52 protein-coding genes (2 of these 52 only partly in view) are annotated in these 57,024 nt (G+C 66.2%); 35 read left to right on the top strand and 17 right to left on the bottom strand.

Annotated elements, in window-relative coordinates; translation table 11 throughout:
- The 9 genes from ACS5PJ_RS04210 to ACS5PJ_RS04250 all read left to right on the top strand — a co-directional run.
- On the top strand, positions 1-48 hold the final stretch of the coding sequence (locus tag ACS5PJ_RS04210) for a molybdopterin oxidoreductase family protein (protein ID WP_439433665.1). The gene continues 2,478 nt to the left of window position 1, outside the view; 48 of the gene's 2,526 nt are visible here — the last part of the coding sequence; the start codon falls outside the window, past its left edge; it ends in the stop codon at positions 46-48.
- Positions 45-506 carry a hypothetical protein gene (locus ACS5PJ_RS04215; RefSeq protein WP_439433666.1) on the top strand — a complete coding sequence of 154 codons (462 nt, stop codon included), beginning with the start codon at positions 45-47 and terminating at the stop codon, positions 504-506. Before ACS5PJ_RS04210 ends, ACS5PJ_RS04215 begins: the two co-directional genes overlap by 4 nt.
- 15 nt (positions 507-521) lie before the next feature.
- The gene (locus ACS5PJ_RS04220) at positions 522-689 is read left to right on the top strand and encodes a hypothetical protein (RefSeq protein ID WP_439433667.1); all 168 of its coding nucleotides are present in this window, start codon (positions 522-524) and stop codon (positions 687-689) included.
- A 224-nt stretch (positions 690-913) separates the two neighbouring features.
- On the top strand, positions 914-2,785 hold the full coding sequence (gene dnaK, locus ACS5PJ_RS04225; protein ID WP_439433668.1) for a molecular chaperone DnaK: 1,872 nt from the start codon (positions 914-916) through the stop codon (positions 2,783-2,785).
- A gap of 2 nt (positions 2,786-2,787) precedes the next feature.
- A complete protein-coding gene (locus ACS5PJ_RS04230) occupies positions 2,788-3,492 on the top strand; it encodes a nucleotide exchange factor GrpE (protein WP_439433669.1) in 705 nt (234 codons plus the stop codon).
- 167 nt (positions 3,493-3,659) lie between these two features.
- A complete protein-coding gene (locus ACS5PJ_RS04235; RefSeq protein ID WP_439433670.1) occupies positions 3,660-4,634 on the top strand; it encodes a DnaJ C-terminal domain-containing protein in 975 nt (324 codons plus the stop codon).
- A 15-nt stretch (positions 4,635-4,649) separates the two neighbouring features.
- Positions 4,650-5,072: a heat shock protein transcriptional repressor HspR gene (locus ACS5PJ_RS04240; protein WP_439433671.1), complete on the top strand. Its 423-nt coding sequence runs from the start codon at positions 4,650-4,652 to the stop codon at positions 5,070-5,072.
- A 147-nt stretch (positions 5,073-5,219) separates the two neighbouring features.
- Positions 5,220-5,591 carry a hypothetical protein gene (locus ACS5PJ_RS04245; RefSeq protein ID WP_439433672.1) on the top strand — a complete coding sequence of 124 codons (372 nt, stop codon included), beginning with the start codon at positions 5,220-5,222 and terminating at the stop codon, positions 5,589-5,591.
- Between the two features lie 99 nt (positions 5,592-5,690).
- Positions 5,691-6,107 (top strand): DUF302 domain-containing protein, encoded by a 417-nt coding sequence (locus tag ACS5PJ_RS04250; RefSeq protein WP_439433673.1) that lies wholly within the window; start codon positions 5,691-5,693, stop codon positions 6,105-6,107.
- Here ACS5PJ_RS04250 and ACS5PJ_RS04255 read toward each other — a convergent pair.
- The 6 genes from ACS5PJ_RS04255 to ACS5PJ_RS04280 all read right to left on the bottom strand — a co-directional run bounded on the left by ACS5PJ_RS04255 (position 6,101) and on the right by ACS5PJ_RS04280 (position 12,618).
- On the bottom strand, positions 6,101-6,916 hold the full coding sequence (locus ACS5PJ_RS04255; RefSeq protein WP_439433674.1) for an aldolase/citrate lyase family protein: 816 nt from the start codon (positions 6,914-6,916) through the stop codon (positions 6,101-6,103). The two genes, ACS5PJ_RS04250 and ACS5PJ_RS04255, sit on opposite strands and share 7 nt — an antisense overlap.
- Entirely contained in the window at positions 6,901-7,686 is a 786-nt protein-coding gene (gene hpaH, locus ACS5PJ_RS04260; protein WP_439433675.1) for a 2-oxo-hept-4-ene-1,7-dioate hydratase, read from the bottom strand. Before hpaH ends, ACS5PJ_RS04255 begins: the two co-directional genes overlap by 16 nt.
- 2 nt (positions 7,687-7,688) lie before the next feature.
- On the bottom strand, positions 7,689-8,774 hold the full coding sequence (gene hpaD, locus ACS5PJ_RS04265; protein ID WP_439433676.1) for a 3,4-dihydroxyphenylacetate 2,3-dioxygenase: 1,086 nt from the start codon (positions 8,772-8,774) through the stop codon (positions 7,689-7,691).
- Between the two features lie 40 nt (positions 8,775-8,814).
- Positions 8,815-10,329 carry a 5-carboxymethyl-2-hydroxymuconate semialdehyde dehydrogenase gene (gene hpaE / locus ACS5PJ_RS04270; RefSeq protein WP_439433677.1) on the bottom strand — a complete coding sequence of 505 codons (1,515 nt, stop codon included), beginning with the start codon at positions 10,327-10,329 and terminating at the stop codon, positions 8,815-8,817.
- A 62-nt stretch (positions 10,330-10,391) separates the two neighbouring features.
- Entirely contained in the window at positions 10,392-11,129 is a 738-nt protein-coding gene (locus ACS5PJ_RS04275; protein WP_439433678.1) for a GntR family transcriptional regulator, read from the bottom strand.
- Positions 11,122-12,618 carry a fumarylacetoacetate hydrolase family protein gene (locus ACS5PJ_RS04280; protein WP_439434106.1) on the bottom strand — a complete coding sequence of 499 codons (1,497 nt, stop codon included), beginning with the start codon at positions 12,616-12,618 and terminating at the stop codon, positions 11,122-11,124. The genes ACS5PJ_RS04275 and ACS5PJ_RS04280 overlap by 8 nt, the downstream gene beginning before the upstream one ends.
- Positions 12,619-12,871: 253 nt before the next feature.
- On the opposite strand from ACS5PJ_RS04280, the gene ACS5PJ_RS04285 reads away from it, so the two are divergent.
- Both ACS5PJ_RS04285 and betT read left to right on the top strand, forming a co-directional pair.
- Entirely contained in the window at positions 12,872-14,788 is a 1,917-nt protein-coding gene (locus tag ACS5PJ_RS04285; RefSeq protein ID WP_439433679.1) for an FAD-binding monooxygenase, read from the top strand.
- Between the two features lie 215 nt (positions 14,789-15,003).
- Entirely contained in the window at positions 15,004-17,256 is a 2,253-nt protein-coding gene (gene betT / locus ACS5PJ_RS04290) for a choline BCCT transporter BetT (RefSeq protein ID WP_439433680.1), read from the top strand.
- A gap of 27 nt (positions 17,257-17,283) precedes the next feature.
- Here betT and ACS5PJ_RS04295 read toward each other — a convergent pair whose 3' ends face one another.
- Complete coding sequence (locus tag ACS5PJ_RS04295; protein WP_439433681.1) at positions 17,284-18,141, bottom strand: prephenate dehydratase; 858 nt, start codon at positions 18,139-18,141, stop codon at positions 17,284-17,286.
- 97 nt (positions 18,142-18,238) lie between these two features.
- A complete protein-coding gene (locus ACS5PJ_RS04300; RefSeq protein WP_439433682.1) occupies positions 18,239-20,188 on the bottom strand; it encodes an alpha-amylase family protein in 1,950 nt (649 codons plus the stop codon).
- Between the two features lie 190 nt (positions 20,189-20,378).
- Here ACS5PJ_RS04300 and gdhA point away from each other — a divergent pair, with 190 nt between their 5' ends.
- Entirely contained in the window at positions 20,379-21,716 is a 1,338-nt protein-coding gene (gene gdhA, locus ACS5PJ_RS04305; RefSeq protein ID WP_439433683.1) for an NADP-specific glutamate dehydrogenase, read from the top strand.
- 56 nt (positions 21,717-21,772) lie between these two features.
- Here the strand turns inward: gdhA and map are convergent, their stop codons facing one another.
- Positions 21,773-22,543 carry a type I methionyl aminopeptidase gene (gene map / locus ACS5PJ_RS04310; protein ID WP_439433684.1) on the bottom strand — a complete coding sequence of 257 codons (771 nt, stop codon included), beginning with the start codon at positions 22,541-22,543 and terminating at the stop codon, positions 21,773-21,775.
- Between the two features lie 213 nt (positions 22,544-22,756).
- Between map and glnT the strand changes: the two genes are divergently transcribed.
- The 6 genes from glnT to ACS5PJ_RS04340 all read left to right on the top strand — a co-directional run bounded on the left by glnT (position 22,757) and on the right by ACS5PJ_RS04340 (position 29,838).
- Entirely contained in the window at positions 22,757-24,166 is a 1,410-nt protein-coding gene (glnT, locus tag ACS5PJ_RS04315; protein ID WP_439433685.1) for a type III glutamate--ammonia ligase, read from the top strand.
- A gap of 42 nt (positions 24,167-24,208) precedes the next feature.
- A complete protein-coding gene (locus tag ACS5PJ_RS04320) occupies positions 24,209-25,117 on the top strand; it encodes a class II glutamine amidotransferase domain-containing protein (protein WP_439433686.1) in 909 nt (302 codons plus the stop codon).
- Entirely contained in the window at positions 25,105-25,854 is a 750-nt protein-coding gene (locus tag ACS5PJ_RS04325; protein ID WP_439433687.1) for a GltB/FmdC/FwdC-like GXGXG domain-containing protein, read from the top strand. Before ACS5PJ_RS04320 ends, ACS5PJ_RS04325 begins: the two co-directional genes overlap by 13 nt.
- 8 nt (positions 25,855-25,862) lie before the next feature.
- Positions 25,863-27,251: an FMN-binding glutamate synthase family protein gene (locus ACS5PJ_RS04330; RefSeq protein ID WP_439433688.1), complete on the top strand. Its 1,389-nt coding sequence runs from the start codon at positions 25,863-25,865 to the stop codon at positions 27,249-27,251.
- 46 nt (positions 27,252-27,297) lie between these two features.
- Positions 27,298-28,443 (top strand): FAD-dependent oxidoreductase, encoded by a 1,146-nt coding sequence (locus ACS5PJ_RS04335; RefSeq protein ID WP_439433689.1) that lies wholly within the window; start codon positions 27,298-27,300, stop codon positions 28,441-28,443.
- Positions 28,444-28,584: 141 nt separating this feature from the next.
- A complete protein-coding gene (locus ACS5PJ_RS04340; protein WP_439434107.1) occupies positions 28,585-29,838 on the top strand; it encodes an allantoate amidohydrolase in 1,254 nt (417 codons plus the stop codon).
- A 44-nt stretch (positions 29,839-29,882) separates the two neighbouring features.
- Here ACS5PJ_RS04340 and ACS5PJ_RS04345 read toward each other — a convergent pair whose 3' ends face one another.
- Positions 29,883-30,500 (bottom strand): dihydrofolate reductase family protein, encoded by a 618-nt coding sequence (locus tag ACS5PJ_RS04345; RefSeq protein ID WP_439433690.1) that lies wholly within the window; start codon positions 30,498-30,500, stop codon positions 29,883-29,885.
- 185 nt (positions 30,501-30,685) lie between these two features.
- On the opposite strand from ACS5PJ_RS04345, the gene ACS5PJ_RS04350 reads away from it, so the two are divergent.
- Positions 30,686-31,351 (top strand): helix-turn-helix domain-containing protein, encoded by a 666-nt coding sequence (locus ACS5PJ_RS04350; protein ID WP_439433691.1) that lies wholly within the window; start codon positions 30,686-30,688, stop codon positions 31,349-31,351.
- Between the two features lie 283 nt (positions 31,352-31,634).
- Positions 31,635-32,924, top strand: a complete 1,290-nt coding sequence (locus ACS5PJ_RS04355) for an ammonium transporter (protein WP_439433692.1) — start codon at positions 31,635-31,637, stop codon at positions 32,922-32,924.
- A gap of 208 nt (positions 32,925-33,132) precedes the next feature.
- Here ACS5PJ_RS04355 and ACS5PJ_RS04360 read toward each other — a convergent pair whose 3' ends face one another.
- From ACS5PJ_RS04360 to ACS5PJ_RS04370, 3 genes are all read right to left on the bottom strand, one after another.
- Positions 33,133-34,134, bottom strand: a complete 1,002-nt coding sequence (locus ACS5PJ_RS04360) for a glycoside hydrolase family protein (protein WP_439433693.1) — start codon at positions 34,132-34,134, stop codon at positions 33,133-33,135.
- Between the two features lie 128 nt (positions 34,135-34,262).
- On the bottom strand, positions 34,263-35,801 hold the full coding sequence (locus tag ACS5PJ_RS04365) for an HNH endonuclease signature motif containing protein (protein ID WP_439433694.1): 1,539 nt from the start codon (positions 35,799-35,801) through the stop codon (positions 34,263-34,265).
- 165 nt (positions 35,802-35,966) lie between these two features.
- Positions 35,967-39,452 (bottom strand): DEAD/DEAH box helicase, encoded by a 3,486-nt coding sequence (locus ACS5PJ_RS04370; RefSeq protein ID WP_439433695.1) that lies wholly within the window; start codon positions 39,450-39,452, stop codon positions 35,967-35,969.
- A gap of 232 nt (positions 39,453-39,684) precedes the next feature.
- On the opposite strand from ACS5PJ_RS04370, the gene ACS5PJ_RS04375 reads away from it, so the two are divergent.
- Positions 39,685-40,536, top strand: a complete 852-nt coding sequence (locus tag ACS5PJ_RS04375; RefSeq protein ID WP_439433696.1) for a DMP19 family protein — start codon at positions 39,685-39,687, stop codon at positions 40,534-40,536.
- A gap of 92 nt (positions 40,537-40,628) precedes the next feature.
- Here ACS5PJ_RS04375 and ACS5PJ_RS04380 read toward each other — a convergent pair whose 3' ends face one another.
- Entirely contained in the window at positions 40,629-41,222 is a 594-nt protein-coding gene (locus tag ACS5PJ_RS04380) for a DUF5655 domain-containing protein (protein WP_439433697.1), read from the bottom strand.
- Between the two features lie 150 nt (positions 41,223-41,372).
- Here ACS5PJ_RS04380 and ACS5PJ_RS04385 point away from each other — a divergent pair, with 150 nt between their 5' ends.
- The 3 genes from ACS5PJ_RS04385 (at position 41,373) to ACS5PJ_RS04395 (ending at position 43,666) form a co-directional block, all read left to right on the top strand.
- The gene (locus ACS5PJ_RS04385; RefSeq protein WP_439433698.1) at positions 41,373-42,065 is read left to right on the top strand and encodes a protein tyrosine phosphatase; all 693 of its coding nucleotides are present in this window, start codon (positions 41,373-41,375) and stop codon (positions 42,063-42,065) included.
- A gap of 154 nt (positions 42,066-42,219) precedes the next feature.
- The gene (locus ACS5PJ_RS04390; protein WP_439433699.1) at positions 42,220-42,792 is read left to right on the top strand and encodes an RNA polymerase sigma factor; all 573 of its coding nucleotides are present in this window, start codon (positions 42,220-42,222) and stop codon (positions 42,790-42,792) included.
- Positions 42,785-43,666, top strand: coding sequence for a hypothetical protein (locus ACS5PJ_RS04395; RefSeq protein WP_439433700.1), 882 nt, complete (start codon positions 42,785-42,787; stop codon positions 43,664-43,666). The genes ACS5PJ_RS04390 and ACS5PJ_RS04395 overlap by 8 nt, the downstream gene beginning before the upstream one ends.
- A 49-nt stretch (positions 43,667-43,715) precedes the next feature.
- Here the strand turns inward: ACS5PJ_RS04395 and ACS5PJ_RS04400 are convergent, their stop codons facing one another.
- Positions 43,716-44,258 (bottom strand): COG4315 family predicted lipoprotein, encoded by a 543-nt coding sequence (locus ACS5PJ_RS04400; RefSeq protein WP_439433701.1) that lies wholly within the window; start codon positions 44,256-44,258, stop codon positions 43,716-43,718.
- Positions 44,259-44,420: 162 nt separating this feature from the next.
- On the opposite strand from ACS5PJ_RS04400, the gene ACS5PJ_RS04405 reads away from it, so the two are divergent.
- Positions 44,421-44,921, top strand: coding sequence for a sigma-70 family RNA polymerase sigma factor (locus tag ACS5PJ_RS04405; RefSeq protein WP_439433702.1), 501 nt, complete (start codon positions 44,421-44,423; stop codon positions 44,919-44,921).
- On the top strand, positions 44,918-45,583 hold the full coding sequence (locus ACS5PJ_RS04410; RefSeq protein WP_439433703.1) for an anti-sigma factor family protein: 666 nt from the start codon (positions 44,918-44,920) through the stop codon (positions 45,581-45,583). Before ACS5PJ_RS04405 ends, ACS5PJ_RS04410 begins: the two co-directional genes overlap by 4 nt.
- A gap of 15 nt (positions 45,584-45,598) precedes the next feature.
- On the opposite strand, the gene ACS5PJ_RS04415 is transcribed toward ACS5PJ_RS04410, so the two are convergent.
- Entirely contained in the window at positions 45,599-46,450 is an 852-nt protein-coding gene (locus ACS5PJ_RS04415; protein WP_439434108.1) for a DUF1206 domain-containing protein, read from the bottom strand.
- Between the two features lie 195 nt (positions 46,451-46,645).
- Here ACS5PJ_RS04415 and ACS5PJ_RS04420 point away from each other — a divergent pair, with 195 nt between their 5' ends.
- Positions 46,646-48,226 (top strand): fimbrial protein, encoded by a 1,581-nt coding sequence (locus ACS5PJ_RS04420; RefSeq protein ID WP_439433704.1) that lies wholly within the window; start codon positions 46,646-46,648, stop codon positions 48,224-48,226.
- Positions 48,227-48,298: 72 nt separating this feature from the next.
- Complete coding sequence (locus ACS5PJ_RS04425) at positions 48,299-48,745, top strand: hypothetical protein (RefSeq protein WP_439433705.1); 447 nt, start codon at positions 48,299-48,301, stop codon at positions 48,743-48,745.
- Positions 48,746-48,804: 59 nt separating this feature from the next.
- Here ACS5PJ_RS04425 and trmB read toward each other — a convergent pair whose 3' ends face one another.
- Positions 48,805-49,728 carry a tRNA (guanosine(46)-N7)-methyltransferase TrmB gene (gene trmB / locus ACS5PJ_RS04430; RefSeq protein ID WP_439433706.1) on the bottom strand — a complete coding sequence of 308 codons (924 nt, stop codon included), beginning with the start codon at positions 49,726-49,728 and terminating at the stop codon, positions 48,805-48,807.
- 618 nt (positions 49,729-50,346) lie between these two features.
- Here trmB and ACS5PJ_RS04435 point away from each other — a divergent pair.
- The 7 genes from ACS5PJ_RS04435 to ACS5PJ_RS04465 form a co-directional block, all read left to right on the top strand.
- Complete coding sequence (locus ACS5PJ_RS04435; RefSeq protein ID WP_439434109.1) at positions 50,347-51,555, top strand: MFS transporter; 1,209 nt, start codon at positions 50,347-50,349, stop codon at positions 51,553-51,555.
- Positions 51,556-51,821: 266 nt separating this feature from the next.
- Positions 51,822-53,027: a substrate-binding domain-containing protein gene (locus tag ACS5PJ_RS04440; protein ID WP_439433707.1), complete on the top strand. Its 1,206-nt coding sequence runs from the start codon at positions 51,822-51,824 to the stop codon at positions 53,025-53,027.
- A 13-nt stretch (positions 53,028-53,040) separates the two neighbouring features.
- Entirely contained in the window at positions 53,041-53,805 is a 765-nt protein-coding gene (locus ACS5PJ_RS04445; protein WP_439433708.1) for an ABC transporter ATP-binding protein, read from the top strand.
- The gene (locus ACS5PJ_RS04450; protein ID WP_439433709.1) at positions 53,802-54,563 is read left to right on the top strand and encodes an ABC transporter ATP-binding protein; all 762 of its coding nucleotides are present in this window, start codon (positions 53,802-53,804) and stop codon (positions 54,561-54,563) included. Before ACS5PJ_RS04445 ends, ACS5PJ_RS04450 begins: the two co-directional genes overlap by 4 nt.
- On the top strand, positions 54,560-55,435 hold the full coding sequence (locus ACS5PJ_RS04455) for a branched-chain amino acid ABC transporter permease (protein WP_131683194.1): 876 nt from the start codon (positions 54,560-54,562) through the stop codon (positions 55,433-55,435). Before ACS5PJ_RS04450 ends, ACS5PJ_RS04455 begins: the two co-directional genes overlap by 4 nt.
- Positions 55,436-55,593: 158 nt before the next feature.
- On the top strand, positions 55,594-56,652 hold the full coding sequence (locus ACS5PJ_RS04460; protein ID WP_439434110.1) for a branched-chain amino acid ABC transporter permease: 1,059 nt from the start codon (positions 55,594-55,596) through the stop codon (positions 56,650-56,652).
- Positions 56,649-57,024: the beginning of a class I adenylate-forming enzyme family protein gene (locus tag ACS5PJ_RS04465; protein ID WP_439433710.1), read on the top strand. The gene runs 1,229 nt beyond the window's last position; only the first 376 of its 1,605 coding nucleotides appear in the window; it begins with the start codon at positions 56,649-56,651; the stop codon falls past the right edge of the window. Before ACS5PJ_RS04460 ends, ACS5PJ_RS04465 begins: the two co-directional genes overlap by 4 nt.

Raw genomic sequence — 57,024 nt, forward strand, 5'->3', positions numbered from 1 at the left:
ACGGGCTCCGATGCCGCCACGCCGGATCCCACCGGAGGCCCGCGATGAACCTCAAGATCTACCTGGGCCTGCTGCTCAAGGCCGAGGAAACCCTGGCCCGGTCCTACCGCGAGGTGGCAGAGGGGCACGGCGCTGAACCGGATGTCCACTTCCTGTGCCTGACCCTCGCGCAGCAATGCGACGCGCATGAGCGGCGGCTGCGGCCCGTCGTCGAACGCTACGGTGAGGACACCTCCGAAAATGAACCTGAGCGGCTGCATGCAGAAGGCCTGGCCGAAACGCGCAGCGGGCCGGTGGGGCTGTTGCGGGACCTGCAGGATCTCTACCTGCTGGCGAGCCTCGTGGACATCACCTGGTCCATGATCAAGCAGGCCGCCTCGGCCCTCCGGGACCGGGAGCTCCTGGAGGTGGTGGAAAAGTGCGACTCTGAGACGACCATCCAGCTCCAATGGCTGCAAACAAGGATGAAACAGGCCGCCCCGCAGGCCCTGGTGGCCGCACGCTGAAAGGAGATGACAGACATGACTGAGACAGCCCCGGAAGGCAAGCCGCGGAAGGCGAGCACCGAGCCCGGCCTGGACGGCGAAGGCGACCAGTACGACGACGCCGGGTTCGCCCATGCCGACGCCGCGGACCGTACCCCGGAGGATGCCCGGGAGACGCAGGTGGATGTGGACAAGGATTCCTAGAAGTCCGTTCACGTACAGCGAACACTTCGCCCGCTTCATTTGGCATGCCCAAAAGAACCCGGGATTCCGCGGATTTCACGGCCAAGGAATCACGCCGACATCCAAAGTTGAGTGAAGTGCGCTCAACTTTGCCTTGACACTTTTCCGCCCCCGAGTAGAGTTGAGTCCAGAACGCTCAATGAATGGGCGGAACGCAGGTTTCCACAGAAAGAAGGAAGCAACACATGTCACGTGCAGTAGGTATCGACCTCGGAACCACCAACTCCGTCGTCTCCGTTCTCGAAGGTGGCGAGCCCACCGTTATTGCCAACGCCGAGGGTGGCCGCACCACGCCGTCGGTCGTTGCATTCTCCAAGTCCGGCGAAGTCCTGGTCGGCGAGATCGCCAAGCGCCAGGCCGTCAACAACATCGACCGCACCATCGCTTCGGTCAAGCGCCACATGGGCACTGACTGGTCCGTCTCCGTTGACGACAAAAAGTACACGGCGCAGGAAATCTCCGCCCGCATCCTCATGAAGCTGAAGAACGACGCCGAGTCGTACCTGGGCGAAAAGGTCACCGACGCCGTCGTCACCGTGCCCGCGTACTTCAACGACGCCCAGCGCCAGGCCACCAAGGAGGCCGGCGAGATCGCAGGCCTGAACGTCCTCCGCATTGTCAACGAGCCCACCGCGGCTGCGCTGGCATACGGCCTGGACAAGGGCAAGGAAGACGAACTCATCCTGGTCTTCGACCTCGGCGGCGGAACGTTCGACGTCTCCCTGCTCGAAGTGGGCAAGGACGAAGACAACTTCTCCACCATCCAGGTCCGCTCCACCGCCGGTGACAACCACCTCGGCGGCGACGACTGGGACCAGCGCGTCGTTGACTACCTGCTCAAGCAGCTCAAGGTCAAGGGCATCGACCTGTCCAAGGACAAGATCGCCCTGCAGCGCCTCCGTGAGGCATCGGAGCAGGCCAAGAAGGAACTCTCCTCCTCCACCAGCACCAACGTCTCCCTCCAGTACCTGTCCGTCACCCCCGACGGCCCGGTCCACCTGGACGAGCAGCTGACCCGCGCCAAGTTCCAGGACCTCACCAAGGACCTGCTGGACCGCACCAAGAAGCCGTTCCAGGACGTCATCAAGGAAGCCGGCATCAAGCTCTCCGAGATCGACCACATCGTCCTGGTGGGCGGTTCCACCCGTATGCCCGCCGTGTACGAGCTCGTCAAGGAACTCGCCGGTGGCAAGGAGCCGAACAAGGGTGTCAACCCCGATGAGGTCGTGGCCGTCGGTGCCGCACTCCAGGCCGGTGTCCTCAAGGGCGAACGCAAGGACGTCCTGCTGATCGACGTCACCCCGCTGTCCCTCGGCATCGAGACCAAGGGCGGCGTCATGACGCACCTGATCGAGCGCAACACCGCCATCCCCACGAAGCGCTCCGAGACCTTCACCACGGCTGATGACAACCAGCCGTCCGTGGCCATCCAGGTCTTCCAGGGCGAGCGTGAGTTCACCCGCGACAACAAGCCGCTGGGCACGTTCGAGCTGACCGGCATCGCGCCGGCTCCGCGCGGCGTCCCGCAGGTCGAGGTCACGTTCGACATTGACGCCAACGGCATCGTGCACGTCTCCGCGAAGGACAAGGGCACCGGCAAGGAACAGTCCATGACCATCACCGGCGGCACCGCGCTGTCCAAGGAAGACATTGACCGCATGGTCAAGGACGCCGAGGAGCACGCAGCCGAGGACAAGGCCCGCCGCGAGGCAACCGACACCCGCAACACCGCCGAGCAGCTCGCCTACTCCGTGGACAAGCTGATCGCGGACAACTCCGACAAGCTGCCCGAAGAGGTCAAGACGGACGTCCAGGCCGACGTCGACGCCCTCAAGAAGGCACTCGAAGGTACCGACGACGCCGCAGTGAAGACCGCGTTCGAGAAGCTGCAGGCTTCCCAGACGAAGCTCGGCGAGGCCATCTACGCCCAGGCAGGTTCCCCTGACGGCGCCACGGGCGCTGCAGGTGCCCAGGGGGCCCCGGCCGGCGACAAGGCTGCTTCCGATGAAGACATCGTCGACGCCGAGATCATCGACGAAGACGAAGCGAAGAAGTAGCCATGCCGCACCACGGTAACGAGGAAGAGCACAACTCATCCGCGGGCCAGGACAGCCGCGAGCGGCAGGAGCGCCAGCAGGGCGAAGGCCACCAGGAGCCGGTCATCCGGGACAACCGCAAGGTTGACCCGGTGACCGGGCGGGCACGGCACCCCGAGGGCGAGCACCACGCTGAACCCCAGGACGCTGCAGCACCGGCGGATTCCGACGGCGACGCCCTGGCCCAGGCCGAGGAAATCCTCAACGGCATCGAAGTGCCCCCTGACGAATCCGTAGCCCAGGGAGCCGGCCATGCTGAAGCCGCGGAGCTGAAGAACGACCTTCTTCGCCTCCAGGCTGAGTACGTCAACTACCGCAAGCGCGTCGAACGCGACCGTGCCGTGGCAGGGGAGATGGCCGTCATCGGCGTCCTGAACTCCCTGTTGCCGGTACTGGACGACGTCGACGCCGCCCGGCAGCACGGCGACCTCACCGACGGCCCCTTCGCCGCGATCGCCACCAAGCTGGAGAACGCGCTGAAGACCTACGGCCTGGTCCGGATCGATCAGACGGGCGTGGAGTTCGACCCCACGGTCCACGAAGCCCTCATCCAGCAGCCCGGCGAGGACATCGAAGTTGACACCGTCAGCCAGGTCCTCCGCTCCGGCTACCGCTCAGGCGACCGCGTCCTCCGCGCAGCACAAGTGATCGTCGCAGTTCCGACGTAAGGGTCACCTGCCGCCTCCGCGGATGAGGGGGCCCCGCCCCTTCGCGTGGCGGCTTTGGTCCTACGGACCGCAGCCGCCACGCTACGGCAGGCCCGAAGCCACTCGGGGGCCCATGTATCGCGGAGAGCGTGGGTACAACCTTAAGAAGTACGAGAAAGGAAACGCCATTGGCTAGCCAGGATTGGGTGGACAAGGACTTTTACGCGATCCTTGGTATCGCCAAGGACGCTTCCGAAGCCGACATCAAGAAGGCCTACCGGAAACTTGCCCGCCAGCATCACCCGGACACCAACGCCGGGAATTCGGCTTCGGAGAAGAAGTTCAAGGACATCTCCGAGGCCTATTCGGTGCTTTCCGATCCCGATGAGCGGCAGCAGTATGACGCGATCCGGGCCATGGGCGGCGGCGCCCGGTTCGCTCCAGGCGGGGCCGGTGCCGCGAACGGCGGGTTCGAGGACATGTTCGGTGGCCTGTTTACCGGGAGCACCGGACGCCACGCCGGCGGCTTCAGCACGGCCGGCGGGATTCCGCCCGAGTTCGCCGACCTTTTCGGGGGCGGCGGCTTCGGGGCGCAGCCCGGCTTCCAGCGGACCCCGCAGAAGGGCGCGGACCGCACCGCATCGACCACGATTTCCTTCGCCGGTTCCATCCGCGGCACCTCGATCGGCCTGCGCGAACCCAGCGGCGAGGTCATTGATGTCCGCGTTCCTGCCGGGATCAAGGACGGCCAGAAAGTCCGCGTCCGCGGCAAGGGCCAGCCCGGCCCGGCCGGCAACGGGGACCTTGTGGTGGCGGTTGCAGTCAAGCCCCACGATTTTTACACGCGCGACGGCGACAACCTCCGCATCCACGTCCCCGTCACGTTCCCGGAAGCTGCTTTGGGCGCCGACATTGAAGTCCCCACCGTGGACGGCGAGAAGGTCCGGGTCCGTGTCCCGGCAGGCACCCCGTCCGGCCGCACACTCCGGGTGAAGGGCCACGGCGTCAAGACGTCCAAGGCCACCGGTGACCTCCTGGTGACCATCGACGTCGCGGTTCCCAAGAACCTGAACAAGGAAGCCGAGGCGGCCGTGAAGGCGTTCGCCGAAGCCACCGCCGACGCCGATGTCCGGAGCGGCCTGGCCGCCAGGGCCCGGCTGTAGGCAGCGGGGCAGACCGTGGACATCAGCGCTGACCAGCCGATCTTCGTGATCTCCGTGGCGGCTGAACTGGCGGACATGCACCCGCAGACCCTCCGGCAGTACGACCGGCTGGGCATCGTGTCGCCCAGCCGCGCACCGGGAAAGTCCCGCCGCTACTCGCAGCGGGACGTGAACGTGCTACGTGAAGTCCAGCGGCTCTCCCACGAAGGGGTCTCGCTGGAAGGCATCAAGCGGATCCTGGAGCTCGAGAACCAGGTGGCCGCACTGCAGTCCAAGGTGAGTGAACTGACCGAGGAACTGGGCCGCCGTCGTCCGCTTGACCAGCGGATCTTTGCCGCCGGTGCGGCCGGCGATGTGGTGAGCCTTGCCCGCGGACAGCGGCCCCGGGCACGGTCCCAGGCTGTGGTGATCTGGCGCCCCAGGGCACTGGGCACCTAGCCCGCCCGGCATTGATGTCCAAAAAATTAGAGTACCCACTACTCGTGACGGGCCCGCCCCCTTTGTCTTGAATGGAACTGCAGCTGGGTCTCACAGCGCATGTTCGAGCCTCTGGGGGTTTTTCGCGTGTTCGGTTCTTCAGTCCAAATGTTCGCAGGGTCCACAGTCGGGCTGATCCTGCTCTCCATCGGCCAGACCATCGTGGTGGTGTGCGTCTGCTTCGACATGGTGCGGGCGCTGTCCGTGCCGAGGTCGCACCGGCGATACCTGGCCAGCACCGTTTTCCGGACGCTGGCCATCCCGTCCATCATCGCCACCGGCATGAGCGTGCTCATCGACGCGTTGTCGTGGTCCTGGACGGATGTGTGCATGTCGATGTTCGTGATGATGGCGATCATCTTCCGCCTTCACCACGACAAGGACGAGGACAGCTGGTGGAAGGGCAAGGGCAAGAAACTCGCCCGCTGGGCCCGCCGGCAGTTCAGCGGCGGCACGTCCGTCGCGCCGGCCATGGGGTAACGCGCCCGCCCGAAAGTTTTTGGCATCGTGCCGGGCCTGTCGGATACCCATAGGGGTATACTGCTGGTGAGTACGACGCCCCAAACCTTCAGGAGAGCCATGACCTACACACATACAGTCACAGTCCCGCTGGCGTGGGAAGACGCCGTGGAGCGCACCCGCGAGGCACTCGCCGGACAAGGATTCGGGATCCTGTCCGAAATCAACGTCCGCGCCACCTTTGAAGCCAAACTGGGAGCTGATGCCGGGGAGGAGCTCGGCGACTATGTGATCCTTGGTGCCTGCAACCCCATGCTGGCACGCAGGGCGCTTTCCGCCGAACCTGACATGGGCGCGCTGCTGCCCTGCAACGTGGTGGTCCGCCGGCCTCCGGACGCCAGCCAGACCACCATCCAGGCAATCGATCCGCAGACCATGGTCAAGCTCAGCGACAGCCCGGAGGTCCAGGAGGTTGCGAACGACGCCGATGCACGGCTCCGGGCGGCTTTGGCTTCGCTGGGCGGTGCCGGTCAGTAGCTGGCGGGAGAGCCGCCGTCGGACGTTTGAATGAACGCCGCGGCGAGGGCCTCGGAGCCCCTCGCCAGCAGGGCGACGTCGGCCCCGACCAGGATGAAGTCCGCTCCCGCGTTCACATAATGGCGGGCGGTGTCCGGGTTGAACGCGTTCACGCCGGCGGGTTTCCCCGCCGCTTTGGCAGCTTTGAGGCAATGTTCGACGGCGGCGCGCACCTCCGGGTGCTCCTGCTGGCCCAGCAGCCCCATCGAGGCAGCGAGGTCGGACGGGCCGAGGAAGATGGCGTCCACCCCGTCCACCTTCAGGATCTCCTCCACCGCGTCCACGGCGGCACGGGATTCGATCTGGACCGTGACGCTGATGGTTTCCCCGGCGCGGGCCAGGTAGTCCGGGACCCGGTTCCAGCGGGCGGCACGGGCCAGGGCAGAGCCCACCCCGCGGACCCCGTGGGGCGGGTAGCGGGTGGCGGCAACCGCGGCTTCCGCCTCCGCCACGGAGTTGACCATGGGAATGAGCAGGTTCTGCACGCCCAGGTCCAGGTACTGCTTGATCATGACGGTGTCGTTCACGGGCGGCCGGACCACCGTGTGGACCGGGTAGCCGTGGATGGCCTGCAGCTGGGCGAGGACGGATTCAAGCCCGTTGGGGCTGTGTTCGGCGTCGACCAGGAGCCAGTCCAGGCCTGACCCGGCGCAGAGCTCCGCCACCAGCGGGCTGCCCGAGCACACCCACATCCCCGCCAGCGGACGGCCTGCTTCACCTTTCTGGTTACGCAGGGCGTCGCGGAAGGTGTCTCCTATTCGAAGCGGCATGTCACAACTCCCAGTGGTCCGTAGTCTGCGTGGACGGTGTCCCCTTTGTATACCCACATCGGCCGCGTGAAGGAACCGGCCAGGATGATGTCGCCGGCTTTCATGCTGTCCCCGTGGGCGGCGATCTTGTTGGCCAGCCAGTGCACCCCGTTCGCCGGGTGGTCCAGGACCCCGGCGGCGACGCCTGTCTCCTCCACTGTCTGGTTCTTGTACAGGATGGCGGAGACCCAGCGGAGGTCCACGGCGTCCGGCTTCACCGGGTTGCCGCCGATCACCATCGCACCCATGGCCGCGTTGTCCGAGATGGTGTCCACGATGGTCCTGCCCTCCATCTCGATCCTCGAATCGAGGATCTCGAGGGCCGGAACCACGTAATCGGTGGCCTTCAGGACATCGAAAATGGTGCAGCCCGGGCCTTTCAGCGCGTCTTTGAGGACAAACGCCAGCTCCACCTCCACGCGGGGATGGGTGTACTGGTCCCACTCCACCGAACAGCCGGTCTCCAGCACCATGTCATCGAAAATGGCGCCGTAGTCCGGTTCCGTGATGCCGGTGGCCGCCTGCATGGCCTTGGACGTGAGGCCGATCTTGCGGCCCACCAGGGTCCGGCCCGCTTCCTCGTTCCGGCGCCGCCACAGCTGCTGCACCGCGTAGGAATCCTCCACCGTCATCTCCGGATAACGGGCAGTCAGGCGTGGGACAGGCTTCCGGTTGCGGCCCGCTTCGAGCAGTTCATCCGCAATGGCCTCGATCGTCTTCGCATCCAGCATGGCTAGAGCTGCGCCCCGAGCTTGAAGCCTGTCCGGTCACCCTCCGGGGAGCCGTCCTTGCGGGTGTAGGAGAAGCCGTCGGCGCCGACAGTAACGGCCATCTCGCTCTTTTCCTCACGGACAATGACGGGCTGGGGGTTGCCGTCCAGGTCCAGGACCAGGGAGGCCTCGGTGTACCAGGACGGGACCACGGGGTTGCCCCACCAGTCGCGGCGCTGGTTGTCATGGACATCCCAGGTGATGACGGGGTTGTCCGGGTCACCGGTGTAGTAGTCCTGGGTGTAGATCTCCACGCGGTGGCCGTCCGGATCCAGGATGTAGAGGTAGAAGGCGTTGGACACGCCATGCCGGCCGGGGCCGCGTTCGATCCTGTCGCTGATACGCAGGGCGCCCATCTTGTCGCAGATCTGGATGATGTTGTGCTTCTCGTGCGTGGCGAACGCGACGTGGTGCATGCGCGGGCCGTTGCCGCCGGTCAGGGCGGTGTCGTGCACGGTCTGCTTGCGGTGCATCCACGCGGCATACGTTACGCCGTCGGAATCCTGGATGTCCTCGGAGACGCGGAACCCGAGGTCCTCCAGGTACTTCCGGCCACGGGGCACGTCCGGGGTGACCTGGTTGAAGTGGTCCAGCCGGACGAGTTCGCCTGCGGAGTAGAGATCGTAACGCTGGGTGAGGCGCTCTACATGCTCCACGTCGTAGAAGAACTCGTAGGGGAAACCGAGTGGGTCCTCGACGCGGACGGAGTCGCCGATGCCCTTGGTGAAGCCTTCCTTGCGGCGTTCGGTGCGGCAGCCGAGTTCCTTGTAGTAGGCCTCGGCGGCGTCCACTTCGGCGGGGGACTTCACCCGGTAGGCGAAGGCTGCGACGGCGGCGATGGGTCCCTTACGGAGCACCAGGTTGTGGTGGATGAACTCCTCCAGCGACCGCAGGTAGATGTTGTTCTCGTCCTCTTCGGTGACGTGCAGGCCCAGGAGGTCCACGTAGAACGCGCGGGATTTGGCGAGGTCGGTGACCACGATTTCCATGTAGGCGCAGCGGACGATGTCCGGAGCCGGAACGGTGGGGGTGGGAACGAAGTTTGTCATGATGCTCTCTCTTCTTTGAAAGGGGGATGAAGAGCGCTGGCTAGGCGCCGAACTTGGGGGTGTGGACTGTCCCGAGGGTGATGTGGACGGCCTGCTGGTCGGTGTAGAAATCGATGGAGCGGTAGCCGCCTTCGTGGCCGAGGCCCGAGGCTTTGACGCCACCGAACGGGGTGCGCAGGTCCCGGACGTTGTGGCTGTTCAGCCACACCATGCCGGCCTCGACGTTCTGGGAGAAGTTGTGGGCGCGGGTCAGGTTCTGGGTCCAGATGTAGGCCGCCAGGCCGTACTTCGTGTTGTTCGCCAGAGTGAGTGCCTCGTCGTCGTTCTCGAACGGCGTGATGGCCACGACGGGACCGAAGATCTCCTCCTGGAAGATCCGCGCGTCGGGGGCGACGTCGGCAAACACGGTGGGTGCGATGTAGTTGCCTTCGGGCAGGCCTTCCGGCCGTCCGCCGCCGGCCAGCAGCCGGCCTTCTGATTTCCCGATCTCCACGTAGGAGGCCACCTTCTCAAAGTGCTCCGGGTGGACCAGCGCACCCACCTGGGTCTTGGGATCGTGCGGGTCGCCGACCACGATGTTCTTGGCGCGGGCGGCGTACTTCTCGCAGAATTCGTCGTAGATGGCGCGTTCCACCAGGATCCGCGAGCCGGCGGTGCAGCGTTCGCCGTTGAGGGAGAAGACCCCGAACAGGGCGGAGTCGATGGCGGCGTCCAGGTCGGCGTCGGCAAAGACCACACACGGCGACTTGCCGCCGAGCTCCATGGACAGGCCCTTGAGGTTGGCTGCGGCGTTGCGGAAGATGGTCTGCCCCGTGGTGGTCTCGCCGGTGAAGGAAATCAGCGGAACGTCCGGGTGCTTGACCAGGGCGTCGCCGGCTTCCTCGCCGAGGCCGTTGACCAGGTTGAACACGCCGTCCGGCAGGCCGGCATCCTTGAAGATCTGAGCCCACAGCGAAGCGGACAGCGGGGTGAACTCGGCAGGCTTGAGGACCACGGTGTTGCCGGTGGCCAGGGCCGGGGCCAGCTTCCAGGACTCCAGCATGAACGGGGTATTCCACGGCGTGATGAGCCCGGCCACGCCGATCGGCTTGCGGTTCACGTAGTTGATCTGCGAGCCCGGGACCTTCATGGCGTCGTCGAACTGGGCCACGATCAGGTCCGCGAAGAAGCGGAAGTTCTCCGCAGCGCGAAGAGCCTGGCCCTTGGCCTGGGTGATCGGCAGGCCTGTGTCGAAGGTTTCCAGTTCCGCGAGCCTGTCCTCCTGGGCCTCAACGGCATCGGCAATCCTGTTCAGGATGCGGGCGCGTTCGCGGGGTTTCATCTTCGGCCACGGGCCGTTCTTGAAGGCTTCGCGGGCGGCGGCGACCGCGAGGTCGATGTCCTCTTTCTGGCCGGCAGCGGCGGTGGCGTAGTTCTGGTTTGAGACCGGGTCCAGGACGTCGAAGGTCGCCCCGCCCACGGAGTCAACGAACTGGCCGTTGATGTAGTGCTGGATGTGGGTGGGAAGGTCCTGCGGCACGTAATGCTTCGTGGTCTGTTCGGCTGTAAACGACATTGTTTTCTTCCTTACTGTGTCAGTTAAGAGCAACGCGGGGTCACTTTTGGTGCCTCGGAGGCCTAATATCGGGCGTTTAGTGACCCCGCGTTGGTTTCGGAGGGGGTTTCGGAGGGGGCTGCGTGTTCGGCGGGGGCTGCCTGGGCGAGGTAGGCGTCCAGGGTGGTGGAACGGTGAAGCCGGGCGGCTTTCTCGATGCGCTCCGGGTCCGCTCCTGTTTCGATGAGCCGGAGCAGCGCTTCGTGTTCGTCCACGGAATCGTGGGCGCGGCCGGGGACGAAGCGGAAGGTGGAGGACCGCAGCGAGGCGAGCCGGTTCCAGCCGCGGTGGACCAGGTCCAGGATGTGCGGGTTGGGGCAGTGTTCAAACAGGACGCTGTGGAAGTCCTGGTTCAGCTGGGTGAAGCGGACGGGATCGAAGTGCTTGAGGCATTCGCGCATTTCCGCGTTGATGCTGCGGGCCCGCTCGATGTCCTGCGCGCCGATCAGCGGAGCCGAGATGGCGGTGGCCGCACCCTCCACAATGCTCAGCGTCTGCATGGTGTAGAGGTATTCGGTGGGATCGATGCCGGCCACTGTGGCGCCCACGTTGCGTTCGAACGTCACCAGGCCTTCGGCTTCGAGCCGGCGGATGGCTTCACGGACGGGCACCACGCTGAAGCCAAGGTCCTTCGCGATGGTGCCCAGTACCAGCCGGTAGCCGGGGGTGTACGCACCTTCGACGATCCGTGCCTTAACTGCGCGGTAGGCCTGCTCCGACTTGCTGCCTGTATTACCGGCGGCCACAGCTGTTTCAGTCACGGGCTTTGCCTGCTTCCCATTCCTCATACTTCGCGCGCCAGTCCTTGCCCAGCGGGTAGAGCCCGTCCACGCTGTGGCCCTGCTGCACCATCTCCGCGATGAATGTTTCCTCGCGTTCCTGGACGATGGAATCGTCAGCGACCTCCTGGGCCAGCGCCGGCGGGATCACCAGGATGCCGTCCGAGTCGGCCACGATGATGTCGCCGGGCTGCACGGTGGTGCCGCCGCACGCGATGGTGATGTCGGTGTCCCAGGGGATATGCCGGCGGCCCAGGACGGCGGGGTGGGGATTGGAGTAGTAGGTGGGCATGTCCATGGCGGCCACCGTGGAGAAGTCGCGGACGCCGCCGTCGGTGATGATCGCGACGGCGCCACGCACCTCGGCGCGCAGGGCCAGGATGTCACCGATGGTGCCGGTGCCCTTTTCGCCGCGGGCCTCCATGACCAGGATCTCGCCCTCGTTCACGGAGTCGATGGCGCGCTTCTGGGCATTGAAGCCGCCGCCGTGGGTCTTGAACAGGTCCTCGCGGTTGGGAACGTAGCGCAGGGTCCGGGCCAGGCCCACGATCCGCTTTTCCGGCCGGGTGGAGGTCAGGCCGTCTATGCTGACGTTGTTCAGGCCGCGCTTGCGCAGTTGGGAGGACAGAGTGGCGGTACAGACGCTCTCCAGCTTTGCCTTCAATTCGGGGGACAGGACAGGCCCGACGGCGGCGCTTGCCCCGGGTGCCGCAGCCTCCGTTGCCAAACCGGCGGCTTCGCGCGAACCGTACGCCTCCTCACGCTGGACGTCGTCCGCCTGCGGCCGGGCACCAAAGTCAGCGAACGGCGTCGTGCCTTCCTCCACTGTGGTGACCAGGCGGCCGGTGGACAGTGCGCCGTCCACGGAGGACACCTCCACCTCGAGAACGTCGCCCGGTTTGGCGACCGAGGCGCCGGCAGGGGTGCCGGTGAGGATGAGGTCGCCTTCTTCGAGGGTCAGCAGCTGGGACAGGTCCGCCACGAGCCGAGCGAACGGGAAGAGCAGATCTGCGGTGGTGTCGTCCTGGACCAGCTGCCCGTTGTGCCAGGTGCGGATGCGAAGGCCGGCGGGGTCGACCGCGTCTGCCGGGATGAGTGCCGGGCCCACCGGGGTGAAGCCGTCGCCTCCCTTGGACCGGAGGTTGGAGCCTTTGTCCGCGTAGCGGAGGTCGTACACGCCGAGATCGTTGCTGGCGGTGACTGCCGCGACGTGGCTCCAGGCGTCCTCGATGCCGACGCGCCGTGCCTGCTTGCCGATCACCAGGGCGATCTCGCCCTCATAGCCGAGAAGTTCGCAGCCGGCGGGGCGTTCCACCGGTGACCCGCTGAGGGAAAGGGAGGAGGATGGCTTCAGGAAGTAGGACGGCTGGGCCGGTGTCCGCCCCCGCTGGGCGGCGCGGCTGGGGTAGTTGATGTGCACCGCAATGACTTTGCGGGCCGAGGCCAAGATGTGGTCGGTGACCTGTTCCAACAGCTGCTCCTCGTCGAGTACGAAATCGTATACGATCACTATACTCACCGGGGAAGGCCCGTCAACCCCCAAAAATCCCCGGCAATCCAGCCAGGGAGCGTCGGGGTTTGAATGGGACGACGGACCCTTGTCGCCCCCGTCGCATCTGCCGTACAGTTGAAACCGAACTTATGATTTCATCTATCGAACTGCCTGTTCTGATATAGAACAGGTGGCGCCCGAGAATCACCACACAGCGAAGTGAGGAAAGCCCGTGCAGTTCCACCATCACGGTTACGTATCCGGTGACCCCCGCGTCAAGCCGGCGGCCGGAGTGGGCATTAACCGGCCCGCGGATCTTCCGGATGAGGTCGACGTCCTCATCGTGGGTACAGGTCCGGCGGGCATGCTCGCCGCCGCGCAACTCTCCCAGTTCCCGGACATCACCACCCGGATCGTCGAGCGCCGCCCCGGCCGGCTGGTCATCGGCCAGGCCGACGGCATCCAGGCCAGGAGCGTAGAGACCTTCCAGGCATTCGGCTTCGCGGAACGGATCATCGCCGAGGCGTACCGCATCACTGAGATGGCGTTCTGGAAGCCGGACCCGGCCGACCATTCCCGCATCATCAGGGGTGCCCGGCCGGTCGACGACGAAATGGGCATCAGCGAGTTCCCGCACCTAATCGTCAACCAGGCGCGCGTTCTGGACTACTTCGCGGAAGTCATGGCCAACTCGCCCACCCGGATGTCGCCTGACTACGGTTTTGAGTTCCGGGGCCTCGAGGTCGGAAGCGAGGGGGAGTATCCCGTCACCGTGACGCTTGCCCACGCGGTGGGCCCCAACGAAGGCCAGGAACGCGTTGTCCGTGCCAAGTACGTGATTGGCGCTGACGGTGCCCGCAGCAAGGTGCGGGATGCGATCGGCTGCACCCTCGCGGGCGATGCAGCAAACCATGCCTGGGGTGTCATGGACGTCCTCGCCAACACGGACTTCCCGGACATCCGGACGAAGTGCGCCATCCAGTCCGGCTCGGGCGGCAGCATCCTGCTGATCCCGCGCGAAGGCGGATTCCTCTTCCGCATGTACGTTGACCTCGGTGAAGTTGACCAGTACGACCACGGCTCCGTGCGTGCGACCACCATCGAGCAGATCATCGCCCACGCCAACCAGATCCTTCACCCCTACACGCTGGACGTCCGCAATGTCGCCTGGCACAGCGTCTATGAGGTGGCCCATCGCCTCACGGACAGGTTCGACGACGTCCTCCCGGACCAGCGGGGGACCCGCACGCCACGTGTCTTCATCACCGGGGATGCCTGCCACACACACAGCGCCAAGGCAGGCCAGGGAATGAACGTTTCCATGCAGGACGGCTTCAACCTCGGCTGGAAACTGGGCCACGTGCTTGAGGGCCGCAGCCCGGAGAGCCTGCTGTCCACCTATTCCGAAGAGCGTCAGGTGGTGGCTAAGAACCTCATCGACTTCGACAAGGAATGGTCCACCATGATGGCGAAGAAGCCCGAGGAGTTCAATAGCCCCTCTGAACTCGAGGACTTCTACGTCACTACGGCCGAGTTCCCCGCCGGTTTCATGACGCAGTATGCGCCATCGATGCTCACTGCCGAGCCTGTGCACCAGGAGCTGGCGGCCGGTTTCCCCATCGGCAAGCGCTTCAAGTCCGCGCCCGTGGTGCGCGTCGGTGACACCAACCCGATCCACCTTGGGCACCACGCCACTGCGGACGGCCGGTGGCGGATCTACGTCTTCGCCGATGCGGCGGCGCCCCAAGCGGCGCAGGCCGGAACGCCGTCGGCCGTCAACGACTTCGCCGAGTGGATCGCGAACGCACCCGATTCACCCCTGGCTGCAACGCCGTCGGGGGCTGACCTTGACGCATGGTTCGATGTGAAGGTGATCTACCAGCAGCCGCACACGGAAATCGACATCAACGCCGTCCCCGCGGTGTTCAAGCCGCTCGTGGGGCCGTTCCAGCTCAGGGACTACGAGAAGGTCTATGCCGCGGACCCGAAAGCCGACATCTTCGAGCTGCGCGGACTGGACCGTGGCGGCGTGGTGGTGGTGGTGCGGCCGGACCAGTATGTGGCCAACGTCCTTCCCCTGACGGCGACGGCCGAGCTCGCCGCATTCTTCGCGCATCTCCTCCCGGCCCGGCAGCCCAAGGAGGTCTGACCCCGGAAGCCTGGCCGAGGAGCCTGACCCTGGAAGGCTGACCTCGGGCGGCAACCGGTTGCCGCTCTCTGGAGGCCGTGTACTAACATAGGCATGCAGCCCGCACGCAAAATGCCCTACTGTGCACGGCCTCCCCTCCGTCCCGGACCGGGGCCGCCGGCGGTCATCCCTCATTGGCGGCCGCCCGAGCTCGTTGCCAATCGGAGGAGGACCTCATGGCTGAAGAAAAAGACCCACCCCGCTCTGCGGACCCGCCGAAGGCCCTGATCCCCAGGAGCCAGCTCGGCGGCACGGACCGGCGGCGTAACGGCCAGGACTTCGAAAACCGCCCGCCCGTTTCCAGTCAGGAACTCAGCAAGGCGCCCGCCGAACTGATCGAGGAACGCGGGCCGAAGGTCAACTGGCGGGTCTTCGTGATCTCCTCGGCCATCATCGTTGCCTTCTCCGTGTGGGCGATGATTATGCCCACCGGCGCGGCCGCGACCATGAAGACCGTGGTGGCCTGGATCGCGGAAAACCTCGGCTGGTTCTACGTCCTCACGGTCACGGTGGTGATCGTGTTCGTCCTCTGGGTGGCCCTGTCCAAGGAAGGGTCGGTCCGGCTCGGCCCGGACCACTCCCGCCCACAATACAAACTCTTCACCTGGGTAGCCATGCTGTTCGCCGCCGGGGTCGGCATCGACATGCTCTTCTACTCCGTGACCGGACCCATCACCCAGTACATGACGCCGCCGGTGGGCGCAGGCCAGACCCCCGCCGCCGCCCAGGACGCCGTTGTCTGGACCATGTTCCACTACGGCGTGGCCGGCTGGGCGATGTACGCGCTGCTCGGCATGGCCATGGGGTATTTCGCCTACCGCTGGGGCATGCCGCTGTCCATCCGCGCCGCCCTGTATCCGCTGCTTGGCAAACGCGTCCGCGGCGGCCTGGGCGACGCCATCGACATCGTGACCCTGGTAGGCACGGTCTTCGGCGTTGCCACGTCCATGGGCATCGGCGTGGTGCTGCTGAACGTGGGGTTCTCCTTGCTGTTCGGCCTGCAGCAGGGCCTGGCACTGCAGATAGCGCTGGTGATTGTCGCCGTCGTGATGACCATCGCCGCATGCACCTCCGGCGTCGACAAGGGAATCCGCTGGATCTCCGAACTGAACATCTGGAGTGCGGCGGCCATGCTGCTGTACATCCTGGTGACCGGCAAGACCTCTTTCCTGCTGAACACCATGGTGGAAAACATCGGCCGGTTCCTGTTCACCCTGCCCGACCGCACCCTGCAGACCTTCGCCTACGAGGAGGGCGGCTCCGAGTGGATGGCCGGCTGGACACTGTTCTTCTGGGCTTTCTGGCTTGCCTGGGGTCCGTTCGTTGGGCTTTTCCTGGCCCGCATTTCCCGCGGCCGGACCTTGCGGGAGTTCGTCATCGCCGCCATCACGGCCCCCGTGCTGTGCGACTTCCTGATCGTCAGCATCTTCGGCAACAGCGCCATGCATGAGGTCCTGGGCGGCAACACGGAGTTCGCCCGGTTGGCCATGGACAGCCCGGAACAGGGCTGGTACGCCCTGCTGCAGATGTTCCCCGGCGCCGGATTCCTGATCGGCCTGGGTACGCTGTCCGGAATGCTGTTCTACCTCACCAGCGCCAACTCCGGTGCCATGGTGATGTCCAACTTCTCCTCCTCCATCCCGGACCCGTCACAGGACGGCGCCAAGTGGCTGCGCATCTTCTGGGCGGTCCTCACAGCGCTGCTGACCATCGCGATGCTGGTGGCCGGCGGCGTGACCACCATGGAGTACGCCACGCTCATCTTTGCCCTCCCGGTGACAGTCATCGCCTGGCTGGTGATGGCCTCCTTCTCCAAGGCGCTGCGCATGGAGCGTGCGGAACGCGAGGGGCAGGTCCTGCGGAGGCAGTCGACGGCGGCGCACGGCGGCTATGTGCCGGACCGTACCTGGCGCCAGCGGCTGGCAGGGATGCGGTCCTATCCGTCGAAGAAGCAGGTGGCGCAGTTCATGGAACGCACGGTGCAGCCTGCACTTGCCGACGTGGTCAGGGAGTTCACCAAGCTGGGCTACGAGGCCACCCTTGACCTCATACCGGATGAACACACGGCCATCGCCAGCCACGCGCTGGTGGTCAGCATTCCGGACCACCGCGACTTCCACTACCAGGTGAAGGCAGTGGAGGCGCCGGTGCCGATGTTCGGCGGACGGATGTCCCGGCAGACTGACATCTACTACCGGGTGGAAGTCTTCGCACAGACCGGATCCGAGGGCTACGACCTGATGGGCCTGTCGCATCAGCAGATCATCGACGACGTCCTGGACCGTTACGAGGCGCACCTGGGCTTCCTGACGTACTCAACCCAGCACGACTACGCCTCGGTGCTCACCCCGCCGGTTCCGGCAGCCACCGGGAGCATGCCTCTGGTGGAACCTCCGCACGACAGCGGAACGGACAACCCCGGGGCCTAGCGGTGTCCGTTAGGCGGGCGGTGTCCGTTAGGCGGTTGCCGCCTGGCCAAGCCGGTAATCGGCGGCGGCGTACACGCCCAGGATCCGCACTTCCGTGGTGAAGAAGGCGAGTTCCTCCAAGGCAAGGCTCAGCGCCAGGTCCTCGGGGTGGCCTTCGACGTCGGCCATGAACATGGTGGCGGCAAACTCGTTGCCCACCATGTAGCTCTCAAGGCGCGTCATGTTCACGCCGTTGGTGGCGAACCCGCCGAGGGCCTTGAAGAGCGCCGACGGAACGTTCCGGACCCGGAACAGGAAGCTTGTCACGGCCGGTCCGGCCAGTTCTTCCCGGGTGGGGAGTTCCTTTTCCGGCGCCAGGACCACAAACCGGGTGGTGTTCGAAGGGTCATCCTCCACCCGCAAAGCCAGCACCTCCAGGCCATAGATCTCGGCGGCCAAGGGGGGAGCGAGGGAAAGTTTGGTGGGGTCGTTCCACTCCCGCACCTCCCGGGCTGAACCGGCGGTGTCGCCGGCGATGACGGGCTTGAGGCCGTGCTCGCGGATCAGCCGCCGGCACTGGCCCAGGGCGTGGATATGGCTGTGGACCTCGGTGGCCGCTTCGATGGTGCTCCCGGGAATGCCCAACAGATCGAAATGGATGGGCAGGAAGAACTCGCCGACGATCTGCAGCCGGGACTGCGGCAGCAGGATGTGGATGTCCGCCACCCGGCCGGCAATCGAGTTCTCAATGGGGATCATCGCCAGTTCCGCCTCGCCGCTGGACACCAGCTCGAAGGCGTCCTCGAAACTGGCGCAGGGTACGCTCTCCAGCTGGGGGAACATCTGCATGCACGCGATATTGGAGTTGGCGCCGGGCTCACCCTGGTACGCAATCTTCTGGGCCATGGTCCGTATGGTTTCACGGCCCGCGCCATCCCCCCAATCGGGCCGGGATTATCCCGTCATTGAGCAGCCGCTCCGGGACCCCCGGTCACGGCCCCCGTCAGCCGGGAGTGACCCGCAGCCATAGGTACTGGTGCGGGGCAAGCGTGACGCCTTCAGTAAGGCTGACGGTTTCCTCTGTGAGAAGTTCGACGGCGGCAGCCGCGAACCCGGAGAACGTCACCGCCGGAATCTGCCGGGCGCCGTCGCCGAAGTTTGCCAGCACCAGGACGGTGCTGCCCAGGACGGTGCTGCCCGGACCTGTGCTCGCAGTTGCGCCTTCCTCGCCGGGGCGCTGGAAGCCCAGGACGCCGGGGGAGTTGGTGCGGAAGCCGATAAGCCGGGTCCCGGCCAGTTCCGGGGTTGAAGCCCGGACTTCGGTCATGCGGCGCAGGCCGCTGAAGATCTGCCCCTCGGCGGTGGCGGGGTCGTGCCTGCGGGCATACTGCTCCGCGGGGTAGTGGGGCCGATGCACCCAGCGGCTGTCGGCGTCGTGCCCTTCCTCCAGGGCGTACTGGTAGTCATTGAGCTGCCCCACCTCGTCGCCGAGGTAGAGCAGCGGGATGCCGCCGGTGCTGAAGGCCACCGAGTGGGCCAGCAGGATCCTTCCAATGGCGTGCTCCGGATCGTCCTCGAGCCCGCAGAGTGAGGCGGTGGTTCCGGAGATGCGGCAGTCGCCGGTGCGGGGGTTGTCCTGGAACGGGACGCCCCGGGCAAAGCTCCCGGGGAACCGGTTGACGTAGAAGGCGTTGAGGAACCGCCGGTGGTCAAAACCGTTGATTCCCAGCTCAGCGGCGTCCTCGTCGGCGAATGTCCAGCCGATATCGTCATGGCTGCGGACGTAGTTCACCCACGATGTGCCGGTGGGAATGTTGTGCCGCCGCTCCAAGGCCTGGGACAGAAGCGCCACGTCGCGGGTGGCAAGCGACTCCCAGATGAGGGCCATCTGCAGCGGGTTGTAGGACAGCTGGCATTCGGCCGGATCGATGTAGAGCGCCACCTCGTCCGGGTGCACAATCGCCTCGGACTTGAACAGCAGCGACGGCGCCGCCAGCCGGCACACAGCGTTGAACGCCCGGAGGAGCTGGTGTGCTTCGGGCAGGTTTTCGCACGGCGTGCCCAGCTGCTTCCAGATGAAGGCGACGGCATCCATGCGCAGGATGTCCACCCCCTGGTTGGCGAGGAACAGCATTTCGCCCGCCATGGCCCGGAACACTGCCGGGTTCGCGTAGTTCAGGTCCCACTGGTAGGTGTGGAACGTCGCCCATACCCACCGCCCGTCCGGCAGCGGGACGAAGGATCCGGGGTGGTCGTCCGGGAAGATCTCCCGCACGGTCCGCTCAAAGGCGTCGGGCATGGTCCGGTCCGGATAGATCCAGAAGTAGTCGCTGTACTCCGGATCGCCTGCCGCCGCCCGCCGGGCCCAGTCGTGTTCGTTGGACGTGTGGTTGAAGATGAAGTCCACCACGAGGCTGATGCCGTTGGCCCGGAGCTCCGCAGCCAGCCCCCGCAGCTGCTCCATGGTGCCCAGCTTCGGGTTGACGTGCCGGTAGCTGGAAACCGCGTAACCGCCGTCGGAATGCGGCTCCGGCGCCTGGAACAGCGGCATCAGGTGAAGATAGGTGAGGCCGAGTTCCTTGAAATACGGGATCCGGGCACGGACGCCGTCCAGGCTGGCGGCGTACCGGTCCACGTAGCAGACCCCGCCGAGCATGTCGTTGGACAGGAACCAGTTGCTGTTCCCCTCCCGCTCGGCGTCGACGGCCTTCAGCCCCGCCGGACGCTCCTGCCAGGAGCGGGCACATTGGACCACCAGCGCGGTGAGCTGATCCAGCCAGTCCTCCCGCGTTCTGTACAGGCCGTGAAAGAGCTGCCGGAGCTCCGGGAAGTGCCGGTCAAACCGTTGCCTGAACGCGCCGTCCGGATCTGACTCCGCCAAGGCCGGTTCGCGGTTCAGTGCATCCAGGACGTGCTGATACGACGATTCGTCCACATTGACCTGCCCCTGCATGGATCCACTCCTCCTGCTGCGGCCGGCTCATCCCGCCGGCTCGTGGTTACGGAAGTATGCCATGGGAACATCCAAGCCGACAGGCATTGGCAGGGCCATGACGGACCGCGGTGCAGGATTCAGGAAGTCCGGCGGCAATATTCGTTGATACCATCGGATGTTGAACATTCAATGAATTTGAGGAGACAGTGTGGACTCGCGGCTCGAAGCCATCCGGAATACCGTGTTGGCGCGGAACCCCGGCGAGGCTGAATTCCATCAGGCAGTGACCGAGGTTTTCGAGAGCCTTGGACCCGTCCACGACCGGCACCCGGAGTTCCTCGAAGCCGCCATCCTGGAGCGGTTGTGCGAGCCAGAACGGCAGATCATCTTCCGCGTGCCGTGGACCGACGACTCCGGCCGCGTGCAGATCAACCGCGGCTTCCGGGTTGAATTCAACTCGGCCCTCGGCCCCTACAAGGGCGGACTGCGCTTCCACCCCTCCGTCTACCTGGGAATTGTGAAGTTCCTGGGTTTCGAGCAGATTTTCAAGAACGCGCTGACCGGCATGCCCATCGGCGGCGGCAAGGGCGGCTCGGACTTTGACCCCCGCGGCCGCAGCGATGCCGAAGTGATGCGGTTCTGCCAGTCGTTCATGACCGAGCTGTACCGCCACATCGGCGAATACACGGACGTTCCCGCCGGTGACATCGGTGTGGGCGGACGCGAGATCGGCTACCTCTTCGGCCAGTACAAGCGCATCACCAACCGCTATGAATCCGGTGTCCTGACCGGCAAAGGTATTTCCTGGGGCGGCTCGCTGGTCCGGCCCGAGGCCACGGGCTTCGGCACCGTCATCTTCACCGAAGAAATGCTCAAGACCCGCGGAACGTCCTTCGACGGCCAGCGTGTGGTGGTCTCCGGTTCCGGCAACGTAGCCATCAACGCCATCGCCAAGGCCCAGACGCTCGGCGCCACAGTGGTGGCCTGCTCGGATTCTTCCGGCTACATCGTGGACGAGGCTGGAATCGACGTCGGACTCCTCCGCCAGGTGAAGGAAACCGAACGCGGACGCCTCAAGGACTATTCACTGCGCCGTTCCGGCGTTGCCTACGTGGAGGCAGGCTCCGTGTGGGACGTCAATGCCACCGTGGCTTTGCCGTGCGCCACCCAGAACGAGCTCGACGGCGATGCTGCCGCGCGGTTGGTCCGCAACGGCCTCCTCGCCGTCGGCGAAGGCGCCAATATGCCCTCCACCCGTGACGCGGTTTCGGTGTTCCAGGATGCCGGCGTGCTGTTCGGCCCGGGCAAAGCCGCCAACGCGGGAGGTGTGGCCACTTCAGCGCTGGAGATGCAGCAGAACGCCAGCCGCGACTCCTGGTCCTTCGAGCACACCGAGCAGCGCCTGACGGAGATCATGGTGGGGATCCACCACCGCTGCGCCGCCACCGCTGACGAATACGGGGAGCCAGGCAATTATGTGCTCGGCGCCAACATCGGCGGCTTCGTCAAGGTGGCAGACGCCATGCTCGCCCAAGGGCTGATCTAGGGCCTGATCCAGCACCTGCAACTGCTCCACCGCCCGCTGATTGCTCCGGCCCCGATTTACCGCGGCAAGGTAAGGATCTCCGCCCCGTCCGTGGTGATCGCGATGGTGTGCTCGCTGTGGGCGGTCCGGCATCCCGTCGCGCTTCGGAGCGTCCACCCGTCCGCATCCGTGACGAGTTGGGCTGTGTCCACCATGATCCATGGCTCCAGCGCCAGCAGCAGCCCGGGGCGCAGCTTGTAGCCACGGCCGGGCCGTCCGGTGTTCGGCACGTGCGGATCCTGGTGCATGGTTGATCCGATGCCGTGGCCGCCGAACTCGGTGTTGACGGGATACCCCGCTTCGCTGAGGACGGCGCCGATGGCGTACGAGATGTCGCCGATTCGCGCTCCGGGGCCGGCGGCCGCTATCCCTGCCGCCAGGGCGCGTTCGGTCGTGCTGATCAATGCCACGCTCTCCGCGGGCTTTGATTCGCCCACGATGAAGCTGATGGCGGAATCTGCGGCGATTCCGGCTTTGGCGACGGCGAGATCGAGAGTCAGCAGGTCGCCGTCGGCAAGCGCGTAGTCGTGCGGCAGCCCGTGGAGGACGGCATCGTTGACGGCGGTGCAGATGTAGTGGCCGAACGGCCCGCGTCCGAAGGATGGCGCGTAGTCCACGTAACAGGAGTCCGCTCCGGCGTCGACGATCATGCCCTTGGCCCACCGATCGATGTCCAGGAGGTTTGTGCCCACAGTGGTGCGGCCCTTCAGCGTCTGCAGGATGTTGGCCACCAAGGCGCCTGTTTCCTTTGCACGGGCCAGTTCGGTGGGGTTCAGGATCTCGATCATGCGGCGCCTTTCTCATGCGGCCAATATCTATACCGGCCATATTATGGTGGGCCTTCACTCGATGCCGTGCGGGCCGAAATCAAGCAGCGTCCAGGCTCCGCTGCCGCGTAACACGCAATTAACATTTCTGAGCGACGCCCGTAACGGCGGTTTGGCTACTCTGGTGCAACAAGGTTTACTAGTAGCTAACGCCAACCGGACAGGAATGTTTCGATGACAAGTGTCGCAACCCCTGCTGTATCCGCACTATCCATAACCCCGGCCGATCACATTTCGCTGAAGGACATCGCGCAGGCCCACGATGTCCGCTTCCTCCTGGCCACCTTCGTGGACATGACCGGCAAGCCCTGCGCCAAGCTTGTCCCCGTTGAAGCCGCCGATGAACTCGAGGCCGGAGCCATGGGCTTCGCCGGGTACGCGGCCGGACTGATCGGCCAGAAGCCCCAGGACTCCGACCTGATCGCGGTCCCGGACCTGGCCTCCTTCACCCCCGTGCCCTTCATCAAGGAGGGTCTGGCGATCATTCACTGCGACCCGCACGTGGACGGCAAGCCCTGGCCGTACGCCCCGCGGGTCATCCTGAAGAACACGCTCGCCCGGCTGGCCGGGAAGGGCATGCAGGCCAAGATCGGCGCCGAGGTGGAGTACTTCCTGGTGAACAGGAACGACGACGGGACGCTGAGTACCGCCGATGCCCGCGATGATTCGCCCCGCCCCTGCTATGACGCCCGCGGTGTCACCAGGATGTACGATCACCTCACTTCCATCTCGGAGGCGATGAACTCCCTGGGCTGGGGCAACTACGCCAATGACCACGAGGACGCCGCCGGCCAGTTCGAGCAGAACTTCAACTACGCCGACGCGCTCACCACCGCCGACCGTGTGGTCAGCCTCCGCTACATCCTGAACATTCTCGCTGAACAGCGCGGCATGACCGCAACCTTCATGCCCAAGCCGTTCACCGACCGGACCGGCACCGGCCTGCACTTCCACCTGTCCCTGTGGTCCGGCGCCGAGGCGCTGTTCCCCGCAGGCAGCGGTGCGAACAACAATAGTGCCGGCACCACCGGAACGGACGACGGCGGCCGCGGCCTGGGGCTCTCAGCGCTCGCCTATTCGTTCATCGGCGGCATCCTTGAGCACGCTCCCGCGTTGCAGGCGTTTCTGGCGCCCACCGTGAATTCCTACAAGCGCTCCGGTGCCACCACCAGCTCCTCCGGCGCCACGTGGTCGCCGCGGAAGGCGTCGTTCGGCGGCAACGACCGCACCCACATGATCCGCGTCCCGGACAACAAGCGGATCGAACTCCGCTCCGGTGACGGCTCGGCCAACCCCTACCTGGCCATCGCCACCGCCATTGAAGCGGGCCTGGACGGCGTTGAACGGGCTGTTGATCCGGGAATGCCCTCCGGCCCGGGCGAGTCCAAGCCCGGTGCCCACCTCCTGCCGGCCACCCTGCTGCACGCCGTGGAAGCCCTCCGGAAGGATCCGGTGATCCTGGCCAGCCTCAGCGGGGACGCGGAGATCGGCAAGTACTACGCCGATGCCAAGGAAGAGGAATTCCTCAGCTGGCACAACCAGGTCAGCGACTGGGAGATCCGTACCTACCTGACATCCATCTGACCCGGCTCCAGTAAGAACCTCCACCAAGTAAAGGAACCCCACATGTGCGGAATCGCCGCGCTGCAGCTGCGCAACCCCCTGCTGCACCCCCAGATGGGCAGCCTCCTGTCCTCGATGATGTGCCAGATCGTGGACCGTGGCCCGGACTCCGCCGGCATGGCTGTCTATGACACCCCGGGCCTGGTCTCCGTAGGAACCTCCACCCTCAGCCTTCTGGGGAAGGACCAGGGCCTGCCCGTCGCAGAGATCCAGCTGGCAGTTGCCGGCATGCTGCCTTCGGACGCCGGAACCGCGGTCCGGGTGGTGGGCGACACCACGCTGGTGAGCGCCGCCGTCGGAACTGATCTTCTGGTGAAAGCGGTCAGCGAAACCCTTCCCGGCTCCACCATCATTGGCCGCGGCGAGCACGTGGCCGTGATGAAGAGCGTCGGACACCCCATGGAGATCGCCGCCGAGCACGGGCTCGAAGCGATGGCCGGCAGCCAGGGCCTCTCGCACACCCGGATGGCCACCGAGTCCGCTGTGACCGCAGGCGGCTCGCACCCCTTCTCCGTTGCCGACGACCTCTGCCTGGTCCACAACGGCTCCTTCTCCAACCACGCCACGGTCCGGCGGGGCCTCTTGCGCGAAGGCGTGGTGTTCGATTCCGAGAATGACACCGAGGTGGGCGCCCGCTACGTGGCCTCCCGCCTGCAGCAGGGCGACACCCTCGAGGAAGCCCTGGTCAACCTGGGCAAGGTCCTCGACGGTTTCTACACCCTGGTGGTGACCACCGCCGACAGCATGGCCGTGGTCCGGGATCCCATCGCCTGCAAGCCGGCCATCATCGCCGAAACGGACGATTACGTGGCGATGGCCTCCGAATACCGCGCCCTGGCCGCCCTGCCCGGCATCGAAAACGCCCGCATCTTTGAACCGGAACCCGGAAAGGTCTACACATGGTCACTCTGACAGCGCCCGAAACCAGCAGCCCCGAATCCAGCACTGCTGCACGCAGGTCAACAACGCAGGACACCTTCGTTGTTGACCTGGCCGGCAGCCCGGTCCGCGCCTTCAACCAGGCCCTGCACAACGCCGTTGACGGCCAGTCCTGGACCGTCACCAACCCCGAAGGCAAGCACAGCCTTGCAGTGGGCATCAACGCGGACGTCACGGTGACAGTGGAAGGCCATGCCGGCTACTACGCGGCCGGGATGCACCAAAAAGGCGACGTCACCATCAACGGCAATGCCGGCGTCGGGCTGGCTGAGAACATCATGTCCGGCCGCGTCCACGTCAAGGGCGATGCCTCCCAGTCCGCAGCGGCCACCGGCCACGGCGGCCTGGTGGTCATCGACGGCAACGCCAGCGCCCGCTGCGGCATCTCCATGAAGGGCGTGGACATTGTGGTGGGCGGCAATATCGGCCACATGTCCGCCTTTATGGCCCAGGCCGGCCGCCTGGTGGTCTGCGGCGACGCCGGCGAAGCCCTGGGCGACTCCATCTACGAGGCCAGGATCTACGTCAAAGGCACTGTGGCCTCCCTCGGCGCCGACTGCATCGAAAAGCCCCTGAAGGAAGAGCACCTGGCCGAACTTGGCGAACTGCTCGCCGCCGCCGGCCGCACCGACAACCCGGCCGACTTCAAGCGCTACGGCTCAGCCCGGAACCTCTACCACTTCAGCGTCCACAACTCGACGTCGTACTAGGAGCCACCATGACCATCACCTCCCTTCCCCAAAACGCTCCGGCAAAGGACACCGCGTTCCCCACCCAGGCGTTCCCCACCCAGAACGTCGCTGAACTGGGCCTTCGCGAGTCCTCCACGTTCGACCGCGCCACCATCGCCGACATCCAGCGCGCGGCCGCAACCGGCGTCTATGACATCCGCGGCTGGGGCGCCAAGCGCAAGGTCCCGCAATTCGACGACCTGCTCTTCCTCGGCGCCTCCATGTCCCGCTACCCGCTGGAGGGTTACCGCGAAAAGTGCGATACCGACGTCGTCCTCGGTGACCGGCACGCCACCCGCCCGCTGCACCTGCAGACCCCGGTGACCATCGCCGGCATGAGCTTCGGCGCCCTGTCCGCCAACGCCAAGGAGGCCCTGGGCCGCGGCGCGTCCGAGGTGGGGACGTCCACCACCACGGGCGACGGCGGCATGACGCCGGAGGAGCGCGGCCAGTCCAAGCACCTCGTGTACCAGTACCTCCCGTCCCGTTACGGCATGAACCCGGACGACCTCCGCAAGGCCGACGCCATCGAGATCGTGCTCGGCCAGGGCGCCAAGCCCGGCGGCGGCGGCATGCTCCTGGGGCAGAAGATCACTGAACGCGTCGCCGGAATGCGCACCCTGCCGGTAGGAATCGACCAGCGCTCGGCCAGCCGCCACCCGGACTGGACCGGCCCGGACGATCTCGAAATCAAGATCGGCGAACTTCGCGAAATCACCGACTGGAAGACCCCTATCTACGTCAAAATCGGCGCCTCCCGCCCGTACTACGACACTGCGCTCGCAGTGAAGTCCGGGGCCGACGTCGTGGTGGTTGACGGCATGCAGGGCGGTACGGCCGCGACACAGCAGGTGTTCATCGAGAATGTCGGCATCCCCACGTTGGCTGCCATCCCGCAGGCGGTCCAGGCACTGCAGGAACTCGGCGTCCACCGCAAGGTCCAGCTCATCGTCTCCGGCGGCATCCGCACCGGGGCCGACGTCGCCAAGGCCATGGCCTTGGGTGCGGACGCGGTGGCCATCGGAACCGCAGCCCTTATTGCCCTGGGCGACAACGATCCCCGCTACGCCGCTGAGTACGCCGCCCTCGGCTCCGCCGCCGGCTTCTACGACGACTTCCAGGACGGCCGCGACCCCGCCGGCATCACCACCCAGGACCCGGAGCTCGCCTCCCGGCTGGACCCGGTAGCAGCCGGCCGCCGCTTGGCCAACTACCTGCGCGTTCTTACGATGGAAGCGCAGACAATTGCCCGGGCCTGCGGGAAGTCGCACCTGCACAACCTCGAGCCCGAGGACCTGGTGGCGCTCACTATTGAGGCGTCCGCCATGGCCCGCGTTCCGCTGGCCGGCACCAGCTGGATCCCGGGCGCCAAGTAGCACGCGCAAGTAACCCCGCCTTACGCGCCCGGGAAAGGAACCCAATATGACCGATTCCTCAGACTATGTGGTGGTGGGCGCCGGCCTGGCCGGTGCCGCCAGCGCCTGGCAGCTCGCCGCCCGCGGACACCAGGTGACCATCCTGGAACGCAACGTTCCGGCCAGCCACGATGCCAGTTCGCACGGCTCCGCGCGGATCTTCCGCTACGCCTACGCGGACCATTTCTACACGCACGCCGTGGCGGAGTCGAAGAGTCTGTGGGACGGGCTGGCTGAGGTCGCCGGCACACCGCTGATCACTCCCTCCGGAGCCGTGGACTTCGGCACGGAACGCCATCCCCAGCTGCTGGCGTCGGTGCTGGCTGACGAAGGCATCGAGCACGAACTCCTCGACGCCGCCGCTGCCCGCGACCGCTGGCCGGGGCTCGCCTTCGATACGGAGGTCCTCTGGCACCCCGGTGCCGGGGTCATCGACGCCGAAACGGCAGTCAACGCCATGGTGGACCAGGCCGTGAAGCACGGTGCCCGCCTGCTGACTGGCTGGCCACTGCGGTCGCTGGACAAGACTGCGGCCGGCTACCGCCTGACCTCCAGCACGGGTGAAACGTTCGACGCCGGCCACGTAGTGATCAGCACGGGCGGCTGGCTGCCGGAGCTGCTGGGCAAGCTGGCGCTGCCGGCGGGCTTCCTCGCCGGGTTGCCCCAGATCACCGTGCGGCAGGAGCAGGCGTTCCACTTCCGCTACCGGGATCCCGAGAGTGCCGCCAACTGGCCCACGTTCATCAACAAGCGCGAAGACATCCAGGTCTATGGCCTACCGGGCGGCCGCGACGCAGGCTTCGCCGGGCAGAAGGTGGCCGAATACAACGGCGGCAAGTTCATCCCCAGCGCCGCAGAGCAGACCGGCGAAGTGGACCCGGCAAACCGCACCCGGGTGGTGGACTACGTTCGCCGCCTCCTGCCGGGCCTGGACCCCGAGCCGTACGCCGAGACCACCTGCCTCTTCACCAACACGCCCACCGAGGACTTCATCATCGACCGGGTGGACGGCCTGACCATCCTCTCGCCCTGCTCCGGCCACGGCGCAAAATTCGCCCCGTTGATCGGCCAGTGGGCAGCGGACCTGGCAACCGGGGCAGCCAACGTCCCGCTCCGTTTCCGGACGGCGACGACGGCGGTCAGCAACCGCTGACTCCGCACTTTCCCCGCACCCATCCCACCCCAGCACTCATCCCGCCCCAGCACTCATTTCGAGAAACGGACCACCGTGACTGCCTCCACCTCCTCCGCCTTCCGCCACACCCCGGAGGCTGCACCGCACGCGTCCCCCGCCTTGCCAACAGCGGCTGAGCCTGCCGCCGCAACGGTGAGCGGCCTGCTCAGGGACATTGCCGACGTCGGCCGCGACAGTGCTCGGGGCGGCTATTCCCGCCCGGTGTTCTCCAGTGCTGAGACGGAACTTCGCAGCTGGTTCATCGAACAGGCCGCGCGCCGCGGTCTGGACGTCCAGACCGACCAGAACGGAATCATCTGGGCCTGGTGGGACACCTCGTCTGGCACCAGGCAGGATGCCGTGGTCACCGGCAGCCACCTCGATTCCGTGCCGGGCGGCGGTGAGTACGACGGTCCGCTGGGGGTCGCCTCGGCATTGGTCGCCGTCGACCTCCTCAAAGCCCGGGGGTTGCGTCCCAGGCGGCCGCTGGCCATTGCCGTATTCCCCGAAGAGGAAGGCTCCCGGTTCGGTGTGTCCTGCCTGGGGTCGCGCCTGCTCACCGGCCAACTCGATCCGAACAAAGCCCGGCGGCTCAAGGATCCGGACGGAAACACGTACGCGGACGTTGCCGCGGCGAACGGCCAGGATCCACGGCTGATCGGTGCCGACTACCAGGCGCTGGCGCAGCTGGGCATGTTTGTGGAGCTGCATGTTGAACAGGGGAGGGGCCTGATCGACCTGAACCAGCCGGTGGCCATCGGGTCATCGATCCTGGGCCACGGCCGCTGGAAGCTCACCGTCACCGGCGAGGGCAACCACGCCGGCACCACCCTGATGAAGGACCGGAAGGACCCCATGATCGCTGCGGCGAAGGTCATGGTGGGCATCCGCGACACGGCACGGAAATACCGCGACGCGCGGGCCACCGTGGGCAGGCTGCAGCCCGTGCCGGGCGGAACCAACGTGATCGCTTCCCGGGTGGACCTGTGGATCGATGTCAGGCACCCCGATGACTCGGTGACCGCCGCGCTGGTGGAGTCCATCGCGCTGAATGCCCAGGTGATGGCGGCTGAGGAAAGCTGCACCGCCACCCTCACCATGGAGTCACTGAGCCCCACCGTGAATTTCGACGCCTCGCTGCGGGACCGGCTCCGTGAACTCCTGCCGGACGCGCCTGTCTTGGACACCGGAGCAGGGCACGACGCCGGCGTCCTGGGTTCGCAGATCCCCACGGCCATGCTGTTCATCCGCAACCCCACCGGCATCTCCCACTCTCCCGATGAGCTGGTGGAGGATTGGGACGCCGAGGCCGGCGCGGTTGCGCTCGCGGACTCGCTGGCGGGGCTGTTGGGGGAGGCCCGGGTCATCGTTTAGCCGCGGGTTTCTGTCCTGCTGCGCTCGCGTTTGGGGGGCGCGCTTCAGTTCCTCACCCGGTAGACCATCAGCACGCAGCCGCCGTCAAGCTCGCGCGACTCTGTCAGTTCCAGCCCGATCCGGCCCTTGAGATCGCGGAAGAAGGGAACACCCGAGCCCAACAAGACGGGATGGACGTTCAGGCTGACCTGATCGATGGCACCGGCCTCAAACAGCGAACCCGCGAGCTCGCCGCCGCCCATCAGGCAAATACCTTTTCCCGGCTGCCGCTTGAGTGTGGTGACGAAATCGACGGCATCGGAGGAGACGAGCTCCGTGCCGGGCGGCGCCTGGGAAAGTGTGCGGGAGAAGAGGTACGTGGCAACTGCCGGAATTCCGCTGCCCTGAAGACTGCCCACTTCGGGTTCCGGGCCTGGGCCGGGTTCTGGGTCTTGTCCTGAGCGCGGTTCCGATCCGGGCTTGGGCCCGGGTTCACCGCCCATGCCTTGGGCGGCCGCGAATTCCCATGTTTTCCGTCCCATGAGGACGGCATCCACAGTGGACCAGTACTCGCTCATGTACTGTTCCACATCAGGGCCGAACCGGATCCAGTCGACTGCGCCGTCGCTGCCGGCAATGAACCCGTCAAGGCTGCACGCCGCACCATAGGTCACGGTCCGCATCGCATTTCCTTCCGCTGCACACCCACCAAAAAACTCTGGCACATGCCCGGGACTTTGGCTACGGCCCTTGCCTGGTATTGGTATTCAGCTGGCGCGGCACCTGCCTCGACCTGGCGTTATTACCGCACCGGCTGGACCCTGGCTGAGGCGTTATGGCCGCTCCGGTGCGACCTATGATGGCTCCTATGACCAATCACGCCCGGGAAGATGCTCCCGTGACCGGCTCAGTAGCCAACGCTGAGGATGCCGTTGCCGGTGTTGCGGCCGGCGTCGCGGGAAAACTGGAAGTCGCGGGAAAACTGGAACAGGTCATCGCCGCCCAGGTCCGGCACTACCGCACCGCCGGAGGCCTGTCCTCGGCAGAACTGGCGGCCCGGACCGGCTTGTCCAAGGCCATGATCTCCCGGATCGAGACGGCCACCACTTCCTGTTCGCTGACAACCCTGCAGCGTCTGGCCGATGGCCTGAAAATTCCTGTGACTGCTCTTTTTCGCGGCGCCGACACTGACCGCGATGCCACTTTCACCAAGAGCGGCCAGGGCAGCCTGACGGTGCGGAGCGGTACGCAACACGGCCACGAATACCGGGTCCTGGGCACGCTCAAGGGCCGCACCGATGCGCTTGAACCGACGCTGGTCACCCTCACGGACGCCTCCGACGTCTTCCCGCTGTTCCAGCACCCGGGCACCGAGTTCATCTACATGCTCACCGGGAAGATGGTCTACGGGCACGGCGCCTACGAGTACACGATGGAGGCGGGTGACTCGCTGCTGCTCGACGGCGAAGGCCCGCACGGTCCGCTCGAGCTCCTGGACCTGCCTATCCGGTTCCTGGCCGTCTCCGCCAAGTAATCCGCCGCGAGCAGCAGCGCGGGAAGTCACCAGCGGTACTGCACCTCAAGAGGCTTTTCCGGATAATCGCAGTGTCTTTGAGTGACCTGTGAAACTCGCTTGCCAGTGACTGAAACGTTGAATTAACGAGCCGGAAACCCACCGCAGGACTGCGCCCACGAAGATTGAAGCAGACGGCAATAGCTGCCCTCCGATGAACGTGGTACTGACTCCGCGTCCCTCCTCCGGAGCGGCTCTGACGGGCAATTTCCGTTCTCTCTTCGCATCACGAAAGGGGTTTCCCATGGATTCGGGAAATGTCGCTTGGATTCTGGCCAGCTCGGCGCTGGTCTGTATGATGATCCCCGCCCTGGCCCTGTTCTACGGGGGCATGGTGGGGTCGCGTCGCATTCTAAACATGATGATGATGTGCTTCGGCGGCGCCAGCCTGGTCGCCGTGCTGTGGGCGCTCTTCGGCTACTCGATGGCCTTCGGAAATTCAGTGGGCGGCCTCGGGCTGATCGGTGACATCACCGAGTTCCCCGGAATGGGGCAGCTGCTCGCCGCAGACGAGGCAGCATCCATCCCGGTCATCCTCTTCGCAGCCTTCCAGCTGTTCTTCGCGTGTGTCACCACCGCCCTGGTCGCGGGAGCGGCAGCCGGGCGCATGAAGTTCGGTGCATGGATGCTCTTTGCCGGAATCTGGGCAACGATCGTCTACTTCCCCATCGCGCACTGGGTGTTCGCCTTCTCTTCGGCTGACGGCAGCGTTACCGGCGGCTGGATCGCCAGCGGCATCAAGGCCATTGACTTCGCCGGTGGCACCGCGGTCCACATGAACGCGGGAGCCGCGGCACTGGCTCTGGCGCTTGTCCTGGGCAGGAGCTCCGGCTGGCCCAAGATGGAACACACGAAGCCCCACAGCCGGCCTCTCGTGCTCGTCGGCGCAGGGCTCCTCTGGGTGGGCTGGTTCGGCTTCAACGCCGGTTCCGCACTGTCCGCAGGCCAGTCGGCGTCGGTGGTTTTCCTGAACACCGCGGTGGCGGCCGCCGCGGGCCTTCTCGCCTGGGCCCTCGTTGAGCGGATCCGCCACGGCGCCGCAACCAGCATGGGCGCCGCGTCCGGCCTGATCTCGGCACTGGTTGCCATCACTCCCGCCTGTGGTGCGGTGAGCCCGCTCGGCGCACTGGCTATCGGCGCCATCGCTGGTGCTGTCTGCTCACTGGCAATCGAACTCAAGTTCCGCCTCGGCTACGACGACTCACTCGACGTCGTCGGGGTTCACCTGGTGGGCGGCATCCTTGGCACCCTGCTGATCGGCCTGTTCGCAACGGACGCCGCTCCGAATGGTGTGAGTGGCCTGTTCTACGGCGGCGGTGTTGAGCTGCTGGGTGTCCAGGCACTGGCTACGGTTACCGTGCTCGCCTACTCCTTTGGCATCACGTGGGTGCTGGCCAAGATCCTGGACCGGATTGTCGGCCTGCGGATCAAGCCGGAGGACGAGATGCGCGGCATCGATATTGCAGCACACTCCGAGTTCGCTTACTTGACGGACGAAGACCCCGTGGAGCTTGGTTCCCCCCAGCGGGCCTGACATAGGCCTGATGCATCCAACGCCTTGGACGTAACCCCCAAGGAGATCCATCTAAATAACACCAGGAATTCCGGGTAGGCGCTCGCCGCGCTACCCGAAGTACGAGTCAGGCCAAGGGCCGAACCGCGGACCGGTGTCAGCAGCAGCTGGCTTATAGTTCCGGGGTTCGGCCCTTTGTCGTGCTGCGGGATAGGTGCGTCCCCGGGCGTCAGTCGCCGATGCAGACCAGATTGCCGTCCTGGACCTCCAGCACCGCGGCCCTCACATGGCTGAGATGGGTCTTCGGGTCCGCTGTCATCCCTTCGATGTCCTCTCCGTTCCAGAATGGATGCGTGAAATAGACGATGAGCGCCCGCTCTTTGCCGGCTACGGAGTTTTCCAGCCGGACAACGTCCGCATGCCGGGCCGCCACCGGACCGCCGTCGGCTGTTTCGGGAGACGCGAGGATCAGCCCGCCGCGGTATTCCTGCCTGACCCACCCGCCCGCTGCGTCATCTGAGCGGTAGACGGCCTGACCGCGCCATTCGTCCACGATCATCCAGTAAGTGCCCTCCAGCTGGAAGACCTTGGGGCCTTCGTGTGGCCGCCCGGGGATGACGAGCCCCTCCAAAATCCACGACGACGGGTCGGCAGGGGTGCTGCTCACAGCGCTGTACGTGTTGGATGCGCGGGCCTCGTCCTTGTACCAGAGGCGATACCGGCCGTCGCCGCACAATGCTACCGCCGCGTCGATGACGCGCGGAGAGTCCAGTTGGACGGCGCCGAGGTACTCCCACGAGGTCAGGTCGCGGCTGGCCAGTTGGACGATGGAGGCGTCCCCGGTCCAGTCGGTCCGCACTCCGCCGAGCACTGTCAGGTACATGATCCATTGGCCGCCCACGCGCACGACGTCGGGCGCCCACAGGGTAGCGGGCAGTTCAGTTCCGGGCGGGACCAGTCCGTCAACCGTGCCCTGGTACGCCCAGTTGAGGCCGCCGTCCGACGAACGGGCAACCCCGATTGCCGTACCGTGCACCCATTCCACGCCGGTCAGGCCCGGTTGTGTGGCCCGGCGCTGGGTGTAGAAAAGGACCCATTCTCCGGTCAGGTGGTCGGGAACCAAGACGGGATCCGTCGGGCCGTCCCACACCGGATCACGATAAGGCGTTGTGAAAGCACCTGGGCTGACGGTGGTCAGTACAGGCGCGTCGGCGTTCACTTGGTGGCGCACGGAAGTCTCCAATGAAAGGCTGATTTCGCTACAGCATAAAGTAGAAACCGGTTTCTCGCAGCTGTTTAGAGCCGGTTTGGGCCGGCGGACAGAGCTGGGTTGGTGTCAAGCACTAGCTCAGGGAGTGTTCAGGTTCGTGCTGGTTCTGTACGAGCCTGCTCTGTTCGAGCCTGCTCTGTTCGAGCCTGCTCTGTTCGAGCCTGCTCTGATCCAGCCACTCCCCGTTCGTTTGGTTGGCCCTGCAGCATCTGGCGGACGTCTTCCGGTAACTGTGGTGGTTCCCAGTCGGGGTATTCGCTGGCGTAATGTCGGCCTGTGGGTGAGGTCCAGCCCGGCGGATGGTCTTTGGTGGCCGGGCCGGGTTCCCAGCCGCCGGTGTGCCTGAGTTTGTGGTGTTTCGGGCAGGGCTGGGCCAGGTTGCTGATGCCGGTGGTGCCGCCCTTTGCCCAGGCGAGGAGGTGGTCCGCTTCGTTGTCCAGAGAATGGTTGCTGCAGCCAGGGAACGGGCACTTGCCGTCACGCATCCTGAGCCATTGGCGTTGGGCTTTGGTGACCCGGTAACTGGTCCGGCCGATCTCCAGCGGTGCGCCGTCCCTCGGGTCGATCAGGACGCGGTGGAACGATTCGGCACCCTCGGCGATGAGACGCCTGGCCATGGTGATGGGGATTGGCCCGTACCCGTCCAGCATCGCCGGCTCATCCGTGGCACCAAGCAACGCCATGATGGGCGCGGTGAGCAGGACCTGCGCCCGCGGTATGGGGACACGGCCGCCCAGGGCGCCAAGCATGTCCACCGTCAGCCCGGTGCCTCCGTCAGCCAGAACCACGGTTCCGCTGGCTTCCGTGTTGGGCGTGATGCCGCCGCCGAGGAGCAGGTTGGCGGCGATGTCGGCCCGCATCTGGGGCATGGTCCGGTCCTCGTCCGGGCCCTGCAACGCCCGGGCAGCGGCGGTAGTGCAGTTCCAGATCCCCGCTGCCTGGTCAGCGGGCAGGTACGCCGAAAGCCAGGCCATCCCGTCCCGGTCCGGCCGGTATTCCAGCCGCCGGTCCGCCACCGACCGGGCGTGGCGCTTCTCGATGCTGACCGGGTGGTGCCGTTCGCGCCAGATCCGGGCCTTATGCCGGAACCGTGAGGCGACGAGTTCCCCGGCAGGGCAGCCCCGGTTGGGGTTCTCCACCCCGGGGTCTAGGAAGTGCGCCTCCAGAGCCTTCGCGGCAGCAGCGTCCAGGTTCGTGGTCTCGTCCACCATCACCCGGGCATGCTGCCACGACAGCGACCCGGCCGTCAGCGCGGACAGGGTCAACGGCAAACCAGTGGTCAGGGCGTGGGATTCGGCCAGCAGGGTTGACGCGGTCCGTTCGCCGACCGTCAATGCACACGCGACCTCGGCCACCACCGCCATCTCCTGGGCCCGATCAGTCATGTCAGGGGATGCCAGTGCCTGGGACACTCGGGCAAACCCGGCGGCAGAATGGGCTGTCAGGGCAGCTACTTTGGCGTTCAGCCGGGCGGCTTCCGCAAGGATATCGAGGAATTCATCGGCCTCGCGGCGGAGCGGATCGCCATCGCAATTAAGTGCGGAATCAACACCGCACACAAGAAGATCCAGCGCCGAGACAGAGACCTTGATGGCTTCCACCGCCTCAGCCGCTGCCCTGTTTCCCATACCCACATCATCCCGCGAGGCACTGACATTAACGGCTAGCCATCATGCCTATGTGGATAACTTGGCGGCCACGGCGGACAAAGGCCGATGGCAGGCCCGCGCAGTAACTCGCTCACGTCAGAGCGTCCGAACTCAGCCCGTAAGAAGTCTCAACCGGTGGCCTGGTCAGTCCTTGAAAAGCCCTGCCAGATCCTCGGCCGTGATGGATCCGCCGGACAGGGCGTCGCCCTCCATGACATCCGCGAACAGCTGCGACTTCCGGGCCTTCAGGGCCATGACCTTTTCCTCGATCGTGTCCTTGGCAACCAACCTGTAGACCATCACGTTCCGGGCCTGGCCGATCCGGTGTGTACGGTCAACGGCCTGCGCCTCCGAGGCCGGGTTCCACCAGGGGTCCAGCAGGAAGACGTAGTCGGCTTCAGTCAGGTTCAGGCCAAAGCCGCCGGCCTTCAAGGAAATCAGGAAGACGGGTGCGGTGCCGTTCTTGAATTCATTGACGACGTCGGTCCGGTTGCGGGTGCCGCCGTCGAGGTAGCAGAACTCGATCTTCTCCTCCACAAGCCGTTCCCGGACCTTGCCCAGGAAGCCGGTGAACTGGCTGAAGATCAGCGCACGGTGGCCCTCGGCCACCAGGTCCTCCAGCTGCTCGAACAGCACGTCCAGCTTTGAGGACCGCACACCGGACAGCGACGGATCAACCAGTGACGCGTCCAGGCTGAGCTGCCGCAACAGGGTCAGCGACTGGAATATTGTGAACCGGTTCTTGTTCACGTCCTCGATCAGGCCGAGGATCTTTTGCCGTTCGCGCTGCAGGTGCGTCTGGTAAACCTTCTGGTGGCGCGGGTTGAGCACCACCTCCAGGATCTGCTCCTGCTTGGGCGGCAGGTCCTGGATGACCTGGTCCTTGGTGCGGCGCATCATCAGCGGCCGGACCCGACGGCGGAGCTTGTCCAGCTGCCCCTTGTCGCCGTTCTTCTCCACAGGCTTCTGGTAGTACTCGGCGAACCGCTTGGGGCTGGCGAACAGGCCAGGCGCCACAATCGAGGTCAGCGCCCAGAATTCCATCAGGTTGTTTTCCAGCGGCGTGCCGGTGATGGCCAGCTTGAAGGCAGCGGGCAGCTTCCGGGCGCACTGGTAGGCCTTGGACTGGTGGTTCTTCACGAACTGCGCCTCATCGAGTACCAGGCCCGCCCAGGTCTTGGAGGCGTAGGAGTCGTAGTCGATCCGGAACAGGGCATAGGACGTGATCACGATGTCCGCGTCGGCCAGTTCAACCGCAGGATCCTGGCCGTTCTTGGCGAAGGTCTCGCCAATAGTCCGGACCGTCAGCCCGGGTGCGAAGCGTGCTGCTTCAGCCGCCCAGTTGCCCACGACGCTGGTGGGGGCAACCACCAAGAAGGGAGTGCCGCCGTCGGACGCTGGACCCTTGCCGCCGTCGGGCGCTGGAGCTGGAACATCTGGAGTCGTACCTCCGGAGAGGCCGCCCTGCTCCTTCGCCGCACACATCAGGGCGAGGGCCTGCACGGTCTTGCCGAGGCCCATGTCGTCGGCGAGCACCCCGCCCAGGCTGTGGCGGTAGAGGAAGCTGAGCCAATTGAAGCCCTCGAGCTGGTACGGCCGCAGTTCGGCATTCAACGAGGCAGGCAGCGGCAGCCCGTTGATCCCGCCCTCGAGCAGCCCGCCAACTGCCTCCCGCCACGCGGCCGCCTGCTGGTCCACGATGCCCAGGTTGGCCAGCTCGTCCCAGAGCCCGGCCTGGAAACGGCTGATCTGCAGCGGGGCGTCCTTGTTGTCCTGAAGGGAACGCGCCTCCTCGATCAGGGCGCGCAGCTGGTGGAGTTCGGGGAGGTCCAGCGAGAAGTACGCGCCGCTGGGCAGCAGCATCTTGGTCTGGCCAGCGGCAAGCGCTGAGAACACCGCCGCGAACGAAACCGGCTGGCCCTCAAGGGAAATCTGGATGCCGAGATCGAACCAGTCGCGCTGCTCGGTGGCCTTGGTGGAGACGGAGATGACCGGGGCTTCCTCGGCCTCGCGGTAATCGGCAATGTCACCGGCGGTGTCCACGTCCACATCGCGTGCCTGGCGGAGCAGGGGCAGGACGTCCTCGGTGAAGGCCAACGTGTCCAGGCCGCTCAGTTCCACGGAGGCCGCCAGGCGGGGCGTGCCCCAGCCGCCGGTAGCCGATTCGCCGAGCGCCGGAACCACGTTCCACGGCTGGCCGATGCCCTCCAGGATGCGGGCCTCGGCGGGGTCATCGCGGTAGCCGTGGTCGCCCGGATGGCGCCACAGAGGCTGGGCGGTCACCAGGTTTCCGGTCTTGTAGTGCCACTCCCAGTGCAGCCGCAGCTTGTGGTCGGCGCCGTAATTGGCCAGCAGCGAAAGCGTGGGGACCGCCAGCGTGGGCAGTTCAACGGACTCGTCCTTGGCCGTGATCCGGGCTGCCTGTTTGAGCTTGGGGTAGAAGCCGGTCAGGAACCGCGTCTCGTCCTTGGCCGGGATCTGCAGGGTGCTGCCGGCCGTCACGAATGCCAGCAGTTCCTCGCTCAGCCCGTTCTCCAGCGGCGCGAGGGTAATCACGTGGTCCGGGTCGACGCCGGGCAGGGTATTTCCGCCGGACGTGAGGAAGATGCCGTGGGCGGGGCGCCCGATGGTCCCCACCGAGGCCGGATCAACCTCAACCCCGTCAACGGTGACCGTGGGGGCGAGCGCCAGCCCGCCGTCGTCGGCCGCGGCGGCTTCCGCCGTAGCGGTACCGGCGGCGGTATCCGGGCTGACCGGGGTGCCGAACCGGCTGAGGCTAAGGCCGACGGCGGCGGGGGACTCCGCGAGCCGCACCGGCTCGGTGCCGCGGCTGTGTACCAGGGTGAGGCCGATCTTTTTGGCGTCGGCCAGCAGGCTCCACAGGTTCTTGCCGGCGAAGGTGTTCAGGCCGAGCCACAGGGCGGACGAGTTGTGCAGGCGGTTCGCGACGGCGGTGTGCGCGGCCAGGAACTCCTGCATCCACTCCACATGCATTTCGTTGCATTCGCGGCGGAAATTCAGGTAGCTCAGGGTGTTCCACGAGACGTCGCCGCGGATCCATTTGCCCTTCGAACCCATGATGACCGGGCGGGCCTTAAGCTGGCGGACGCTCCGAAGGGGATCGCGGCGGCCTGTGTAGGAGAAGTGCGGGGCCGGTTCCTCAACATCAAACTGGAGTGCCAGCGGGATGCCGTTGCTGGAGGGCGTGATGCCGGGCTGCGAGATCAGCGGGCTCAGGGCCTGTTCCCAGTCAGCCAGCTCCAGCGTGGCGGGCTGGCGCGAAAGCCGGGAAACGTCGGCGGGGGTGAGCAGCTGAACGCGGATGGCCGGGTTGTCCTCGGCAGCGAACAGCAGTGCCGCAACATGCTTGCAGTCCTTGCGGACCGGGCAGCTGCAGACGCCGACGGAGCAGCTCCAGCCGCCGGCCTTCCGGACCAGCTTGGCGGTGGTGGAATACGGTACGTCCGAGCCTCCCCGGACTTTGCCGAGCATCAGGCCGGTGGCGGCGTCGAAAGAGATCCCCGAAACGCGGCTTCCCATGGCATAGGCCAGCCCGGCCGCGAGGGAACGGTCGTTGATGGCGGGGGTCTGTATTGCCAGTGCCGCACTCTCGTCCGGTTGGGATGGCATGGTGCGCGCTACTTTCAGCTGGCCGCGGAGGACCAGTGTCCGATCGATGGTTATCTGCTCCATCTTAGTTCGCCCGGAGGAACCGCACCGCGCGGGCCCTTTTGCCATGTGGACAACCTGCACCGAAATCTTCGCCTGACGTTCACTTCAGCCTCAACATCCCGCTGTTCCTGCCCACGTAGCGTGAAAGTGTCCTGAGCATCACCGAACCAAACAGCTGTGAGGAAAACCAATGACCACGAGCCAGCACCCGGTCGTCCTGACCACCGCCAGCGTCGAAGCCGGCAACGAGGAAGTTGTTGATGCGAACGTTCACGTGGTGAACGCCATGTATGCGGAACTGCTCGACGCCGCCGAGATCGCCCCTGCCGCCCTCGGCAGCTACTACGTGGACTTCTACGTGACCCAGTCCCTGGAGGGCGGCTTCGCCCAGTACGTTTTCACCGCAGACCGGGAAGAGGTGGATCCCCTCATCCGCGAAGGCCTGGAAGGCATGGGTGCGACGGCGCATCTTGAGCTCTTCAACCGGACCGTTGAGGCGTTTGACGCACTGTCCCAGGAGGACGCGGAGCGCTACCTCGACGGCGACCTGGACACCGAGGAGGAACCCACCGATGGCGTGCGCACCATGGAGGAACTGGACGGCGAATTCGAGGAGCTTCTCGAAACCGAGAACATCACAGCACTCAACGCTTCCTGGCTCCTGGGCCAGGAGGGGCTGCTGGTGCTCGACGAGGACGAGCTCGCCGCCTACATCGAGCGTCAGGTTGCGCTGATCCCCGACCTTGAGGAGCGCCAGGCCAGAGCCGACGCCGAAGCGCTGGAGGACGCCCCGGATTTCGAAATCATCATCCGCGAACTGTGCGATGTGGCCGGCTACGCCCTCGAGAAGATCACCATGGGCGATCCGAACTACATCCACAACGGGGAGAAGACCCTGGCCTGGCAGTTCACCACCGATCACGGCGATTTCCTCATGGTCGAAGAGGACGACGAGGCGTTCATGATCAACCCGGAGACGCAGGAAATCGTCGCCGCCGTTGAGTTCGAGGAAGCCGACGACGACGAGATGGCCGACGCGTAGGCATTAAGGACCCCGCACTGGCGGGGAAGCAGAGCCGACGGCGGGCGGTCACCTTTTTCACGAAAAGGTGACCGCCCGCCGTCGTACATGCCTCAGGTGTTCTGGTCCAGCGCCGCGGCCAGGATGTCCAGCAGCTCCCCGTCCACCTGGTCCACCGACGTGAGCCGGACCCGGCGGTCGAACGGGTCATCGGGGCGGGTCTTCAAGGCTTCGAGGCGTCCCTGGGCGGCGGCGTCGAGGCGCAGTGAAACGTCAACGGCGCGGTTGGTGGTCCGGGTGACCTGCGCGAACTTGCGGCGGGGGCCGAGCAGGGAGACGTAGCCCTTCCGCATCTGGATCTCCACGCCCTCGGTGGCGGCCGCCCAGGCCAGGAGGGCGTCGGCGATCGGCCTCAGTCCGGGATGGTTGGCGTACTGGCCGTCAATGAGCTCGTCCGCGCCACGCAGCATGAAATCCGGGTACCCGAACAGCTCCCACGACACCGCGTACTGGGCGTAGCCGGTGACGCCGTGTTCGGCGCGCATCCACTCGCGGAGCTCGGCGTCGTTCTTCAGCCCGGCGGCGCGGGCACGCTCAGCCCAGTACCCGACGCCGTGTCCCGTCTTCCGCTCGAGCAGGGCCTGGTTGCTTTCCACCATTCCCTGCCAGGTCCGGGCGGTTTTCTGCTGTTCGGGGGTTGAAGGCATGACTCGATGGTAGTGGGCAGGCGCGGCCCCAGCGGGCGGCAAAAAAGAATTTTGGTGCCCCCGTAACTTTCCAGCAGTGGCCGGCGATGTAGGAGGTGACTGGTTCCACGGAACCGGATCCGATTTGTCTTCTAGATTTTGGAGTTTCCCATGCCCCTGTTCACCGTTCTCGCCACCAGCAAAGTCGCCGCCGGAGTATTCGCCGCAGGCGCCCTGGCCGTCGGCGGCACCGGCGTCGCAGCTGTCTCCGGCGCTCTTCCGGACGCCGCGCAGCAGTCCGCCCACGAACTTCTCGGCGCCCCCGCTCCGAAGCTCTCCGGCGAAGCCGCTGCAGCCGCGGATGCTGCAGCCGAAGCAGCCGGCGATGCAACCGCAGATGCTGAAGCGACCGCAGACGCAACGGCCGACGCTACCGCCGCTGCCAAAGTTTCAGACGAGAAGGTTGCGGCAGGAGCCAGCGTCTCCGCCGCTGCGAAGACCACGGCCGACGTTGCCGGTGCCGCATCCCTTGGCCTCTGCACTGCCTTCACCAACGGTGGACTGAACGCTTCCTCCGAAGGTTTCGCCTCCCTGGTTGTCAAGGCCGACGGCGAAGCCAACGTCAAGAGCTTCTGCGCCGACGTTGTTTCCCAGGCCGACGCCGCCGTTGACGCAGGTGCTGCTGCCAACGGTGCCGCCACTGTCGAAGCCGAAGCCCCCACCGTGCCGGCCGTTCCCGCAGTTCCGGCTGTCCCCGGTGTTGAGGGCGTGCCGGCTGTGCCTGCAGTCCCTGCTGTTCCGGCCGTGCCGGGCAACGTAGTGGACGCCCCCGCAGTTGACGCACCCGCCGTTTCTGCCCGCTAGCACCCGCTCGGCTAGTGTGGACTGCGGCATCCGGCTCCTGAAGACCGGATCCCGCAGTCCACATGGCAGCCAGCAAGCAGACCCACAGCAGCGGAGCACGCCGCGCCGAATACCGGGATGAGCGGATCCGCTGCCCGGGATGGAGGAGCCGCCGGTGACTGACACCTTGGCCGACGCAGACATCGAGATATTCGAAGACACGGAAAGCACAGCCGAAACTGACCCGGCTGTGCTGTTCAGCGCTGTCTACCGCACGTTTGCCGGGGCAGTCCTCGGCTACCTCCGGGCGCGCGGCGTGGATGATCCAGAGGCTGTCACCCAGGACGTGTTCCTGGCGTTCTTCCCCAAAATCGGCGACCTGACGGGCGGCCTTCCCGGCGCGAAGTCATTGCTCTTCTCCATCGCCCATGCCCGGATGGTGGACCACTACCGGCGCGTGGAACGACGCCCGGACTTTTCACCGTTCGATCCTCTGCACGACTCCCGCAGCACCGCCTCTGCCGAAGACCAGGTGCTGGAACAGAACGGTGGCGCAGCCGCACTCCTTGAAGGCCTCGCCGACGACCACCGTGAAGTCCTGGCGCTGAGGGTAGTGGCGGACCTGTCCATCGAACAGGTGGCCGGCATCATGGGCAAGTCCCAAGGCGCCATCAAGCAGCTGCAACGCCGCGCGCTGCAAAATCTCAAGGACCAGACGCTACGAAGAAACCAGGCACATCATGAGTGACACCGCAGGTTCTATGCGCAACACAGCAGCCCCGCGCAGGGGCGGCTCCCAAATCGGCGCGGCCGTTGACGGGCTGCTGCTGGAGGCAGGGATGGAGGACGACGGCGGCCTCCGCTCCGCGCTGCTCGAGCTCCGGTCGCTGTCGGCGGGACAGCCCGTTCCCTCCGATGCGGTTGCTGCGTTGATGGTCCGGGCGGAGAGCGCACCGCGGGTGGCTGCCGTTGCAGCGGTCGCCCACACTGCCGCCATGCCCGCTATGGCTCCCGCCGAAGCCCTCACCCCTGCTCCGGCCGAAGCCCCCTTAGACGAGCTTGCCGCACGACGCCGTGCCAAGCGACGGATCACCATGACCACCCTCTCGGTGGCAGTGTCTTTGGCCGCCGGCGGCGCTGTTGCCGTGGCGTCCGATCAGGGCATCCGCGACACCATGGGCGCACTGAACCACGCCGTCACGTCTTTCGTTGCCGGGGCGGGCGGAGCATCCTCGGACAAGGCAGCCGGGACGCCGCCGGGCGATCCCGCCCAGCCCGCCGGTTCCGCGACTGTGCCGGTTCCCGGCGCGCCCGCGTCCGGGCCGGACACTGCGCCAGCGGCCTCACCGGCGTCTGGCGCTGGCAACGCCGGGGCGGGAGTCCCAGCGCCGGCCCCGGGGACCGTGCCGCCGTCGGGAGCCACCCTTCCGGACAACCTGGCCGGAATACCAGCTCCCGGCATACCAGTCGCCGGCGTGCCGGGCGCCGGTACGCCCGGAGACGGCGGACCCGTCAACAGCGGGCCGCTCGACGGGGCAGCGCCCGGCCTCCCCGTGCCGCAGCCGTTGCTTCCTCTCCCGATCACACCGCAGCCGGGTCCGGCGGCGACCCCCGGACAGTAGGCCGGGAGGCGCCGCCGGCAAGTGCCCTGCCGTTGAAGCGAAGCAGCCGTCAGTATCCGGACCCCGCAGTCCGGATCATCTCACCGGCCGGGCTCGCCAGATACCAGACGCCACTCACGCCTTGCCCGAGGATGTCGCCGGGGTTCTTGTCCTTCGCGAAGTAGTACAGCGGCAGGCCGTTCAGGGTCACCTGCTTTGCGCCGGCCGGGGTCGTGATCGTGCCGAGCGTCCCGGTGACGCCTTCAGCGGCGGGTGTCGCCGCGGTGGTGAGGACCGGCGGCCATGCGGCCAGGCACGCTGCCGTGCAGGCGCTGGTGCCGGAATCCTTCACGTCCTTGGTGAAGTAGTAGACGCTCATCCCAGCGGCATCAACCACGATGTTGCCGGCGCTGGAAGATGCTGTCTTAAGGTCGACGGCGGCCTTACCTGGCGAGGCAGTGCTCGGCGCTGCGGACGCGGACATACCGGCTGCCGGCGACGCGGACGTGGCGGCCGGGCTCGCAGTGGTGGTGGTCCCGGGACTGCCCCCGCAGCCGGAAAGCGCGGCCGCAAGTGCCAGCGCAGCCAGTCCGATGCCCAGATGCTTTTTCATGTGAATGCTCCTTGGCTCGTGCCCGGCGTCGGATCGCCGGACGCTAACCGTTACGACGCGCACCGGAGAACAATGGTTCACAATGAACCGTTTCCCCTGCGCGGACGTTTGTAACGGCAGGGACGCACTGGAACACAGTGGTTGGGACAGGGAGGGGCGGGCATGCCGCTGGACGAGGACGTGGTGGCCGCGATCTACCGCGAACACGGCCCTGCCCTGCGCCGCTTTGTGCTCAGCGCGTCCCGTGACCCGCAGCTGGCCGAGGACGTGGTCCAGGAGACCGTGCTCCGGGTCTGGCAACAGGCTCCCGACATTACCGGCAGCCTCCGAAGCTATCTTTTCAGGACCGCCCGAAACATCATGATCGACAATTACCGCAAGGCCCAGCGGCGCCCGGCCGAGGCGCTCGGGTGGGAGCTCACCGACCCGGCGGACGCCGTCGAACGCGTGGATGAGCTGCTCAACAGGGTGCTGATGGAAGAAGCGCTGCTGCGGCTCAGCGCCGAACACCGTGACGTCCTGGTGGCCCTCCACTACCGCCGCTTCACCGTCAACGAGGCCGCAGTGCAACTGAACATTCCCAGCGGAACCGTGAAGTCGCGGGCCTACTATGCGGTCCGGGCGTTACGGACGATTCTGGATGAAATGGGGGTGGAACGGTGAACGCCGCGGAGCTGCACCAACTGCTGGGTGCCTACGTACTCGGAGGGCTCGACGCCGCTGACCAGCGCCGCTTCGAGGAACACCTCCCGGAATGTGCCGACTGCCAGGAGGAACTGGCCGGGCTGGAGCGGCTGCCGGCCCTGCTGGACGCGCTTCCGGTTCCCGACGCTGTGGCCCTGACCGGCAACCACCGCGCAGCCGCGGCGCTGGAACCGGCCGGACCAGTGCCGCTGGCGGTCCTTGGAGAACTGGCCGCCCGGCGCCGTAAAGCACGACGCCGGTGGACGGCGCTGGTGGGCGCCGTCGCCGCCGCATGCCTCGCCCTGGGCCTGGCAGCAGGGCCGATGCTCACCCGGCCGCCGCAGCCGGACGCCAGCTACTCGGTCCAGGCCGACAGCGGCCTGCGCTTCAGCGTCGATCTGGCCCGGAAGACGTGGGGGACGGAGCTGGCCGTGAACGGCAGCAGCATGCCGTTGGACGGGACCTACTCGCTGTGGGTCCGGGACCGCGACGGCGGGGAGGACCGCGCCTGCGCCTGGACCGCTACGCCCAGCGGCCGGGTCAGGGTCACCGGAGCCACCCCTGTCCAGCTCGCCAGCATAGCCAGCGTGGAGCTCCGCGACGAGGCGCAAAAGACCGTCGCCGTGATCACTGTTCCCTGAGCCGGCCTGGTGCTTTTACTGATTCATCTTGCCCAAGCGCGCGCGGACCACCATGAACAGCCCATAGCAGATCAGGCCAGCCCCCACAGCGGCCAGCAGATAGACGCCGAACGGCTGGTCGCGGAGGGCCCTCAGTCCGCCGTCCAGGCCTGTTGATTCATCGGGGTGGTGCCGAAGCGTGGCGATGGCGATCAGCAGGCCGGTCAGCAGCAGGACTGCGCCCTTGGCCACATAGCCTGCAATACCCAGGACTGTGACGGCTTTACGTGCCTGGGGTGAGGAGGGCATCACAATATTCTTTTCGAAGGATTTCCTGAAGCCCCTGATGGCATAGACGACTCCGGTGACGGCGATGCCCACCCCCACCAGGACCAGCAGCGCCACGCCGCCGGGGGCCTTCATCACGGTGAGGGTGAGGTCGCTCGCGGATCGCCGGTTGTCGCCGCTGGATCCCGTTCCCATGGCGAAGCTGGCCAGGGTCAGGGCCAGTCCTGCGAAAACGAGGGCCTGCGCTGCTGCTTTGGCTTTCTTGCCTGCTTTCTTCTTGGCAGGCAGCCGGTTGTAATCGAAGATCGCATCGCTGGTCTGCCAGAGCGCCAGAGCCGCACACGCCGCGAAACTTGCCCACAGGAGGAAAGGCCCGGCCGGCTGGTTGGCAAGTTCGGCCACGGCCCCGCTGAAGTCAGCGCTTCCCGCACCGCCCATGGCCAGGCGGATGGCGATGGTTCCCACCAGAAGGTGAAGAATGCCGCTGGCCGCGAATCCCGCCCTCGCCAGCAACTCCAGGGCGCGTGAGTTGGTGATGTCCTCCGCCGCGTCCGCGGCCTGTTTTAGTTCTCTTTTGATGGCGGGTTTCCTTTGGGCCAGTACTTATCGCGCCGCTTGGGTGTCTGCGCGAGAATTCATCGTCCCACGTGGAGCGTGTCTCGAACAGAGTGGAGCCTGTCTCGAACAGTGTGTCCGGGGCATGGGGACTGATCCCCATCGCGGGGCGCCCGCCGCCATGCGACGATGTGTGCAGCGATAGACCTTGAACACCTAAGATTCCCCGGGGGAGACACCATGACTTTTTACGGCGCGGACACCAGCCAGTTGCGTGAGTTGGCCAAGGCCGTGGACGCGGCCGCCTCGCTGCTTAGCAGCAGGGCCAGCTCCCTGCAGGGCCAGATCCAGTCCGCGCCCTGGAAAGGGGCCGACGGCGCACGGTTCCGCCAGGACTGGACCGGAAGCCACCGCCCCAGCCTGGAGCGCGTGGTGTCCAGTCTCCGCCACAACTCCAAGCTGCTGCTCCAGCACGCCGACGAGCAGGAAAAGGCCTCGGACAAGTCCGGCAGCGGCGGGTCCGGCAGTGTCCTGGGCAAGTTCCTGGATCTCGGCAGCAAAGGTGTTTCATGGCTTGAAGACATGGCCCAGAAGGCGGCCGCGGCGCAGGCCCACCGCGAGGAGCTGGAACGGGGCCTCAATGACATGGTCAAGGCCAGCCCGGAGGAACAGGAGAAGTGGTGGGCCGGCCTGTCTGAGGAGGACCGCCAGTACCTGATCGAAGGCGAGGGCGAAGACGGTCCGTTCGCTGATGACCTCATGGACATGGACGGCGGCATCCCGCTGGCCGCCCAGGAGCTGGCCAAACAGCGGCTCCAGGACGTCATGTCGGAAGACATTCCCGTCTACACGGAGGCCAGCAAGGCCTCCCTTGACGTCCGTGTTGCCTGGCTGCACGGCGGCGCGGAGGTTGGCGCGACGGTGACGGAGAATGCTGACGGGTCCGCCACCATGAAGGTTCACGGAAACCTGGGGATCGGCGTGAACGACACCTCCGGCACCGTGGGGGCCACGCTGACCGGTGAAGCTTCCCGCGAGTACAAGTTTGGCAGCATTGAAGAGGCCATGGCGGCACGCGAACAGATGTACAAGGACCTTCCGCCGGACGACGCCAGCGAGATCAGGGACGTTGTGGGCAACCCGCCCGGTTACATCCTGGACACCATCAACGATGCAGCGAAGGACAACGGTTCCACCGAGCAGGTGGACAAGGCCAAGGGAACGCTTACCCTCAAGGCGGAGGGCGAATCGGAGCCGGTATCCGGCTCCGCGCAGCTGGACCTGGCCTATGAGCGGAACCTGTCGAACGGCAGCGCCACCGCCAGCGCCGAAGTGTCCGCCCAGGGCAAACTGGACCTTGACGGCAAGATCTTTGAGGCCTCCGGCAAGGGCGGCCTGGAAGTGAGCCTGGACAAGGACAGCAACATCGAGAAGGTCTCGCTGTCCATGGACGGCACCGTCGCCCAGGGCGTGAACGTAGGCCCCGACGTCACGCCGCACAAGCTGGAGTCCGAGGTCACGGTCGGCACCCAGGGCAGTGTGAAGATCGACGTAGAGTACAACGCGGAGAACAAGGCCGTCATCGACAGCTACATGCGGAACGTGGCGCTTGGGAATGACACCGGGGCCGCTGCTGACGCCGCCAAGCTTTATGAGGCGGGCTCTGCCACCGTGCAGGTCAACAGTGTGGTGACAGCGACCAACACGGCAGCCTTCAAGGGCGGGGTTGGCGAGGTGGAGTTCAAGACTGAGAATCAGGCAACCACCAACGTGTCAACCTACGTGAAGGTCGCCAACGACACCAAGCTCGAGAGGCTCTGAGGTCCCATGCTGGAACCACTTCCCGCACCAACGTCAGCCAGACCCCTCAAGACTTACCGCTAAGGAGCAACCATGTCAGTTCACATCGAATCCCCGTTGGGATACACGGCAGACTTTCCCGAGCACACCCAGGCCATGGAGGACTCCGCGGCCGGGCCGAACAGTGAGCAGTACGCCCTGCTGGGAGGGGTACTGGTTACGGTGATCAAGGATGACACCTCGGTCACTGATGCGCCCCAGGCCAACGGCTGGGCGCACCTCATGTCCGAGTTCTACATTGAAGAACGCGGCGGGACCATACTTACCGAAGGCGAACTCAACCTTCCCGGCAAAGCCTCCTACGCCGTCCTGGTGGGCTACACCGACCATGCCGGCGATGCGCGGATTGCAGCCACCGTGGGCGTCTGGGAGAACAACCGGTTCATCGGCGTCCTGGTGATCTGGCCCTACGTGAACCCGGAGATCGAGCCCCGGGTAGGGATGCTCAAGGAGATTGTCGCTTCCATCAGCGTGGCCTGACCCCGGTCCGAAGCTGGCCCCGTTTCGGGGACCCAGGTTCGGGGCCGCGCGGGATCCCGTCAGCGCCGGCGGTAGCAGAGGTCGAAAATCAGCCGGCCCGCCTCGTGGGCCTTGGCTTCAAAACTGGTGCGGATCCGGCCCTCGAAGCGTGGAGCCCAGCCGCCGGTTTCATCCACACCCTCGTTGGGTCCGGTGTGTGCGGTACTGACCGGTGCCCTGCCTTCACGGACGGGTGCACCGCCCACCAGGGATTCGACGCCGGATTGCCACACCTGCGTGAGGGGGCTTTCCGGGCCATGGCGCTCGCCGGTGTGGAGGTTTTCGAAGTCCGGCGAATCCGCCAGGACGTCGCGGACGTGGACGGCATAGTTGGACCAGTCAGTGGCGATCCGCCAGAGCCCGCCTGGCTTGAGTGCCCGCGCAGCGAGTTGGGCGAACTCCGGCTGGATGAGCCGGCGTTTGTGGTGCCGTGACTTATGCCAGGGGTCAGGAAAAAACACCCACAGTTCGCTGACAGATCCGGCAGGGAGCATGGTGGCGAGGACTTCAGGGGCGTTGGCCTCCACAACCCTGACGTTGTCCAGTCCCCGGCTGTTGATCTTGATGATGGTGTGCGCCAGGCCCGGGGTGTAGACCTCCACGGCCAGGAAGTCCGTGTCCGGATTCTGTTCGGCGGCGTGGCAGATCGCGTCGCCCAGCCCCGACCCGATCTCGACGATCAGCGGCGCCTTGCGTCCGAACTCTGCCTCGGCGTCGAATGTGTAGTCCGGGTGGACCGACGTGTTGGCAACGTGCCGGGGCACATTGAGGGCCCACCGCTCTGAGTGTTCTTCCCAGGCTGTTTGCCGCCGTCCCTGCAGACGGGTACCGCGGCGCACAAAGCTCACGGGCCTGCCGCCATAGGTGCCGAACGACGCCTGGGTTCCGGGCGTCACCGGGCGCGGGACATGCGGAGGCTGGGGGGATTCTGGGGATTCACTCATCCCTTCCAGAATACCCGCGGCCGCGCCGGAGGCGTCTTTCGAAGACGGCAGCCCTCTGCAGGCCAGCCCCTTACAAAGGCTAGAAAAGAATCATGGGATTTCCGTGGAGCAGCACCAGACCCAGTGCCACGGCGGCCTCGGCACCGGCCAGCGATAACCCGGCCACGCCTCTCCGCGAGCCCTTTGAGCGGGGCGGGCAGACCCGGAGGGCCACCACGCCGAGAGTTATTGCAGAAAGGCCAAACAGCACCGGGCAGCTCCAAAGCACCAGCGGCGCCACCCAGTCCCGATCTCCGGGACCCTCATCCGGCCTGGTGAAAAGCGCCGCGATGAGACTGAGCGGCGCGGTCCCAGTACATGCTCGCGGGTGCGAGAACGCTCAGCGTAAGGCTGGCTGTGCCTTCCGCACTGCCGTGTGCCTTCCGCGCGTATGTGGATAACCAGAGTGAGGCTGCCCTTGAAATGACGTCTGGCGGCCCCGTTGCAAGACCTGCCGAAGACATCTGCGGACGCCACGCGACTGACTGACAGAATGGGTCCGTGACCCGCCCTAAGAATGACGCCCCTGAACTGCAGAAGGACGCCGTCAGCGGCGGAACTGCGGCGGCAGAAACAACTGTGCCGCCCCAACCGTCGAGCAGCCGGCGGGCGCTGGCCTACCTTGGCCTCTGTCTGGTGCTGATCGGACTGAACCTCCGGACGGTCTTTTCAAGTTTCGCCGCAGTCCTTCCCGAGATCACCGCCGGCGCGGGCCTCCCCGGCTGGGCCGTGCTGGCGCTCACCACCGTTCCTGTGACTCTGCTGGGGGTGTTTGCGCCGCTGGCACCGGGGCTCGCCAACCGCTTCGGCCCCGAGCGCGTCCTGCTGGCGGCCATGACACTGCTAACCGCCGGCCTGCTGCTGCGGCCCTCAGACCTAGGCTGGCTGGTGCCAGGTGCGGGGCATCTGCCGGCGTTGCTGGTGGGCACGGCTGCCTGCGGCGCGGCGGTGGCCCTGTGCAACGTGCTGCTTCCGGGGCTGGTGAAACGTGACTTCCCGCACCGGCTCGGACTGATGGGCGGCCTGTACACCACGGCGATCTGCGCCTCCGCGGCGCTGGGGGCCGGGTTCACCTACCCCGTGTTCGCGGCAACGGGGGAATGGACGGCGGCTCTGTGGTTCTGGGCGCTGCCCGCCGTCGTCGTCCTTTTGCTGTTCCTCCCGGTGGCGCTGGCGCAGCACCGTGCGCGGCGGAGGACCGGTAAAGACGGCGTCAGCGTCTGGCGCTCCGCCGTTGCCTGGCAGGTGACCATCTTTATGCTGCTGCAGGCCATGATGTCGTTCAGCGTGTTTGCGTGGCTGGCGCCGATCCTGCGGGAGCGCGGCGTGGACGGCGCGACGGCGGGCGTGATGGTTTCCGTTTCCATCGCGCTCCAGATGCTGGGCTCACTGTTTGCGCCGGCGCTCGCGGCGAGGTTCTGGGACCAGCGCGCCATCAACACTGTGGTGGCGCTGATGACGGGCGGCGGATTCGCGCTCAGCATTTTCGGCCCGCTCGACTTCATCTGGGTCTGGACCGGGCTGCTGGGCCTGGGGCAGGGAAGCCTCACGGCGGTGGCGCTGACCATGATCATGCTGCGGACCCGCGACGGGCATACAGCCTCGCACCTGTCCGGCATGATGCAGGGCGTGGGCTACGGGGTGGGTTCCACGGGGACACTGCTGGTGGGGCTGCTGCACCAGGCCACCGGCTCCTTCGCCGCCGCAGGTGTGCTGTTCCTCTGCATCGGAGCGCTGGCCGCGGTCTTTGGCTACCGCGCGGGCCGCAGGAGATACATCGGCGGTTAAGGCCGCCCAACCCCGCCCCCCACCACCAACGCGGGGTCACTTTTAGCCCGATAAAGGCCCTTTATTGGGCGTGGAGTGACCCCGCGTTGCTTGCTGCTGGACCACGAACCGTTGCCGGAACGTTGCACTCGCGCGCCCGGAATCCGTTGACAGAGTGTGAGCTGCGCCATAGATTTGCCGTAACCTGAATCGTCTTTCAGGTTCACTCAAGAAGCTCACTTCAGATCCACTGCTCAGTTTCCGCGGATTTCAACGAAAGGCATCCCGTGAAGGATACAAAGAGGTTCCTGCTGGCCGCCGTTATGGCCACGGGGCTGGCGCTCAGCGCCTGTGCGCCCACCACCGGTTCAGCCACTCCGGCCGGCTCCGGAGGTGCCGGTGCCGCCACCGCCGCGGAACCGGTGGACGTGGGCATCATCTACTCCAAGACCGGGCCGCTCGCCGCCTACGGCGCCACCTACTACGAAGGCCTGCAGGCAGGCATCGACCACGCCACGGACGGTACCGGTGCCGTCAACGGCGCCAAGATCAACCTGACGTACGTTGACGACGGCGGCGATCCGGACAAGGCCGTCACGGCAGCAAAGGACCTGATCGGCAAGGGCTACAAAATCATCGGCGGCACGGTGGTCTCCGGCATCGCCCTGAAGCTGGCAGAACAGGCAGCACAGAACAAGGTCCTGTACATTTCCGGCCCAGCCGCCACTGACGCCATCCAGGGCATCAACAAATACACCTTCCGCTCCGGCCGCCAGAGCCTGCAGGACGTGGCAACCGCCGGCTCGTTCATCGACACCAAGGGTAAGAAGGTGGTGGTGTTCGCGCAGGACAACGCCTTCGGCCAAGGCAACGTTGCCGCCGTCAAGGCCGTCCTCGGTGCCAAGGGCGCCACGGTTGAGGCTGTGCTCGTCCCGGACGGACAGGAACTCACTCCCTTTGCCCGCCAGCTCATCGATGCCAAGCCGGACATGACGTTCGTGGCGTGGGCCGGAGCCACTTCAGGCACCATGTGGCAGACCCTCAGCCAGCAGGGCGCGTTCGACGCCGCTCCGGTGGTCACCGGGCTCGGCGACGCCGCCACGTTCGGTGCGTACGGAGAGGCCACCGGCAAGATCAGCTTTCTGAACCACTACTTCCCTGGCGCTTCCGGCACCGAAATGGAGAAGAAGATGATCGCCGCCGTCGAAAAGGCGGGCGCGAAGGCTGACCTCTTCACCCCGGACGGCTTCGTTGCCGGCCAGATGATTGTCCAGGCCATCAAGGAAGGCGGCTCCGACGCCGACGCCATGGTCAAGGCACTCGAAGGCTTCAGCTTCGACGGCCCCAAGGGCAAGGAAACGGTCCGGGCCTCCGATCACGCCCTGATCCAGGACATGTACCAGGTCAAGCTCGTCCAGAAGGGCGCAGCCTGGAGCCCGGAACTCGTCAAGGTGGTTGCCGGCGATCAGGTCGCACCGCCCGAAAAGAAGTAGAAGAGGCAAGCGAATGGTTGCTCCAGCCCTGCCTGCCCTCGCGGTGGACGGCCTCGGTCTGCAGATCGGCGGAGCCCGCATCCTCCAGGATGTGAGCTTCGCCGTGGCCGCCGGCGAAATGATCGGCGTCATCGGCCCCAACGGCGCCGGCAAGACCACCCTGTTCAACCTGATCTCGGGCGTGATGCGGCCCACCGAAGGCAGCATCACCCTGAACGGCAGCGAGATCACTGCCACGCCGGTCCACCGTAGGGCTAAGGCAGGACTGGGGCGGACCTTCCAGACCTCCAACCTGTTTCCCCGGCTTAGCGTGCTGGAGAACGTCCGGCTCGCCGCGCAGGCGAAAATCGGCGGCAGCTTCAGCATCCTGCGCTTCCCCTCAGCCTCCGACGAGGCCACCCGGATTGCCCTGGGCACCATCAAGGAAGTGGGGCTTTCCGGCCAGCTGACGACGGCGGCGGGGGACCTTTCGCACGGCGAGAAGCGGAAGGTGGAAATCGCCGTCCTCCTGGCGACGGATCCCGCCGTCGTCCTCCTTGATGAGCCGATGGCCGGCGTCGCGTCCGGGGACGTCCCGTCCCTGACCGCGATCATCCGCGGGATGCACCGCGACCGCGGCTGCACCGTGATGATGGTGGAGCACCACATGGACGTGGTCCTGGGGCTGGTGGACCGGGTGGCGGTCATGCACCACGGCAGCCTGCTCGCGCTGGACAGCCCGGAGGCCGTGATGGCCGATCCCACCGTACAAAGCGCCTACCTTGGAGAACCCGTATGAGCGCCGCAGCCCACGCCCGCCCGATCCTCAGGGTTGAGGGTCTCAACGCCCACATCGCCGGCCAGCAGGTGGTGGAGGACGTGTCCTTCACGGTTCCGGCAACCGGAATCACCGCCCTGCTGGGCCGCAACGGCGTTGGCAAGACCAGCACCATCAAGGCCATCATCGGCCTGATCGACCGCACCGGAACCGTTGAACTCGACGGCGTCCGGGTCGAAAAGGAGCCCACCTACAAGATCATCCGCAGCGGCGTGGGCTACGTGCCGGAGGACCGCGAAGTGTTCTCCAAACTCACGGTCGCGGAAAACCTCCGCCTGGCCGAACGTGACGCCGCACCGCGCAGGCAGCTGGTCGAGGAGCTTTTCCCCGACCTGCTGGCCCGCGCAGGCCAGATGGCGGGCACTCTCTCTGGTGGCCAGCAGCAGATGGTGTCGCTGGCCCGCGCCCTGCTGAACACCAACAAGATCCTCCTCGTGGACGAACCCACCAAGGGCCTGGCCCCGAAGATCGTCGCCGAGGTGGCCGAAACACTCGCCGAAGCTGCCAGGACCGTTCCCATCCTCCTGGTGGAGCAGAACCTGCACGTGGTCCGCCAACTCGCGGAAGGCGCGGTTGTCCTGTCCGGCGGCCGGGTGGTCCACACCGGCAGCGCCCTGGGGTTCCTTGACGACGCCGGGCTGACGCAACGGCTCCTGGGTGTCTCCACGGAGGTCACCTCCCACGAGGCTGCCCCGCACGGGAAAGGCGCGGCCCTGTGAGTACAGTCGTCCTCCTGCTTTTCACCGGCCTGGGCCTCGGCGCCCTGTACTTCCTGGTCGCCGCCGGCCTGTCCCTGATCTACGGGCTGATGGGCGTCCTTAACTTCGCCCATGGCGCGTTCCTCACCCTTGGAGCATTCACGGGCTGGGAAATCGCCCGCCGGACCGGCTCGGACAGCTGGTGGACCTTCCTGCTCTCGCTGCTGGTGGGGGCCGCGGCCGGGGCGCTGTTCGCTGTCTTTACCGAGTTTGTCCTGATCCGCCGGCTCTACCAGCGGCACATTGAGCAGGTCCTCATCACGGTGGGCCTCTCGCTCGCCGCCGTGGCCCTGTTCGACGGCATCTGGGGGACCGATCCGGTCTTCATCCAGGGCCCGGCATGGTTCAAGGACACCACCGAAATCCTCGGCGCCCGTGTCCCCAACGACAGGTTTGTCTGCATCATCGCCGCGGTCCTGGTGCTGCTTGCCATGGTGTTCTTCCTCAAAAACACCCGGTACGGCATGATCATCCGGGCCGGCGTCGAAAACCGCTCCATGGTCACCGCCCTGGGCATCGACGTCCGCAAAGCCTTCACCCTCGTCTTCACCATCGGCGGCGCCGCGGCGGGGCTGGGCGGAGTCCTTGCCTCGCATTACTTCGGCTACGTCTCGCCCATGCTCGGCGGATCGCTGCTGATCTTCGCCTTCATCGTCACGGTGATCGGCGGGCTCGGTTCCCTGACCGGCGCGGCGATTGCCGCCGTCGGGGTCGCTGTCCTGCAGCAGTTCGCCAACTTCTACCTCGGCGGCACCGGCGACTTCGTTGTGGTGCTGGCCCTGGCGCTGGTGCTGCTGTTCCGTCCGTCCGGCCTGCTCGGGAGAACCTCATGACCACCGATACCGACGCCACTGACGCAACCGGCGCTGCGCGCGCAACCGGCGCCACTGGAACCCCGGAAGATGAGAGGACGACGGCGGCCCCGCCCGGAACCCGCCACGGCTCCACTGCCGTGGTTGGCCCCGCCCGTCCCCGCCTGACCCGCCGCCGGATGGTTGGCGCCGCAGCCGGTCTCGCGGGGGTGGTGCTGCTGGTCCTGCTGCCGCTGCTGAACCTGTCCCTGCCCGGCGTGCTGCCCGGACCCACGTACACACCCGGGTCCCTGCAGCTGCTGGCGATGTGCATGCTGATGGCCGCTGCAGCTTTGACCTACCATCTGCTGCTTGGGGTGGCCGGCCTGCTCTCCTTCGGCCACGCCCTCTACTTCGGCGCGGGGGTCTACGGCCTGGCCATCATCCTGCAGAACCTGGACATGCCGCTGCTTCCGGCGATGGGGCTGACCCTGCTGGTGGTGATTGTGCTGGCACACGTGGTGGGCAGCATCAGCCTGCGCGTCAGCGGCATCCCGTTCGCCATGGTCACGCTGGCCTTCGCCCAGGCCGGATCGGTGATCGTGGGCCGCAACCCGGAAGGCACCACCGGCGGCGACGAAGGCCTGACGCTGCGCACTGACAACCTGCCGGACTTCCTGGTGGGCGTGGTCAACACCCGCAACCTCTACTGGCTGGCCCTGGCCGTGCTGGTTGCAGTGTTCATCGTGGTCACCTGGGTGCAGTCCTCGCGCGCCGGGCACGTGGCTGCCGCCGTCCGGGAGAACGAACTCCGGGTCCGCGTGCTTGGCCTGCAGCCCTACTTCATCAAGCTGCTGATCTTCGTGGTCTCGGCTGTCCTGGTCAGCATCATCGGCATGGTGTTCCTGCTGCTGCAGAGCGGGGCCGTGCCGCGGGCGGTGTCCGCGGATCTCACCATCACCCTCCTGGTCATGGTGGTCCTGGGCGGTGTGGGCTCCCGCTGGGGTGCCGTCATCGGCGGGGTTTTCTACACCATCCTGGATCAGCGGCTGACCACGCTGGCCAATTCCGATGCCATTGATGCGCTGCCGGACATCCTGCGCGTACCGTTGTCGGAGCCGCTTTTCATCCTGGGCACACTGTTCATCCTGGTGGTGCTCTTCCTGCCGGGCGGCCTGACGGGCACCGCCCAGCGGCTCGCCCAGCGCCGCAGCCGGCGCACCGAGAAGTCCCGCGAGATCCTGGAGGAGGCGGCATGACCACCGCTGACGGACTGCACACCCTGGGCCGCTGGACCACTGACCGCAGCCTCGCCACCCCCCACAGGATCGCCATCGACGACCGCGGCTGCACGCTCACTTACGGCGAGCTGGAACGGCGGGCGGCCGGCCTGGCCGCGGGCCTGCAGGCCGCGGGGTACGTCACCGGCGACCGGATAGCCACCCTGACCGGCAACAGTTCCGACCATGTGGTGGTGTTTTTCGCCTGCGCCAAGGCCGGGCTCGTCCTGGTGCCGCTGTCCTGGCGCCTGTCTCCGCGTGAGCTGTCCGCGCAGTTGGGGCTGGCGGACGCCCAGCTCCTGCTGGTGGAAGGCGACCTGGACGCCTTGGCAGCCGCGACCTGCTCGCTCC

The organism is Pseudarthrobacter cremeus, from assembly GCF_051857465.1.
Classification (GTDB): domain Bacteria; phylum Actinomycetota; class Actinomycetes; order Actinomycetales; family Micrococcaceae; genus Arthrobacter.

Coding starts and splice junctions, on each gene's coding strand:
- ACS5PJ_RS04460 (WP_439434110.1), top strand. CDS start 55,594: ATGGTTGGCGCCGCAGCCGGTCTCGCGGGGGTGGTGCTGCTGGTCCTG.
- ACS5PJ_RS04450 (WP_439433709.1), top strand. CDS start 53,802: ATGAGCGCCGCAGCCCACGCCCGCCCGATCCTCAGGGTTGAGGGTCTC.
- ACS5PJ_RS04355 (WP_439433692.1), top strand. CDS start 31,635: ATGGATTCGGGAAATGTCGCTTGGATTCTGGCCAGCTCGGCGCTGGTC.
- ACS5PJ_RS04255 (WP_439433674.1), bottom strand. CDS start 6,916: ATGCCGCTTCGAATAGGAGACACCTTCCGCGACGCCCTGCGTAACCAG.
- betT (WP_439433680.1), top strand. CDS start 15,004: ATGGCTGAAGAAAAAGACCCACCCCGCTCTGCGGACCCGCCGAAGGCC.
- hpaH (WP_439433675.1), bottom strand. CDS start 7,686: ATGCTGGATGCGAAGACGATCGAGGCCATTGCGGATGAACTGCTCGAA.
- hpaD (WP_439433676.1), bottom strand. CDS start 8,774: ATGACAAACTTCGTTCCCACCCCCACCGTTCCGGCTCCGGACATCGTC.
- hpaE (WP_439433677.1), bottom strand. CDS start 10,329: ATGTCGTTTACAGCCGAACAGACCACGAAGCATTACGTGCCGCAGGAC.
- ACS5PJ_RS04375 (WP_439433696.1), top strand. CDS start 39,685: ATGACCACGAGCCAGCACCCGGTCGTCCTGACCACCGCCAGCGTCGAA.
- ACS5PJ_RS04365 (WP_439433694.1), bottom strand. CDS start 35,801: ATGGGAAACAGGGCAGCGGCTGAGGCGGTGGAAGCCATCAAGGTCTCT.
- ACS5PJ_RS04215 (WP_439433666.1), top strand. CDS start 45: ATGAACCTCAAGATCTACCTGGGCCTGCTGCTCAAGGCCGAGGAAACC.
- ACS5PJ_RS04400 (WP_439433701.1), bottom strand. CDS start 44,258: ATGAAAAAGCATCTGGGCATCGGACTGGCTGCGCTGGCACTTGCGGCC.
- ACS5PJ_RS04370 (WP_439433695.1), bottom strand. CDS start 39,452: ATGCCATCCCAACCGGACGAGAGTGCGGCACTGGCAATACAGACCCCC.
- ACS5PJ_RS04245 (WP_439433672.1), top strand. CDS start 5,220: ATGTTCGCAGGGTCCACAGTCGGGCTGATCCTGCTCTCCATCGGCCAG.
- ACS5PJ_RS04385 (WP_439433698.1), top strand. CDS start 41,373: ATGCCCCTGTTCACCGTTCTCGCCACCAGCAAAGTCGCCGCCGGAGTA.
- ACS5PJ_RS04345 (WP_439433690.1), bottom strand. CDS start 30,500: ATGCGGACCGTGACCTATGGTGCGGCGTGCAGCCTTGACGGGTTCATT.
- ACS5PJ_RS04325 (WP_439433687.1), top strand. CDS start 25,105: ATGGTCACTCTGACAGCGCCCGAAACCAGCAGCCCCGAATCCAGCACT.
- ACS5PJ_RS04425 (WP_439433705.1), top strand. CDS start 48,299: ATGTCAGTTCACATCGAATCCCCGTTGGGATACACGGCAGACTTTCCC.
- ACS5PJ_RS04350 (WP_439433691.1), top strand. CDS start 30,686: ATGACCAATCACGCCCGGGAAGATGCTCCCGTGACCGGCTCAGTAGCC.
- glnT (WP_439433685.1), top strand. CDS start 22,757: ATGACAAGTGTCGCAACCCCTGCTGTATCCGCACTATCCATAACCCCG.
- ACS5PJ_RS04420 (WP_439433704.1), top strand. CDS start 46,646: ATGACTTTTTACGGCGCGGACACCAGCCAGTTGCGTGAGTTGGCCAAG.
- ACS5PJ_RS04220 (WP_439433667.1), top strand. CDS start 522: ATGACTGAGACAGCCCCGGAAGGCAAGCCGCGGAAGGCGAGCACCGAG.
- ACS5PJ_RS04300 (WP_439433682.1), bottom strand. CDS start 20,188: ATGCAGGGGCAGGTCAATGTGGACGAATCGTCGTATCAGCACGTCCTG.
- ACS5PJ_RS04380 (WP_439433697.1), bottom strand. CDS start 41,222: ATGCCTTCAACCCCCGAACAGCAGAAAACCGCCCGGACCTGGCAGGGA.
- ACS5PJ_RS04395 (WP_439433700.1), top strand. CDS start 42,785: ATGAGTGACACCGCAGGTTCTATGCGCAACACAGCAGCCCCGCGCAGG.
- ACS5PJ_RS04230 (WP_439433669.1), top strand. CDS start 2,788: ATGCCGCACCACGGTAACGAGGAAGAGCACAACTCATCCGCGGGCCAG.
- dnaK (WP_439433668.1), top strand. CDS start 914: ATGTCACGTGCAGTAGGTATCGACCTCGGAACCACCAACTCCGTCGTC.
- ACS5PJ_RS04295 (WP_439433681.1), bottom strand. CDS start 18,141: ATGGCCCAGAAGATTGCGTACCAGGGTGAGCCCGGCGCCAACTCCAAT.
- ACS5PJ_RS04445 (WP_439433708.1), top strand. CDS start 53,041: ATGGTTGCTCCAGCCCTGCCTGCCCTCGCGGTGGACGGCCTCGGTCTG.
- ACS5PJ_RS04335 (WP_439433689.1), top strand. CDS start 27,298: ATGACCGATTCCTCAGACTATGTGGTGGTGGGCGCCGGCCTGGCCGGT.
- ACS5PJ_RS04330 (WP_439433688.1), top strand. CDS start 25,863: ATGACCATCACCTCCCTTCCCCAAAACGCTCCGGCAAAGGACACCGCG.
- ACS5PJ_RS04250 (WP_439433673.1), top strand. CDS start 5,691: ATGACCTACACACATACAGTCACAGTCCCGCTGGCGTGGGAAGACGCC.
- trmB (WP_439433706.1), bottom strand. CDS start 49,728: ATGAGTGAATCCCCAGAATCCCCCCAGCCTCCGCATGTCCCGCGCCCG.
- map (WP_439433684.1), bottom strand. CDS start 22,543: ATGATCGAGATCCTGAACCCCACCGAACTGGCCCGTGCAAAGGAAACA.
- ACS5PJ_RS04320 (WP_439433686.1), top strand. CDS start 24,209: ATGTGCGGAATCGCCGCGCTGCAGCTGCGCAACCCCCTGCTGCACCCC.
- ACS5PJ_RS04405 (WP_439433702.1), top strand. CDS start 44,421: ATGCCGCTGGACGAGGACGTGGTGGCCGCGATCTACCGCGAACACGGC.